The following is a 57,671-nucleotide window of genomic DNA, read 5'->3' as shown; positions in this document are numbered from 1 at the left end:
TGAAGCCAGCTAAAATAAGTCGGAAGATTATTGGTCCATTAGGCTGGCAAGAGTTTTCAGGCGGCAATTGGCTCAGAGCCGAAGAACAAGTGATGTTGGATCGCTATTTGCCAAAAATATTTGGTTTTTATATGCTTAAATTAGGGCATCTGAGTGGTCAGATGGATGGTCATCACTCGATGATTCGTAAACAGGTGTGTATAGCCCCTTCTATTGCAACACAAGATATTGTTGCTGAGTTGACAGCGTTACCTATTCAGGAAAGCAGTGTCGATTTGTGTTTACTCAATCATACACTTGATTTTTCCGACGATCCCCATCAGATATTACGCGAAGTCGAACGGGTGTTGACTCAAGATGGGTATCTTATTTTAAGTGGTTTTAATCCAATGAGCCTGATGGGGATACGCGCTCATCTGGGGCGGCGGCGAATTATTCCATGGTCTTGCCAGATGTTTACGCCGATGCGAGTCAGAGATTGGCTCAATTTGTTGGGTTTTGAAGTGTTGCATGATGAGCGTTATGCATTTACTGGTTTTACCAATTCTCAGCCTCTTGGCAGTTGGTTTGAACAAAAAGGTCGGCTTTATGCACGGCCTTTCAGTTCCTGTTATTTAATGGTCGCGCGTAAACGCACGGTGCCATTGACGCCAATACGCCAGAAATGGCAATTAAAAAAAACGATTGCAGTCAGGCCATTAGCTAGTTCATAAACCTCACCGTTGTTGGCTTATGACTGGGCTTAGCGGTTAAGAATAAGTGTCCGGTCGGGGCGATAACTAACCCTCATAGCCTTCGTCGGTGGCTAAGTTATCACTTTCGGCAGCAAGTCGCGCTAGTTCGTCGCAGCGCTCATTTTCCGGATGACCCGCGTGACCTTTCACCCATTGCCAATCAATGTCTGTATGGCGCGCCGCCGCAATATCAAGTCGACGCCAAAGGTCGGCATTCTTAACCGGCTTTCTATTGGTGGTCTGCCAGCCTCGTTTTTTCCAATTATGGATCCACTGTGTGATCCCTTGGCGGACATACTGGCTATCGGTAGTTACAATAACTGAGCACGGCCGAGATAGTGTTTCTAAGCCAATGATTGTGGCTAATAATTCCATTCGGTTATTGGTAGTGAGTTTAAAGCCTCCAGAGAGTTCGCGCTGTTTACCTGCATACTGTAAAATTGCACCATAACCGCCTGGTCCTGGATTTCCCAGGCACGAGCCGTCGGTAAATAATTGCACTGATTGAGTCATGCTTTGTTAAAATATGGCAAATAATAAATGTAAGTGTCGCATAGGTGAGCGTGTGAACCAAACACAAGAACGACGATTGGTTGTTTTCGATACAGAAACAACAGGGATGAATAATGATGGGCCTGTCTATTTGGGACACCGCGTCATTGAAATTGGCTGCATTGAGGTGATTAACCGTAAACTGACCGGGCGAACGTTTCACGTCTACATTAAGCCCGACCGACTGGTTGATCCTGAGGCGATTGCGGTCCATGGGATCACGGATGAGTTTTTAGCTGATAAACCTGGATTTAGTCAGATTGCTGATGAATTCATTGCGTTTATTCGCGGCGCAGAGCTAGTGGCTCACAACGCAGGGTTTGATACCAGCTTTTTAAATCATGAATTTTCGATGTTGCCCAAGGTAACTGAAACCATTGAAAATTTGGCGCAAGTGACCGATTCATTGATGATCGCTCGTCGCGGTGAATATCGAGGTCGTGAAGTGCAGCAAGTGTTAGGCAAGCCGATACCCTCACGCAAAAACCTAGACTCACTATGTGATTACTATGGGGTTGATAGTCGTTCACGAACTTATCACGGCGCTTTGTTGGATGCGCAATTGCTTGCCGAAGTCTTTTTAAAAATGACTGGTGGGCAGAGCCGACTGAATTTAAATGATGAGCAACATACAACGGGGGCGAGTTATATTCAGCGTGTTGATGTACATCGCTCGTCACTGCCCGTGGTGAAAGCCAGTGATGAAGAGTTAACCGCTCATCAACACCGCTTAGAATTGGTCCAGAAAAAGGGAGGACATTGTTTATGGCTGAACACCGATTAAACCAAAGGAGGCCCATGCGTGCGTAAACAGTTTCGATGGTTGGGTGTATGTCTTATAAGCACTATCGTTTTGCCAGTACTGGCTACAACAGATCAGAGTACGCCACTAGTTGATGTTTATCGCAATCATAATATGCCATTGATTGATAACCGTTTTCGGATTGATCCGCGGGTTCAACAAGTGACTTTTATGCTCCATCGTAAAACAGGTTCTGCATCAGCTATTTTAGTTCGTCCTGATGGAAGTAAAATTTATCCTTGGAGGTTGCCAAGTCATATTCATTGGTTAGAGACCCCAAATGTCGATATTGTAACCATTGAAAACCCTATGCCAGGACCATGGCAGGCGTTAGTTGAAACGGACGATCCCCGTAATATTGTGCAAGTTGTCAGTGATATTAAACTGGAGGTTGATCCTTTTCCGATTCAAGTCTTCGTAGGGGAAAAACTATCACTGAAAGCTAGACTACTCAGTCATGGAAAGCCTTTGGTTTTTGGGCCTTATATGGATGGTGTGTTATTTCACGTTCATTTGGATAGCGCTGATAGTCCAGATGCGAATGATACAGCCTATGCACATAAAACGATTACAGCACTGCGAGATGATGGCAGTCAATTTGATGGATATCCGCAAGATGGTACATATACCGGTTACATCACACTGAATATTCCTGCGGGTAAATATGATCTTGATGTGTCCACGCAAAATAACGTTTTTACCCGAGGATATCGGCAAGTTTTGTTGGTGTCCCATCAACCATATGAGACAGAGCTTATATCGCCTACAGATAAGCAACCATTAAAACTAAAAGTCATTGCCGATGCTGATGAAGTGAAAGTGAATTCAATCGTGATCGATGGAACGATGAGCAATGGTAGCGGTTTTAAACAACATTTTGAGGTGCGAACTCGGAAGGCTCCATCTGACTTTACTTTTGATCTTCCTACGCCGTCTAAACCCGGCTCCTATCGCATTAATGCCATCGGCTATGCAGATACTACGGGCGGACGTCCAGTTGTAATGACGATGCCAGAGAAGAGCTTCTACATAGCTCCACCGCCGCCCCCTGTCGTAGATGTTGAACCAAAAGTTATTTCTCCACCTCCAAAGAGTTATTTGCTCGATTGGATCATTGGCGGTGGCGTGGCCTTTATTTTATTTTTGGGCGGTGGTCTCTTCTGGATCTGGCAACGTAAACGTAAAGCCTTTAAAAAAGCCCTAATGCTTGCAGAAGCTAAAGCTGATGAGGTGATTGAACTTGAATCACAACCGCCTATGGCGGGCGCCGAAACCAATATCAACAGTGAGGGGCCAGCAACCCCAGGACTAGATTCTGAACCTGATTTAACCATAGAGGATGATAATAAAGAGTAACCCACAAATACTGGCTGATCGTCTGTAGGCGTGAGCGTTATTCTATATGATTAATAGGCTGCTAGACATTTGCAAATTGTCTGTTTATAGAGCGATCAGACTTATTTTTAAAGAAAAATGACAAAAGCTGGTTGACTCGCTTAGCGCAGATACGTATTATCTGCGCCGCAGCTGGGGACAGTATGCGGAGTGGTAGTTCAGTTGGTTAGAATACCGGCCTGTCACGCCGGGGGTCGCGGGTTCGAGTCCCGTCTACTCCGCCAATTCTTGTTTTTAGTTGTTATTTCGATGATGGAGTGGTAGTTCAGTTGGTTAGAATACCGGCCTGTCACGCCGGGGGTCGCGGGTTCGAGTCCCGTCTACTCCGCCAATCGTTTGATTGGTGTGTTATCGAAGTATGTTGATATGTGTGGAGTGGTAGTTCAGTTGGTTAGAATACCGGCCTGTCACGCCGGGGGTCGCGGGTTCGAGTCCCGTCTACTCCGCCAACATCAACAATGTTTTATACTAAGTGCTACTCAATACGGAGTGGTAGTTCAGTTGGTTAGAATACCGGCCTGTCACGCCGGGGGTCGCGGGTTCGAGTCCCGTCTACTCCGCCAACTTGAGTCAGTACTTAAGATAAAACACCTTTCCTGTGCGGAGTGGTAGTTCAGTTGGTTAGAATACCGGCCTGTCACGCCGGGGGTCGCGGGTTCGAGTCCCGTCTACTCCGCCAATTCTTTTATATCTTAGATCAATTCTAATATTTTCCCCTCTTGGGGAATGTTGTTATTTATCCCTCTATTATTGATCATTCATCGCGATTCATATTTGTGTTTATATCATTCTCATTTATCTTGATAAAGAGACGTGATCGCTTGCTTGATCTGTTCCGATAAAATAGGCGTAGGGGCACCAATCAGGGCTGAACTCTTATTTGCGCTGATAATTCGGCTCGCAATCACTTGCCGAGTCTTAACCGAATAAACTGCTATCTTGATATCCGGTTGACTATTTGGCGTTTGTGCTGAATTATCCCAATAGACCCATTGTGGTGACACATAATAATCATAGCCATGACTTTTAGGGCCAGCTAGACAGTCGACACTGTTACAAACGGCATCATAAGTTACTCTTTCTGTTGTGTATTGTTTAAATGCCATGACAAGAGCCAAAGAGGCTTGGTCTGTTTCTGCTTGGTTTTGTGATGGGCCATTGATAGGTTGGCGGACCTTGCTAATCAATACTGCTTTGTTGGGAAAAAGCGACTGAGCGTGAACAGAAAAGCCAATCAAACCTGCCAAAATAATGATGAACCGAATGTTTGTATACATAGTCATCTTCAATCAGTGAAGGTGCGCTCATCATGACTTATTGTGCGACCTCAGACAACCTCCTAAACGACAGAGTCGTTTTCGATGGTTGCAGGTCAGTCAAAAGGCCTCCCCTAAAATAATTAAAAAAACTCAAAAATAATCATTTAAAGGAATTAATTATAAAGTACCATAAAGTTATTTAACTATTTAATTTATATGTATTTTTGTTGAAAACAAGAAACCTGTTAGTGAATGTGCTGTGGGTGAAGTGGAACGAAATGTTTACGTTTTTAAAGTCGCTTGTCTAGTGCGCTTTGTCTTAGACTTTGGTTCTGTGTTTTTCCTGATAGAATCATCCATCAGAGAGTGTGCAATTGGTTGATTATGATGTGACTCAGGCATTTACAACGATCTTGCATATTAGAAATTGTTACTTTCACTTATTCAACTTGAACCATTGTGTTGCCTGCCAGTGGGCTTAAGGTCAGTGTAGGTATGTGTGTGTTCATTGAATATGTGAGCGGAATAGGGGTATACCATGGCGAATAGGTTAATTTTGATTTCATCAGGTGGCGTGTTTTCATCAGCGTTGATGAATCATCTTTCCTCAGCATTGGCAATGGATTACAGTATTTGTGTCTCGCCGGATGATTTTCCAAGAGAAAACGACAGCTATGTGGTGTTGATTGATTATCAAAGTGTTCGTTCAGTGAGTAGCCCTTGGTTTGAGTTCTTTTCGCCTTATGATCAAGGAATTAAAATATTGTTGCTCGATTATCCTGAACATGAAACGCTAGAGGTGGTGAGTAGCATCAGCAATATATGTGGCGTATTTTTTAGCTCAGATTCTTTGGATGTCTTAGAAAAAGGCATTCGGAAAGTGATAGAAGGTGAGATGTGGTTTGGTCGGCAACTGGTCGGAGAGCTTCTGCAGTTGTACAAACGCAAAGTTGGTGAAGGTAAAACGACCAAAAAAGTCAAAATTTCACCTCGTGAGGTTGAAGTTTTACGTTGTTTATCAGTTGGTTATTCAAACTCGGATGTGGCGCAAAAATTACATTTGAGCGAAAACACAGTTAAATCACATTTATTCAATATATTCCGCAAGTTAAATGTGAAAAATCGGACTCAGGCTGTCTCTTGGTTCAATAGCCATTATAATGCTTAGATTCAATAGTGAGGTGTTTATGAAGGTGTGTCAGTCTTATTGCTTAATTTTTGCAAGACATCTCATTGCACAATGGCTCTTGAAGATTCCTGATGAGCATTGTGATTAGGTCATTGCACGAAAATTTAAATCAAATCTTTAGTCATAATTGTAACAGAGATCCGTGAGTCAGTGACTAAAATCCAGTATAGTGATAAGTCATATTAGTGATTAATTTGGAATTTTTATGAGCCGTGATTTGATTTTGGCTGAGCTTCGCGAAGCTGCTACAACATTAGACCAATTTATAAATGATGCCAGCAATATCGATGCCATTGAGCAAGCAGCGAGTCTTATAGCCTCAAGCTTTAAACAAGGCGGTAAAGTTATCTCTTGTGGTAACGGCGGGTCGCACTGCGATGCGATGCATTTTGCCGAAGAGCTGACGGGTCGCTATCGGGATAACCGCCCTGCATATCCGGCGATTGCGATTTCTGATCCGAGCCATATCTCATGTGTGGGTAATGATTATGGATTTAATAACATCTTTTCACGTTATATCGAAGGGCTAGGTCAAAAAGGTGATGTGCTATTGGGGATTAGTACCAGTGGTAATTCAGCTAATATTTTAAAAGCGATTGAAACAGCCCAAGCTAAAGGAATGCAGGTGATCATTTTGACGGGCAAAGATGCCGGCAAGATGGCTGGACTTGCAGAGTGTGAGATCTGTGTGAAACATTTTGGTTATGCAGATCGTATTCAAGAGATCCATATCAAAGTCATCCATATTTTAATTCAATTAATTGAACGTAAGATGGCCAGCTAAGGGGCTCAGGACATGTGTGAGTTGTTGGGAATGAGCGCTAATGTTCCAACTGACATCTGTTTTTCGTTTACTGGCTTAGTTCAGCGAGGCGGGCATACCGGTCCACATACCGATGGCTGGGGGATTACCTTCTATGAAGGGAAAGGATGCCGCAGTTTTAAGGATCCAGCGCCAAGCGCCGAGTCTGAGATTGCCAAAATGGTCTTAGGCTATCCGATTAAAAGTTGTGCTGTTATTAGCCATATCCGTCAAGCAAACCGAGGCTCGGTTTGCCTAGAAAATACACATCCTTTTACCCGAGAGCTTTGGGGACAAAATTGGACCTATGCTCATAATGGTCAGTTGCGTGGGTATAAAAAGTTAACCGCGGGTTTTTATCGGCCAGTTGGTGAAACAGACAGTGAGATAGCTTTTTGCTGGATTTTAGAGCAACTGCGCCAACGTTATCCTCGTAAGCCTGGGCGAATGACCAGTGTCTTTTCGTTTATTGCCTCATTAGCTGATGAATTGCGCCAAATGGGCGTGTTTAATATGCTGCTTAGTAATGGCGATTATGTGATGGCGTATTGCTCTAATCATCTGCATTGGATCACTCGCCGAGCACCATTTGGCCAAGCGCGCTTACAAGATGCTGATATGACTGTCGATTTCCAAACTCAAACGACACCCAATGATGTTGTAACAGTGGTCGCTACGCAGCCTTTAACCTCGAATGAAGATTGGCAAAAGATGGTGCCAGGTGAATTTGCGTTATTTCGCTTTGGCCAGCTGTGTTTAAACAGAGTGAGTCGATAGGGGATAACTGTCAGTTTATTTTTAGCCTGCCTAAGCTGGGCTTTTTAGCTTAGGGGTTAGCCCGTCATCAATAAAAAATAGGCGCAGATGTCTGATTCAAAACTGCGCCTTTGCCTTTAGCTATTGTCACTGGCATAGCCCGCTGGGCCGAGCAAATGATCATCTAACCAAACTTGTCCATCTTTCATTAACAACCGATCTTGGCAAAACCATTTTACAACCAATGGGTAGATAGCCAGTTCTTGCTGATTCACTCTTTGTGCGACAAGTTGGACCGTATCTTCGGCGAAAATAGGAACCTTAGCCTGTAAAATAACGGGTCCGCCATCTAATTCACTGGTGACAAAGTGAATACTGCAGCCATGCTCATTATCACCATTCTCCAAGGCTCTTTGGTGCGTATGTAAGCCCGGATAATTAGGGAGTAGCGATGGATGAATATTCAACAGTTTGCCGCTAAAGCGCGCTACAAATGCCGGGCTTAAAATCCGCATAAAACCCGCAAGGACAATCAAATCGACTGTATAGTCATCGATAAGTTCAGCTAATGCCACATCATAGCTATCACGATCGCTATAATCTGATTTATCGACAACCGCGGTATCGATCCCCGCTTCTGCTGCACGCGTCAAACCGAAAGCCTTAGCTTGATTACTGGCAACTAACACGATTTCACCATCGATGGCCTGCCGCTGGCAGGCATCGATTAATGCTTGTAGATTACTTCCGAAACCGGAAATGAATACTGCAATGCGTTTGGGTTGACTATTAGTTAATGACAACTTGCGCCTCATCAGCAGCTGCGATCTGGATTTCACCAATTTGCCATGCGGTTTCACCTGCAGCATGGAGCGTGTCAATTGTGGTTTGTGCTTGTGCTTGCGGAACAACAACAATCAAGCCAACACCACAGTTGAAGGTGCGATACATCTCTTCACGGGTAACATTTCCATTGTCTTGCAGCCAGTTGAAAATTTCGGGCCATTGCCAGCTTGATTCATTAATGACCGCTTTGCAGCCTTTAGGTAAAACGCGTGGAATATTTTCCCAAAAACCGCCCCCGGTGATGTGTGATAAGGCGTGAACGTCAACTTGTTTAAACAACGCTAAGGCTGATTTTACATAAATCTTTGTCGGTGTAAGCAAGGTTTCACCTAACGTGCTATCTGCAAATGGCTGCAGTGGATCGGCGCCTGACACTTCCAAAATTTTACGAACCAGTGAAAAACCGTTTGAGTGAGGGCCACTTGAGCCGACCGCAATGAGAACATCTGAGGAAGACACTTTAGAACCATCAATGATCTGAGATTTTTCCACGACACCCACGCAAAAACCAGCGATATCATAGTCTTCACCATGATACATGCCTGGCATTTCGGCTGTTTCGCCCCCAATCAATGCGCATCCTGATTGCTCGCAGCCTTTCCCGATACCTGTAACAACATCTGCCGCAGTATCGACATCTAACTTACCAGTCGCATAATAATCGAGGAAAAACAGTGGCTCGGCGCCTTGAACGATTAAGTCATTGACACACATTGCTACTAAATCGATGCCAACACTGTCATGTTTTTTAAGATCCATCGCCAGCCGAAGTTTCGTACCCACACCATCGGTACCAGAAACTAATACGGGTTCTTTATAGCGCGTCGGAATTTGGCACAGTGCACCAAAACCGCCTAGGCCACCCATCACTTCTGGGCGGTGAGTCGCTTTACTCACGTGTTTAATGCGTTCAACGAGAGCATTACCTGCATCGATATCGACGCCAGCGTCTTTATAACTTAAAGGGGGGGTTTGCTTAGTCACAAAATTACCTTGCTGCTAGGGATTATTAACAGTTGTCTATTCTAACAGTGTTCCCCAGTATCGAGAAGAGATTGGCGATTAACAGCGACATTTTCATGATTTCCTGTAAAATTAATCTCATTTTTAAATGATATCGTAATTATTTGGAGAGTAAAGAATGAAGGTTGTTGAGGTTAAGCATCCCCTAATTCGTCATAAATTAGGTCTAATGCGTGAAGCTGATATTAGTACAAAGCGTTTTCGTGAATTAGCCAAAGAAGTGGCTAGCTTGTTAACCTATGAGGCGACCTCTGACTTAGAGATGGAAAATGTGACCATCGACGGATGGGCAGGACCTGTGACCGTTGAACAGATTCGCGGCAAAAAAGCAACGGTTGTACCGATTTTACGTGCAGGCCTTGGGATGATGGATGGTGTACTTGAACATATGCCGTCTGCTAAAGTCAGTGTTGTGGGCATGTATCGTAATGAAGAAACGCTTGAACCTGTTTCTTATTTTGAAAAACTAGTTGGCCAGTTGGATGAGCGCTTAGCGTTGGTAGTCGATCCAATGTTGGCAACGGGTGGTTCGATGATCGCAACCGTTGAATTGTTAAAACAAAAAGGTTGTAAAAATATTAAAGTGTTGGTCATAGTTGCCGCGCCTGAAGGGCTTAAAGCACTTGAAGCTGCCCATCCTGATCTTGAATTATATACAGCTTCTATCGATGAAAAAATTAATGAGCACGGCTATATCATGCCCGGTCTTGGTGATGCAGGTGACAAAATTTTTGGTACCAAGTAGTATCATCGATGGTGTAATTTAAGTAGAGGAACCGTATGCGAATATTGAAAAATGTGCTGTTGATGTGGGTTGGCTTACTCTGTTGGCATACGGTTTTTGCAGCGCAAATGGTTGACCCCTATCAGATGACTGTGGCATCGACTGGGACATTGCAAGTTGACCAGCAAAATGCCTTTAATCATCTCATCGAACGCGTGACAGGAAGTGATCAAGCCTTAGCTAACCCTGCAATTGCCAAAGCGGCTAGCCATGCTGGTGATTACCTGCAGCAATATGCCTATCAACAACAGGATGGGCAAAAACAGATGGCGGTGGTTTTTAACCGCAAACAGATTGAACAGATGCTTATTCAAGCGGGCTTACCATTTTGGGCCGATCAGCGACCATTGATTATTGTCTGGGATGTCATTGAGCAAAAGGGTCAACAGGCGTTTGTCGCGGATGGCTCGGATCATGCGACGCAGCTTCGCACCCAAGCGCAGCAATGGGCGTTACCTATTATCTTACCTGTGATGGACTTAGATGACTCGATGGCTATTTCACCAGCCGATGTGTGGGGGAGCTTTGTGCAGCCAGTGACGTCAGCCAGCCAACGTTATAACGCGGATGTTGCCTTGATGGTGAAATCGTATCAAGACAGCAATAGTGCGTTAACCAATGATTGGCAACTGCTCGATCTTCATCAGCATCAAATCATCGCACAAGGCCATGATCAAGGTAGCGCACAAGGTGCGATTGATGCGCAAATGTGGCAACAAGTCGCAGCTAAATTGGCGGCGCGCTACGCGGTTGTGCGTTCAACTACATCAGGTGGTGAAGTTCAGCTGACATTTACCCATATCAACGATTTTTCGCAGTATCATCAGATTCGACATTTTCTGACTAGTCAGCCGAGTGTGGTTGCCGTTAGTTTATTAATGGTTAATCAGGATAGCTATACATTCGTGGTAAAACTGGCCGATGCATGGCAACCATTACAAGCGGCGCTTAACCTGAACGATAATTATCAACCGATTGATAATGCGCCATATCATTATCAGAGGCGTTAATCCAAGTGTGAGACGAGCTCTCGACCTTGGGTATTTTCCATCTAATCACGGAGCTGTTATACTCGCGATGAATACTTATAAGTTGATACGTTCTATTGACTAAATCGCCACAATTATCGCTTCCGGTTCATCTACCTGATGACGAAACGTTTGCCAGTTTTTATGCCGGGGAAAATTCTCAGCTGCTTTCGGCGCTGCGTAATTTAGCACTTGATCAAGGTGAACGGATGATTTACATCTGGGGCGCCCCTGACTCTGGGCGCTCTCATTTATTGCATGCGAGTTGTGCAGAAATGAATAGTAGTGAATCAGCCACCGCCTATCTACCCTTAGATATGCACGCCATGATGGCTCCCGCCTATTTAGAAGGGCTTGAGTCAATGGCGTTAGTTTGTTTGGATAATATTGATGCTGTGGCAGGCGATAAAGATTGGGAAACCGCTATTTTCGATTTTTATAATCGCCGTAAAGAGCTCTCTGACGCAACTCGATTAATTGTAACTGCTAATGCCCCAGCGAATCAGCTTGATTGGGTGTTACCTGATTTGGCATCGCGTTTGAGCTGGGGGGTTACCTATCGATTGGTCGAACTTTCTGATGCGCAAAAATTAAGTGCACTCCAATTACGTGCAGAGCTACGTGGGCTGCGTATGCCATTAGAGGTCGCTCGGTTTTTGATTAAGCGGATCTCGCGCGATATGCCAACGCTCCTCACCACGTTAGATCAGTTAGATAAAGCCTCGATTACCGAGCAGCGCAAGCTCACAATCCCCTTCGTGAAAGAAACCCTGGGGCTCTAACGGGTTAGAGCCTATTATCACGCATCTATTTAGATAACCGACATGAGCCATGATGGCATCTGCGAAAAATAGCATGTCAGTTGATGCGCGATAATTAACAGACTAACAGTACTGCAATATCTTGCCTCTCTACGTGCGAAGATCAGAGCTACTGCTTTATGTTAGCGCGATTTAGTCGTCTATTAATGCTAAGACGTTTTCAGGTGGACGACCTAATACGGCTTTATCGCCGCGTACGACAATGGGACGCTCCATTAACTGGGGATGCGCTACCAGCACTTCAAGCCATTGGGATTCGGTTAAGGTCTTTTCAGCTAAGTCCAGTTCCTTATAGAGCGCATCTTTGCTTCTGATGAGCTCGCTTGCTTTCATGCCAAGGCTCGCTAATAAGCCCTGAAGCGTGTCTGCATCCGGCGGCGTTTTTAAATAATAGACAATGCTTGGTGTAACACCATATTCTTCGAGCAGCGCCAACGTTTGACGACTTTTTGAGCAGCGAGGGTTGTGATAAATGATGACATCGCTCATATGCTGTATCCTTAATCTATTTATAGGTTCTGTAGTTGTTTCAGTTGTTTTTGCGCATCTTTTAACTCATCAATACGCGCGGTAATTCGAGCGCGATCTAAACGGTTAACCGTTTTACCTTCGGCTCTTTGCATTTCACGAATTGCTTGATGATATTGTCCGCGCAAGGCGAAATATTCACCGAGCGCTTGCGCCGCTTTGCCGTTAAGCTGCTGGTGTTGGTAGGCCTGCGCCAATGATTGCCAACCCAATAGGTTATTCGGGTGTTCACGTAGGTAATAATCTAACAATGTCGATGCTTTTGCATAGGCATTATCATCCATATAGGCAGCAGCTAAATTCATAATCACCACGTTATTGTCTGGATAGCGTTGATAGGCGGACTCGAGTCGTTTAATCGCTTTATTCGTTTGTTTTAGCGCCAAATCTACGTCTGATTCTGTATCTAAGATAAACATGTTTTGTGGGTACGATTGTGCCAACTGCATGATCAATTTTTCTGCTTGATGATAGTGTTTTTGGGCATATAACGCTAAAGCTAAGCCGTATCGCGCGGCATCTTGCAGTTGATAACTGTGATTGGCTAATTGTTCTTTGAACATGCTATAGGCTTGATCGCCATCCATCGTGCCAAAGCGGACTTGTACCCGGGCTCTCGCAAATTGGTAGTCAAGGTTGGGTGCAATATATTTTTTGGGGTACTGGCTGGCCCGCGACTGCGCATCTGCGATTCGTTCTGATGTAAGAGGATGATCAACCAGCCATTTAGGTGGCTGTGTCGAATAGCGATATTTTGAGGCTAATTGGCTGAAAAAATTAACCATCGCTGTTGGTGAAAAACCAGAGCGATAAAGAACCTGCATACCTATACGATCCGCTTCACGTTCATTTTGCCGAGTAAAATTGATGCGATGTTGAATACTGGCGGCCATTGATGTTTGCATCGCAGCAATACCCGCCATTGGATCGGCTATTGAAAGAATGACCGAGCCTAATAAACCAGCCAAGGTCAGATGATTGCTAATGGCGGCATTTTCTAAACTTCGTGCTATATGGCGCTGCGTGACGTGACTTATTTCATGGGCCATGACGGATGCCAATTCACTTTCGTTGTGAGCGACTAATAAAATGCCCGTATTGATTTTGATATATCCCCCCAAGAAAGCGGCTGCATTGATACTTGGATCGTTAATCAGAAAAAAATGAAAGGGGAAGCGAACATTATCCGCATGTGCGACTAATCGATTTCCTAATGTGTTGATAAAATCACTGAGTACCGGATCATTGATTATCGGAGTACTGGCTCGAAGCGCTCGCATATAAGCATCACCATATTGCTTTTCTTGGGCAATGGTAAGCGCTTGAGCACCCACTGTACCGATCTCGGGTAACTGTTCATCAGTGCTTTCGGCCAATACGTTGCAGCTTGCTAAAGAGCCGCTCATAAGCACTATAAACGCAATGGCACGGATGAAATATTTATGATCAGTGATGATAGAATCCTTTGATTGTATCGTTAGTCTGAATGCGTTCATAATACCCAAATTATGCCCAAGCGAACACTGCTTCGTGGTTGCTATTTGTTGATCATTTAGGCGGGCGATTACGATCGGGCTATGGTAGTCTAGCGCCTTGAATTGATAGGGAATGGTCGAAAGAATTATGTTTAGCTTATTGCAAGACTGGTATCGGCGTAAGTTTTCCGACCCTGAAGCGGTTGCGCTGTTACTTTTGCTGTTGGCGGGATTTTTAGTACTTTATTTTATGGGGCATATTTTGGCTCCATTGCTCGTTGCCTTGATATTAGCTTACCTATTAGATTGGCCGATCACCCGCTTAGAGTTGTGCGGTCTAGGGCGGCGCTGGGCGACAGCACTGGTGCTTGCTGGATTTGTGGCGCTGGTGATTATTGCCGTCCTTCGGGTATTACCAACAGTCTGGACTCAAGGGGCTAATTTAGTCAGTGAGCTGCCGGTCATGGTCGGCAAAGCGCAAGGATTTATGGACTCTCTACCGCAGCGTTATCCCGATTTTGTTGACCCAGCGTTAGTCGATACACTGACCAGTACGGTGCAACAGCGCGTATTGGGTATGGGGGATAAGTTGGTGCAAGCCTCGCTCAGTTCATTAGTTAGCCTTGCCGCTCTTGCAATCTATTGTATTTTAGTCCCTTTGATGTTGTTTTTTTTGCTCAGTGATAAACATCGCCTGATAGGCTCGGTAAAGCGGTTTTTACCCAAAAATCGCATCTTGGTTGGGCAAGTTTGGCAAGAGATGAACCAGCAGATCACCAACTATATTCGTGGCAAGGTGATTGAGATCCTAGTGGTCGGTATTGCCACTTACCTAGTGTTTGCACTGATGGACATGCGTTATTCGGCACTGCTTGGTGTGGCGGTCGGTATCTCGGTGCTTATTCCCTATATCGGTGCATTTGTGGTCAGCGTGCCGGTTGCAATGGTTGCCCTATTTCAGTGGGGGCCAACGGCTGATTTTGGCTATTTGATGTTAGGTTACCTGATTGTACAGGGTTTAGATGGCAATTTATTGGTCCCGTTATTGTTCTCTGAGGCGGTCAATTTACACCCATTAGCGATCATTGTTGCGGTGTTGTTGTTTGGCGGTTTATGGGGCTTTTGGGGGGTGTTTTTTGCCATTCCACTGGCAACGCTAGTGAAAGCGGTGATCAATGCTTGGCCATCTGATAATCAGCTTGAAACAACGTAAGTATGCACGTTTGGCAGATTAGATGATAAGAGCCGACCAGCAGGGTCGGCTTTTTTGTATGCAGCGGTTATTGTTCAGGGTGATTCAGATAATTTAACACCACTTCATGGTGGTCTTTGGTTTTAAATTTATCAAAAACTTTTTCAATATTCCCTTGTTCATCGATCAAAAAAGAGATTCGGTGAATGCCGTCATAGACTTTACCCATGAACTTTTTTTCACCCCAAACGCCAAAAGCTTCAGCCACTTGATGATCTTCATCCGCTAACAGTGAAAAATTAAGAGACTGTTTGGTGATGAAATTAGTCAGTCGCTTCGGGCTATCGGGGCTGATGCCAAGCACAACAATCCCTAATTGATCGAGTTGCTCTTTACTATCACGTAAACCACAGGCTTGCACAGTGCAGCCAGGCGTCGATGCCTTGGGATAAAAGTAAACTAGCACCTTTTGGCCTTTAAAATCGGCCAGATGAACGGATTCACCATCTTGATTCGCTAGTGTAAATTTGGGGGCGATTTGGCCTTTTGTCAGTGGTGGCATCTTAATACTCCTTTATTTTTTATCTACGCATCATCAGTGTACTTATTATTGAGGATGAATATGAAATTCAGCTGATTCAGTTTTGAGTTTTTCGCAAAGTTGTTGGAACTTATCATTAAGATCAGCTTCGTCAACTTGTTCATCGCTGACGTAAGCTGTCATTTCAAGTTCAAGTATTTGATAGTCTAACTGCGAACGTAGCGACGCTAAGGCAAGTCCATGATCAGAGATAAATTGCGTAAATTGACGAATAATACCGGCACCATCTGGAACACGTATTTTTAGAGTAGCGCGAGCTGGATAATGGCGCTGTTCATGCTCGCTAGTGCGTTTCATGACGGTCACAAGCTCTAATTCTTGGCTTTTCAGTGGTAATGTTGTTTCAACTCGAGTAATTGCATTCCAATGCCCTGACAATAACATAATCAGTGTAAACTCAGAGCCGTAAAGGGCTAAGCGGCTGTCGACAATATTGCAGTCACAATCACTCACATGTCGAGTCAACTGATTGACAATATCTGGTCGGTCTCGGCCAACCGCGGTAATGACTAAGTGATGCTCCATAACTTTTTATAATCGTTAGTTCCAATATAAGAATGAGGATACTCGTAACCCTAATTGATTTCCAGCGTGAGCCGTATCCGTTGTGGCTGTAGCAAAACAGCTTTGTTGTTTAAGCCGATAATGCCCTTAAGATGGATAGAGCGGCTTAAACCTTGTGTTTAACTGATCGGGTCAGTAGACTACGGGCTGGATTATGAAAATTCTTGATTGGAGCGCAGACGCCGTTGTTTTCTTCATCTCGAGTCCGGTTGTTCGTAGCCGGCAGCATATCGGTATTGCTATTATCAGCATGCTCAAATGGCCATCCAGGTCGAGCAAATGGGGGGTTTGATTACTTAAATGCTAAGACTGGAGCCGTATTAACGGTTCCAACAGATCTGTCTAAACCACAACTGTCCGATAGCTATCAGATCCCATCTTTGCCTGCTAATTATCATTACCAGCAAGAAGTGGGGCAAAAGGTTGATATTCGCCCTCCAGCGCAGGTTATTGCGCTAGTGCCAGGTGAGCTGAAAAAAGCCAACGGTCAGGTGCAGTTTGTCTTTGATCGCTTCAATGCCACCTCAACAGCACAAACATTGAGTTGGCTGCAATCAGCTCTTAGCGGATATATTCGCCACTATGGGGGACAGATGCAGCAGGTTGGCACAGATCCTATCTTCGATAGTGGTCAGCTCACTGAACGGCAGCATATTGATCAAGGCTTTTTTAGTAGTAAAGATATTACTTACCACCGCGTTTTTCGTTACTACCTGAGCGCGACTAATGAAGGCCGTGAGGCGATCATCAGACCGCAGTTATTGCGTTACTCGAACTCACTAAATGAGCAAAGTGCGATGACTGCTGCGCAAAAACAACGTCAGTCCATCGGTGAGATAAATCGGTTTTTGGCCTATCTAGATATCCAGGAAAATCAAGCTAGACAACAGGCAATGTTGCGGCAATTAGCCCGCGTTCAGCCGATTACGCTGCATTTAACGCATAGTGATGGGGTTGCCATTATGATTGCTGATGCGCCGCTGCAAACTAGCGTGACCACCTTGGAGAAAGCATTCTCAACGTTAGGCTTTAAAGTGACTGGGTATATTGCTGAATCGGGTAAAATGACTCTTGACTACAGTCAACCATCGAGCAGTAAATTGGCTCCATTTGCGGTGAAACCGGTTCAATTAGCCGAAGGTAAATATAAATTAACCATCGGTAGTGTGGCTGGTGATACTCAGGTTACCATCAGCGATGATAGTGGTCTGCTTACCCCCGAACGGGTGGATAAATTATTTCCAGCATTACATACTTTGTTAGCAACTGGAGTGACACCCAACGCTTAACTGAGACTTCAATTTGCGGCTGCGATCCCATCATGTGGATTGCAGCTTCTCAATGCATGGCACAATTCTAATATGACGCATATACGCCTAGTTCGCCGTCCGCCTGCGGATATCACATTACTACCCAAGCAATTACCCGAGAAAATTCGTCAGATTTATGCGTGTCGTGGGGTTTCAGAAGGTGGTGAGTTAACCCGTGGATTAGCCCAATTAGTCTCTTGGCAAAAATTAACGGATATGACAACCGCGGTCGAATTGTTGCTGCGTTATCAGCATCAATCCATCATGATTGTTGGTGATTTTGACTGTGATGGTGCAACAAGTACGGCATTGATGCTGCGTGGTTTACGCTCAATGGGGTTTAGCCACGTTGATTTTTTAGTGCCAAACCGATTTGAATATGGCTATGGATTATCACCTGAAATTGTCGATGTTGCCCATGCACGCGGCGCGCAATTGATTGTTACTGTTGATAATGGTATTTCCAGTATCACTGGGGTTGAACAAGCGATTCATTATGGCATTGAGGTGATCGTGACCGATCACCACCTTCCTGCAGCGACCTTGCCAAAGGCAGCGGCTATCATCAACCCTAACTTATCTGACTGCGATTTCCCCAGTAAGCATTTAGCCGGAGTTGGTGTGGCGTTTTATCTATTGTGCGCCCTTCGCGCGAAGATGCGTGAACAACACTTATTTGCCAAGCTACAGCTAGCCGAGCCAAATTTAGCTGAATATTTAGATTTGGTCGCCCTTGGTACGGTGGCCGATGTGGTGAGCTTAGATCATAATAATCGTGTACTGGTTTATCAAGGATTAGCACGGATCCGCTCTGGTATGTGCTGCGCTGGTATTCAGGCGTTAATTGAAGTTTCTGGGCGCAACCAAGGTTCGCTTGCGGCCAGTGATCTGGGGTTTGCGCTTGGGCCAAGACTCAATGCTGTGGGGCGTTTAGATGATATGAGTCTTGGGATCAATACATTGCTTTGCGACGATCTGTATCAAGCGCGGCAGATGGCCTCCACCATGGATGAACTCAACCAAGAGCGTAAATCGATTGAAGCAAGTATGCAGCAAGAAGCACAAGCCCACGTTGCTAAATTATCCATCGATCAGCAAGTTCTGCCGCACGCGCTAGCGCTGTACTGTGATGATTGGCATCAAGGCGTGGTCGGGCTGGTCGCATCACGTATTAAAGAAAAATATTATCGACCGGTATTTGCCTTTGCCGATGCTGACGAGCTGACTTTAAAAGGCTCCGGTCGTTCTGTCGCTGGGGTGCATATGCGAGATTTGCTAGAGCGCATTGATACCTTAAACCCCGGATTAATTGACAAATTTGGCGGACATGCGATGGCGGCCGGATTATCGATTGCCAAAGCGAAATTTGCCCAATTTGTTGAACAGCTCGAACGAGTGGCGCTTGATCTCATCGATGAGACGACTCTCACTGGAGAACTACTCTCTGATGGTGAACTACTTGCGAGTGATCTAACGTTGACTTTTGCAGAACAACTGCGCGAAGCAGGGCCTTGGGGACAAGGTTTTGAAGAGCCTATATTTGATGGCTTGTTTTGGTTACTTGAACAGCGCATTGTGGGGCAAAATCACCTCAAAATGACGGTGCAACCGCTACAGGGTGGCCCAACGCTCGATGCTATCGCTTTTAATGTTGACCGCAAGTCTTGGCCAGACCACCAAGCTCGTCAAGTGCAACTGGCCTATAAGCTTGATGTGAATGAGTTTCGCGGCCGGCGTAGTGCTCAGTTGTTGGTTGAGTGGTTGGCGAAGACGGAGCCAGAACCGGCACAGCAATAATTCGTTGCCATTAATTCGCGTGTTGATTGATGTTTCAAGATTAGATTTTGCTTGTCCTGAGCGCGTTTGGTTGGTATTTCTGCTGCGTTATCGCCTGCCTATGTAAAATAGTAACACGATGCAGGCGCTACCTTGCATAAAAGCTAGTCAACGCGCTGCAAAATTGACCCTGAAACATCAACATGCCCTAGATGGCTATGTTTATTTCCCGCACAATTAGGTAAAATTAGTCCCTTTTAAAGAAACCATCATGACAGGTGTAAGTAACAATGTTTGAAGTCAATGCAATTCATCATACCCTGGCCGATATTAAAGAGCGCAGCAATGTGCTTCGGGGGTATCTTTGACTATGATGCAAAGCAGGAACGCTTAGAAGAAGTTACTCGCGAACTAGAACAACCCGATATATGGAATGAGCCAGAGCGTGCCCAAGCGCTTGGTAAAGAGCGCGCTTCATTAGAAGAAATCGTGCAAACAATCGATGTGTTAGAACAAGGCATTGATGATGTTGAAGGGTTGGTCGAATTGGCCGTTGAAGCCGAAGATGAACAAACTTTTCAAGAGGCTGAAGCTGAATCAGGCGAGTTGTTGGCAAAGCTTGAAAAGTTAGAATTTCATCGCATGTTTTCAGGTGATATGGATAAAAGCGATTGTTATATCGATATCCAATCCGGTTCGGGGGGGACTGAAGCTCAGGACTGGGCCAGTATGTTACTTCGAATGTATTTACGCTGGTGTGAAGCTCATGCGTTCAAAGTAGAGGTGATCGAAGAATCTGACGGTGATGTCGCTGGTATTAAAGGGGCCACCATCAAAGTCACTGGAGAATACGCTTACGGGTGGCTGAGAACTGAAACAGGTGTGCATCGATTAGTGCGTAAATCACCGTTTGATTCAGGCGGACGCCGACATACGTCGTTTGCATCAGCCTTTATTTATCCTGAAATTGATGACAGTATTGAAGTGGATATTAATCCAGCCGATCTACGTATTGATGTTTATCGTGCCTCTGGTGCAGGTGGTCAGCACGTGAACCGAACTGAATCAGCGGTGCGAATTACTCACTTACCGACCAATACAGTCGTGCAGTGTCAAAATGATCGTTCCCAGCATAAAAATAAAGATCAGGCGATGAAACAACTCAAAGCGAAGTTGTATGAACTGGCACTGCAAAAACAAAATGCTGAAAAGCAAGCGAAAGAAGACACGAAATCTGATATTGGTTGGGGCAGCCAGATCCGCTCTTATGTGTTAGATGATTCACGGATTAAAGATTTACGTACAGGCATCGAGAACCGGAATACCCAAGCGGTATTGGACGGGGATTTAGATAAATTTATTGAAGCCAGCCTAAAATCAGGGCTGTAAATATACGACAGGGTTAGATAATGACAGAACAGGTACATGACGAGAACAAGCTGATTGCTGAACGTCGGGCCAAACTGGCAGAGCTTCGTCAACAAGGCAATGCCAATGGCCATCCCAATGATTTTCGTCGCGATAGTTACGCTGCACGGCTAGAGGACGCTCATGGCGAGAAGAGCAAGGAAGAGCTAGAAGAGAAAGGGCTGGTTGTCAGCATCGCGGGTCGTGTCATGGCTAAGCGTGGGCCATTTATCGTTATTCAAGATATGACGGGTCGCATTCAGGCCTACGCATCCAAAGAGACGCAAGCGGCGCTTAAAGCGTTAGGCGGATTGGATATTGGCGATATTATCGGGGTAACCGGCGAATTGCATAAATCAGGCCGCGGCGCGTTGTATGTCAATATGAACCATTTTGAACTTTTGACTAAAGCCTTGCGCCCATTACCTGAAAAATTCCATGGCTTAGCTGACCAAGAACAGCGTTATCGTCAGCGTTATATTGACTTGATCGTTAATGAACAGTCACGGCAGACGTTTGTGACGCGCTCCAAAATTATTGCGGCAATTCGTCAATTTATGATGGATCGTGATTTTATGGAAGTTGAAACACCGATGATGCAGAGCATTCCTGGTGGGGCAAGTGCTAAACCATTCGTCACTCATCATAATGCGCTGGATATGGATATGTATTTGCGCATAGCCCCTGAGTTGTATCTTAAACGCTTAGTTGTAGGCGGTTTTGAGAGAGTATTTGAAATTAACCGTAACTTCCGTAATGAAGGACTTTCGACGCGTCATAACCCAGAATTTACCATGATGGAATTCTACATGGGCTACGCCGATTATCATGATTTAATGGATTTGACCGAGGCCCTTCTTAAAACGGTGACCCAACAAGTCTTAGGTAAAAGCGTGTTGAAATACGGTGAAGACGAGTTTGATTTCGGCAGCAACTATGCGCGCTTGTCTATGCTCGATTCAGTGAAACAATTCAACCCAGATAATGCTGATATTCAAGCCTTGGATAATACTAAAATCCAAGATCGAACTGTCATGGAAGCAATTGCTAAATCCTTCGGTATTCAGGTTGAGTCCTACTGGGGTGCCGGTAAAATGCTTACCGAACTATTTGAAGAAACCGTAGAGCATCGTTTGATTCAGCCAACGTTTATTACTGAATACCCAGCTGAAGTCTCACCATTAGCACGGCGTAGTGATGACAATCCATTTGTGACTGACCGATTTGAATTCTTTGTCGGTGGACGTGAGATTGCCAATGGCTTCTCTGAGCTTAATGATGCGCAAGACCAAGCAGAACGTTTCAAAGCGCAGGTCGCCGCTAAAGATTCTGGTGATGATGAAGCGATGTTCTATGATGATGACTACATCACCGCCTTGGAACATGGTTTACCACCGACTGCAGGACAAGGTATTGGCATTGACCGTTTGGTGATGTTGTTTACCGATAGCCATACCATTCGCGATGTTTTGTTATTCCCCGCGATGCGTCCGCAGCAACAGCATAAAGACTAAGCTGAAGCGTTTCATTGTTAAAAAAGGGCCATGGTTATGGCCTTTTTTTTATCTTTGTCTATAGTATTTATTAGTCATGTTCAATAATGGGCGTGCTGATAGCACTCTAGATATGAGACGGTCGACTCGTTGGATTTTTTAACTTATTTAAGATTAAGCTGTCCATAGTTAATCGGATGAGTATAGCTTGGAGTAAAATAGCGTGAAAATAGTGGATGGCGATTTGATTACGCTGGCAAAACAAGGTCGGTTCGATGTGATTGTCCATGGCTGTAATTGTTTTAACACGATGGACAATGGGATTGCGGCCATGATCAAACAATATTTCCCTGAAGCTTATGAGGCTGACCGACAGACTGTTCCCGGAGATCGCTGTAAGCTTGGGAGTCTTAGTGCGGCTAAAGTTGAACGTGACGGCGTTGTGTTTACAGTGATCAATGCTTATACGCAATTTGATCAGTTTGGCGATGGCAATGCTGATTATGAAGCTATTCAAATGGTATTTGCTCAGATCAGGCAAGAATTTCATGGACAGCGTATTGGCTACCCATTAATTTGTGCTGGTGGTGGGGGTGGTAATTGGAGTGTGATTGAAAAAATTATTGAGCAAGAGCTGGCCGATGAAGACTATACCTTGGTGCGTTATCCGGCTAGTCCTGAGCATATTATGGCTTAAACGTTCACCCTGACGATGTGGTATTGTGTCGGTAAATCCTATTTTTGGTAAATTCGTACGCAGTTGCGTCCGTCATTTTTGGCTTGATATAAAGCGATATCTGCTTGGTGGATCAGCTCTTGCAGTGATAAGCGGTTTTGTTTGTCAAAATGTCTGATACCGATGCTAATGCTAATAGAGATATGAGTGTCTGTCACTTTGATCGGCGCTTGATTGATCACCTGACACATACGATTTGCCCACTGCAAGCCTTGGGTGAGATTTTTGTTGGGAAGATAGATTAAAAACTCCTCACCGCCGTAACGAGAAACTAAATCTTCATCACGAGAATTAGAGCTGATTAACCCTGCTACGAGTCGCAAGACTTTATCGCCGATTAAATGGCCGTATTGATCATTGATCTGCTTGAAATGATCCATATCAATCAGCGCTAAAACGGTTTGTGAATCATCAGACTGGGATTTAAACAGCTCAGTTGTATATTGATCCATGGCGTAGCGATTATAAAGCCCAGTCATTTGATCATGAAATGCATAAAATTGCAGTTTTTCCTGATACCACTGAGCCGCAATCAGTGGAATAAATACTGAGCTGCTGAATAGGTAAACGATTTGGATGATGGTCAGTATGATATTGGATAAACTATTACTAAATAGATCCAAATTGTCTAATGGAGTAATAAAAGCAATTGTGCGAAATGTCAGCGTTAGAGCGAAAAAAATAAACAGAATTCCCCACAATTTTCTTGCGCTTTCATGAGGTTTAATTTGATAAAAACAAAAGTAAATGGTAACCAGAATTTGGGCTGTTAATATTGTGTCCATGAATAAGGAACGTGTTTCATAGCTAGATCCCAGCATTAGAAAAGCGCTGATAAAAACAAAAGTGACAATCGGCCCAATGAGCAAGATATGATTGAGTTTATTTTTTATGGAGTGGTATTGAAGTAAGCCCAGTGTACTTGTATATATGCCGGTAGAGATGAGTATATTAGCAGTTATAACACTGACATCTAGTGGTACCCACAACCGAGAAAAGCTCAAAATGAGCCCGAAGACAACTAAAATATGACCAATAACCCAAGTTTTAACCCCAGGACATTGATAAGTGCCTCGTAATAACATAGTTAAACCCAAGCTAGAGAGGCAGCCAACCATAATATTCATGAAAAGCAACGTTGGCAGATTAAGTGATATCAACTAGCAAAACCCCTATCGCTCATGGTTATTTCATTAGATGGCCAAACATAGGTCGTCATTATGCAATCTTCAAAAATATTACTACCTTCAATTATATTCGATCGTGCCCACATTTAGGGATTTTTAAGATTCATTCGCCATTCAAATTACTCCCTATTTTTTTAATGCCTTGATATTTATTAATAATTTTGTGCGTTAAACTTACAAAATCGTGCGCCCAGGGGCTCAATGCTCCCAAATGGGCTAGATACATGGTTCGCCATATTCCCTGTCCCAAATGCAAAGTCTTAAGTTCTAATGCTTGTCCGAATTCACTAACCACCCAACGTGGCAATGCCGCCAATTGGTCGGATTGACTCACTTGTTGCAGCATCATCAGCGGGTGCCGAGTATAGCGAATCGCCAGCGGTGTGATCCCCGCCGGTTGTAAAAACTCGGTGAATAAATCAAGTCGTTGCAAAGGAACCGGGTAGGTCAGAATCGTGGCATCGGCTAATTGTGACGGCAAAACTTGCAATTGCTGACAAAGCAGATGACCATCTCGACAAACTAAAACTGTTTCATAGTGAAATAGAGGCGTGTATTGGATTGCGGGGTGATCTTGTGGGTCAGCTGTCAATACCCATTGCAGCTGTTGCTCAGCGAGTGCATCAAGCGGGTCAAATGGGTGTTCTGAGACTAATTCAGGGTGGATATCAGGCCATTGTTTAGCAAATGCGTTAAGAACGGGTAGCAACCACAGATAGCAACTATGGCATTCCAGCGAGAGAGCTAATTCACTCGGTGGGATAAGCTGTTCGGGTTTTAGGCGCATTTCAGCGGCGGCAATGGTGGGCAGAATGGTTTGTGCCAGTTCTAAGAGGATCTTACCTGCTTGAGTAAATCGCAATGGTTTAGTTTTACGAATAAAGAGGGGCTGGTTTAATCGCTGCTCGAGTTCTTTAATTTGATGAGACAGCGCCGATTGGGTTAAATAAAGCTGATCAGCGGCTCGGCTTACTGACCCTGTTTGTTGCAAAGTTTGGACTGTATGTAGATGGCGAATTTCAATCATTAATTTTACTCATGTTGATTATGAAAAAGTTGATTTTTAATCATAGTAGCAAGCTGTCATAGTTATAGCCATCTAAACATCTGTACATCTATTTAAGGGCAGTTATGACCACACTACATAATCTGGGGTATCCCCGTATTGGTGACGATCGTCAGTTAAAGCGCGCGATTGAAAGTTATTGGAAAGAACAACTGAGTGAAACACAGCTGCTTGAGGTTGGAAAACAGATCCGTCAGCAAAATTGGCAAATACAAAAAGACGCTGGTATTGAACTGCTGCCAGTTGGTGATTTTGCTTGGTATGATCACATTCTGCAGTTAGCACTTACTTTTAATGTAATCCCTGAACGACATCGCCATAGCGAGCCAACAACACCATTACAACAGCTATTCGAAATGGCTCGCGGAGCGAGTCGTTGTTGCACCAATCATGCTGCATTAGAGATGACCAAATGGTTTGATACCAATTATCATTACTTAGTTCCTGAATTAAGTGCTGAGCAAACCTTTACCCTACAATATAGCCCACTGTTAGAACAAATTGATGAAGCCAAAGGGCTCAATGTCCCGATTAAAGCTGTTCTGATCGGGCCACTGACGTTTCTTTATTTGGGGCGATTAGCGAATGGCGATAAACTGAACCTACTGCCAGCACTGCTGGCGGGGTATCGGCAATTGTTCGATGCAATTGCTGCCAAAGGTGTTGAATGGGTACAAATCGATGAACCTATTTTGACCTTAGAGCTTTCAGAGCCATGGCAAGAGGCGCTGGCAAGTGCTTATCAACATCTTGCCAAAAGCCCAGTAAAGCTCCTCCTCACAAGCTATTTTGGCGACGTGACGTTGTCGTTGGAACAGATTGCAACATGGCCAATTGATGGTATTCATCTGGATCTGGTCCGCGGCTTTGAGCAGTTGAACCAAGCGCTGCAAGTCTGGCCAAAAAATAAGGTTTTGTCGTGTGGCGTTGTGGATGGACGTAATGTCTGGCGTGCCGATATGAAAAAATGGATTAGTCAGTTGCAGCCTGCCCAGAAAAAATGGGGGGATCAGTTATGGTTGGCACCTTCGTGTAGCCTATTGCATTGCCCCGTGAATATTGAACGTGAAGAGCATTTAGATTCAGAACTTCGCAGTTGGTTAAGCTTTGCTAAGCAAAAACTCTCAGAGCTAGTGGCTATTGGGCACTATGTGGATGGACGAGCTGATCACTGTGATAGTCATTGGCTGGCTCAAAGCCAACAGGTGGTTGAAGCGCGCGTACAATCGCCGCGGGTTATCAATTCGGTGATTCGCAAGCGGGTCGTTTCGCTAACCGAGTCGGCCTTCACGCGTCAACATTCGTATGCTATTCGTCAAAAGGTGCAAAAAGAAGCGCTGAATTTACCTTTATTGCCCACCACAACGATAGGTTCTTTTCCACAAACCCGAGCAATTCGTCAACAACGCACGGCTCTACGACAAGGTCAACTGTCACAAGCCGATTATGATACGTTCATTGCTAGCCAAATTGATGAAGTGATTACTTGTCAAGAACAGCTTGGCTTAGACGTACTGGTTCATGGCGAACCAGAGCGTAACGACATGGTTGAGTATTTTGCCCCGTTACTTAATGGCGTGGCGCAGACGCAATATGGTTGGGTGCAAAGTTATGGAACGCGCTGCGTGAAGCCACCTATTATTTTTGGTGATGTCAGTCGTCCTGCACCGATGACGGTACGTTGGAGCCAATATGCTCAGTCACGCACAACAAAACCCGTAAAAGGCATGTTAACTGGGCCGCAAACGATTTTAGGTTGGTCATTTGTTCGTAGCGATCTCCCACGCGCGGATGTAGCCGATCAAATCGCTTTAGCGCTTCGTGATGAAGTGTCTGATCTTGAGCAAGCTGGTATTCATCTGATCCAGATTGACGAGCCGGCACTTCGCGAAGGTTTACCGCTGCGGCGGAGTCAATGGCCTGAGTATCTTCATCGAGCGGTACGATCGTTTCGTTTAACTGCGTCAGTGGCGCAAGATACCACGCAGATCCACACACATATGTGCTACAGCGAGTTTAACGATATTATCGCCTCTATTGCAGATATGGACGCTGATGTCATCACAATTGAAACTTCTCGCTCAGCGATGAAGCTATTAGATGCCTTTGAATTGTTTGACTACCCCAATGAAATTGGCCCTGGTGTGTATGACATTCACTCACCAGTGGTTCCTCAGCCTCAATGGATAGAGAAACTATTAACGTTAGCTAGTAAAAAAATCCCTGTTGAGCGGTTATGGGTGAACCCAGACTGCGGGCTGAAAACACGTGATTGGCCAGAGACGTTAGCGTCGTTGCAGGTGATGGTGGATGTTGCTCGTAAACTGCGTAAAGAATTCCAACAGCCTGCCCATTAGAGAAAAGTTTCCCCAGCAAACTATGCTGGGGAAGTGCAGTTATGGAGCGGTTGTTAGCGGGCAATTTGAATAAAAGCTAGAGACAAGGTTGTTATCTTTTTAGCTGTAGATCAGCGGCTTGCCATGCCGCATGGACACTGAAATCATCTGTGCTGTGACAGGTGATTTTGAAGGGCGATAGATAACAACGTCAATAATGCATGTAAAGTATCGCGATGACGTTTGCCAAACGCATGTGCTATCACTCGTTTAAAACGAGGTTCGCATACGTACCCCAAGCATCGCCGTGTTTACGAACAAGGTCAGTTTGTTTGGCAGAATTGACTCTTTATTTAGATAGTAGCCATTGGTATTAAAAAAAGGAATGATTATATTATTCATCAATACGTTGGCATCATGATCAAATTTAGTGTAGCCCGCACATATACTTGATGTTTATAAGTGTTTTAGCGCTGCTTTGATAGGTTTGTGAAAAATAAGCTGATAATCATTAACAAGATACTCAAATTTTTCATAAAACTTTCTTAAAAAGGGTTGAGCTTAGCGTCAATTTGCGGAATCATTCGTAACTCTAGATATAAAGGTGTCGCTGGGCAAGGAAGTGATGCTGTAAAATGTCTCACGCAAGAGATATCCCCCATGATTTTTGATAGAGCCAGGAGAAACTGATGCTTAAGCGCGATATGAATATTGCCGATTATGATGCCGATTTATGGCAGGCAATGTCTGCAGAAGTCAGCCGTCAGGAAGAACACGTTGAACTAATTGCTTCAGAAAACTACACCAGCCCACGCGTAATGCAGGCGCAAGGCTCCCAGTTAACCAATAAGTACGCAGAAGGTTATCCTGGCAAACGCTACTATGGCGGCTGTGAACATGTCGATGTCGTTGAAACGCTGGCGATTGAACGCGCTAAACAGTTGTTTAATGCTGATTATGCAAACGTACAACCGCATTCTGGCTCACAAGCAAATGCCGCGGTATTCCAAGCATTGCTGAATCCGGGCGATACTGTATTGGGCATGAGTTTAGCGCATGGCGGACACTTAACTCACGGCGCAAGTGTTAGTTTCTCAGGTAAAATATACAATGCGGTTCAATACGGTATTAAATCCGATACGGGTGAGCTTGATTATGAGCAGGTAGAAGCGCTGGCCAAAGAACATCAACCGAAGATGATCATCGCCGGATTCTCAGCTTATTCTGGCGTGATTGATTGGCAGCGTTTTCGAGATATTGCTGATTCAGTAGGTGCTTATTTGTTCGTTGATATGGCGCATGTTGCTGGGCTTGTGGCCGCGGGGCTTTATCCGAACCCAGTGCAAATTGCTGATGTAACCACCACCACGACCCACAAAACTCTGGCAGGGCCTCGCGGCGGATTGATTCTAGCCAAAGCTAACCCAGAAATTGAGAAAAAACTCAACTCGGCTGTGTTCCCTGGTGGTCAAGGTGGCCCATTGATGCATGTCATTGCAGCCAAAGCAGTTGCGTTCAAAGAGGCCATGGAACCTGAGTTTAAAGTTTATCAGCAAGGCGTATTGGATAACGCGAAAGCCATGGTGGAAGTACTCCAAGCTCGTGGCTATAAGGTTGTTTCTAATGGTACTCAAAACCATCTGTTCTTACTGGATCTCATCGATAAAGATATTACGGGTAAAGATGCGGATGCAGCTCTTGGCCGCGCTAATATCACGGTCAACAAGAACTCAGTACCTAACGATCCGCGTTCACCTTTTGTGACCTCGGGTCTGCGTATCGGAACGCCAGCGATGACGCGTCGTGGTTTTGGTGTTGAAGAAGCTAAATACCTAACGGGTTTGATCTGTGATGTGTTAGATGATCTGAACAATGAGCAAAATATTGCTGCAGTGAAAGCCAAAGTTATTGAGCTTTGCAAGCGTTTCCCAGTTTATGCTTAAATCTTTTTAGGTTTTAACTGATAAAAGCACAGCCTATGGGTTGTGCTTTTTTATGGCTGGCTATTTGACGGACTCTTTGTCTGTATTCCATAAGCATTGGGTATGGCGTATAGCTTGAGCCTGTTGACGTATCGCTAGAGGTTTGGATAGCTCGTTGTCATTGAAAATATCGTTAGAACTGTTTTGTCGTCGCTACCATAAAAAATATAACTGAGACGGTTTTATATTAAAAGAGCTTTCTAGGAGGAGCGGGTTGCCGCTACGAGCCGCTTTTTGACGCGCAAATTATGGTGCAATCTCGTTGCTCGTGAATAGGTCAGTATTATCAGTACTATTTACTAGTTTGTGCAGGCCGGTAAAAAACGATGTTTAAAACCCCATGATGGCTTAATTGCTGTCATGGGGTTTTCGCAATTAGCTAAATTTAAAATGAATGGTTGTTGAAGCGTTGGTCAATGCCGCAGCGCCCAGAGCCAGATACTAACAGTGAGGCGCAGGCAGCGCACAAAGCTAAAGCATATTCAAATCCACCATTTGATAAAAACAAACCATGGCTGATATGAACAGAGAAGATCGCAACTAACATAGTAAATCCAGCAAATACTGCAGCCGGGCGAGTTAATAATCCAATAAATAACAGTAAACCACCAAAAAATTCAGCGCTTCCTGATAGGGACGCCATTAGCAATCCAGGTTCCAATCCAATAGATGCCATAAATTTCGCTGTGCCAGCGAGTCCATAGCCACCAAACCAACCAAATAATTTTTGGCTCCCATGAGCCATAAAAATAATGCCAACAGGCAAGCGCAAAATGAGGGGTGCAAATCCAGCATTACTTGATAATATTTTTTGTATCAATGACATAAAAACCTCTTAAGGCACTCATTAAAGTTGCTGTGAGCTTGCCTATTGTCAATTTCAGCGTATTGCTGAATAGTTGTTATTTAAGGCCTTAAATCTGACAAAAAAATAGATCCAGCACAAGCTGCGGTAAACTAAATACATTGTTCAGTTTTATTTTACTTAACGGTAAAAAACTATAAAAAAGCTAAATTAATGTGTCGCAGAGTTCCTGTAGCATCCAATCTTTGGTTGTTTGGGGAGAAAAATAGGGTAAACGTCGACAGTTAGCGTGATTTCTAGGTAAAATATGAGCATTGACTGTCATTATATATCGAGATCTCCCGTGCGTTGTCCATTTTGTAATACCAATGATACGAAAGTGATCGACTCACGTTTAGTGAGTGAAGGTCATCAGGTGCGACGTCGTCGTGAATGTTTGCAATGCCATGAGCGATTCACCACATTTGAAGCTGCCGAATTAGTGATGCCTAAAGTCGTCAAAAGTAATGGCTCTCGTGAACCTTTCAATGAAGATAAAATGCGAGCGGGAATGGCGCGAGCGTTGGAAAAACGCCCTGTGAGTGTGGAAGCAATTGAAGAGGGGATTAATCATATTAAATCGCAATTGCGAGCAACCGGTGAGCGCGAAGTAGAGGCCAAGCTGATTGGCCATCTGGTGATGGAAGCGCTGAAAAAACTTGATAAAGTCGCTTATATTCGCTTTGCTTCGGTGTATCGAGCTTTTGAAGATATTCGCGAATTTGGTGAAGAAATTGCTCGATTAGAAAACCTTTGAAAGAGGACGCTATGTCGGATTTTTCAGCGCAAGACTACGCCTATATGGCAAGGGCGTTGCAATTGGCTGCTAAGGGCCGCTTTAGTTCGGCTCCCAATCCCAATGTGGGCTGTGTTTTGGTTAAAGCTGGGCAGATCATTGGCGAAGGCTATCACCTGCGAGCGGGTGAGCCGCATGCTGAAATTAATGCGATGCAAGATGCTCTGGCAAAAGGTCATTCATTATCTGGGGCAAGTTGTTATGTCAGCTTAGAGCCATGTTGTCATTATGGACGGACACCGCCTTGCGCCAAAGCGTTGATTGAAGCGGAAATAGCAACAGTGGTTATGGCGATGCGAGACCCAAACCCCCAAGTGGCTGGCGGCGGAATGACGATGTTGCAAGCGGCTGGTGTGAGTGTTAAAAGTGGACTGCTTGCCGTTCAGGCAGAGCGTCTTAACGCTGGCTTTTTAATGAGAATGCGTGTAAACCGTCCTCGAGTGCGACTAAAAATTGCGGTGTCCCTAGATGGTCGCACCGCATTAGCGAATGGCCAAAGTCAGTGGATCACCTCTCCTTTATCCCGTCAAGATGTGCAAAAAGAGCGGGCTCAAAGTCATGCGATTTTATCCACTGCTGAAACAGTGATTGCTGATGATGCTTCACTCAATGTACGCCTAACTCAGCTGAGTGCATCCATCAAACTGCCTGAACCTATTCGCCAACCAGTCCGTGTGATTATTGATCGTCGTCAGCAATTAACTGGCCAAGAGCGATTATTCAGTCTGCCTGGTCTGATTATTCATGTGGTGGATAAACCTGCACTAAGAACACTGGGCCAGAGTTTAGTGATTCCGGCCTGTGAGAACTGGCTAGCACAGGTCTTAAGCGTTTTGGCCGCTGAGCAAATTAATGATTTATGGGTTGAAGCTGGCGCAACGTTTAGTGGTGCGCTACTTGAGGCAGGGCTTGTGGATGAACTAGTGATCTATCAAGCTTCATTGTCGCTTGGGTGTCATGCTCGGGAGATGGCTGTGACCCATGAGCTGAGCGAACTTAGTCAAGCGACGCGTTGGCGATTAATTGAGCAGCGGCGCATCGGTGATGATTTAAAATATATTTATCAGCCCAAAGAGGCGAACTCATGTTTACAGGAATCGTAGAGGCGCTCGGGCGAGTGCAGTCGATTAAACGGTGCGGCCCTGATGTGCAACTAACGTTGCAAACGGGTCAGCTATCGATGGCTGACGTGCAGCTAGGTGATAGTATCGCGGTTAATGGTGTTTGTTTAACGGTGGTTGAATTTAGTGCAGATTTTTTTCGCGCAGATGTTTCCTATGAAACTCTTTCTCGCAGCAGCCTAGGAAAGTTAAAAATAGGTGCGTGGGTGAATTTAGAAAAAGCCATGGTGGCCAATGGCCGATTTGGTGGTCATATGGTGAGCGGGCATGTCGATGGACTGGCTCAAATTACGCAAATGCAGCGTCAAGGCCAAGCGGTAGATGTTTGGTTGAAATATCCTGCTGATTTAGCACGTTATATTGCTGAAAAAGGCTCGCTGACCGTTGATGGTATTAGTCTTACTGTCAACCAACTACAAGATGATCAGCTGCGTGTAACAATTATTCCCCACACTAGCGCGCAAACGACAATGAATGAATGGCAGGTGGGACGGGTTGTAAATATTGAAGTTGATGTAGTGGCGCGCTATTTAGAACGATTGGTGATGCCGGAGAAGACTGATAGGTCAACATCTGGACTCACCCATGACAAATTGGCTGAATTTGGATTTTTATCGGTATCGAGAGGGTAAAAGATGGCATTAAGTTCTATAGAAGAGATTATCGACGACATTGCTGCCGGTAAATTTGTAGTTTTGATGGATGATGAAGATCGTGAGAATGAGGGCGATCTGATCATTGCCGCTGATAAAGTAACGCCGGCAGCGATTAACTTTATGGCGCGTTATGGGCGGGGGTTAATTTGTTTGACTTTAACGCCAGAGCGTTGCCAACAGCTACAGCTGCCATTAATGGTAAGCCATAATGGCGAGCGCTTCGCAACCGCTTTTACTGTTTCAATTGAAGCGGCGCAAGGTGTGACAACAGGGATTTCAGCGGCCGATCGCGCGGCGACAATATTGGCAGCGGTAGGTGAAAATGCAACGTCTGATGATATTGTGATGCCTGGTCATATCTTCCCAGTGATGGCTCGTGATGGTGGTGTGTTAAGCCGAGCTGGGCACACCGAAGCAGGGGTTGATTTAGCTCGTTTGGCAGACTGTGAGCCAGCTGCGGCAATCGTTGAAATTCTCAATGAGGATGGTTCGATGGCGCGCCGCCCTGATCTAGAAAAGTTCTGTGCTGAACATGATATCAAGCTTGGGACTATTGCTGATCTGATTGAGTATCGCAACACTCGTGAAACCACAATTGAAGAGTTATCGCAGTGCCAGCTCCCGACGCACTATGGTGAATTTGTCATGACGACCTATCGTGACAAAGTGGCCGGGCAAATTCATTATGCACTGCGCAGTGGGAACATCGATGCCAATGAACCGACTCTGGTGCGTGTTCATCTGCATGATCCGCTCTTTGATCTGCTCGGTAGTACCCGTGATGGACAGATGAGCTGGCCACTGGGTAGTGCGTTGCAACGCTTAGGCGATGAAGGTGGGGTCTTAGTGGTGATTAATGAAGATGACCCCCATCAAGCACTATTAAGTCGATTGGAGCGCTATGCCCAAGAAGATGCAGGGCAAACTATCAAAGCGAAACAGCAACAATGTGCCTCGCGTAATGTCGGTGTCGGCTCACAAATTCTTGCCGCTCAAGGCGTGCAAAAAATGCGCTTAATGAGCGTTCCAAAGCGCTATCATGCCCTGTCCGGATTTGGGTTAGAGGTGGTTGAGATCATCAGTCGTTAACTTACAACCATTTCGGAGTGTGTTAGAATAGCGCGCTTTTTTCCATATCATCAAAAATTAGGGTGAGATATGAATGTAATCGAAGGGGTGGTACCTGCACCTGAAGCTAAAATAGCTATTGTGATCGCCCGTTTTAATAGTTTTATTAATGATAGTTTATTGGCCGGGGCGGTAGATACACTGAAACGCCAAGGGCAAGTGAAAGATGAAAATATTACGGTTGTCAAAGTGCCTGGTGCGGTAGAAATTCCGCTAGTGGCACAACAATTGGCTAAATCTGGCAAGTTTGATGCGCTAATTTCATTAGGCACAGTTATTCGAGGCGGAACGTACCATTTTGAATTAGTTGCCAATGAATGCCATAAAGGGTTAGGTCATATTATGCTCGAGTATAATGTGCCGATTGCGTTTGGTGTGTTAACCACCGAATCGATCGAGCAGGCGATTGAACGTGCTGGCACTAAAGGTGGTAATAAAGGTACTGAGGCGGCTTTAAGTGCGCTTGAGATGATCAACGTCATGCAAGTGATTAAGTAGGAGTAACAGATTTGAAACCATCAGAGCGGCGTAAGGCCCGACAACTTGCCACCCAAGCCATTTACCAGTGGCAAATGACTGGTGATAACATTGATAACATTGAACACCAGTTTTTAACTGAACAAGATACGAGTAAAGCTGATATCAGCTATTTTAAGAAGTTGGTTGAAGGTGTTGTGGTTCATCACGAAAAGCTCAATACCATGATGTCTCCTTGCTTGGCTCGTCGTTTAGAAGAGTTGGATATAGTGGATCACGCCATCCTCTTGATTGGAATGTATGAGTTAACTCAATGTGAAGATTTGCCGCCGAAAGTTGCGATTAATGAAGCGATTGAGTTGGCTAAGATTTTTGCAGCAGAAGATAGCCATAAATTTGTCAATGGTGTTTTGGATAAATATTTCCATCTCCAACAACTCAAAAAATAAGCGTTCCGTTCATGGGTGAATTTGATCTTATCGAGCGCTTTTTCGCTAATTCAGCGAAAAGGCCCGATGTAGTATTAGGGATTGGTGACGATGCAGCGTTAATTACGCCCCCAGAAAATCACCAATTAGTCATTACTACCGATACGTTAGTCGAAGGGGTCCATTTTTTTGCTGATATCCCACCAGCTGCTCTTGGGCATAAATCGTTGGCGGTTAATTTAAGTGATTTGGCTGCGATGGGAGCTGAACCTCGGTGGGTCACATTAGCGATTACGTTGCCATCGGCACGAATGGAATGGTTAGAACAATTTTGTCAGGGATTTTTTGAACTGGCTGAATACTATAACGTGACCTTAGTGGGTGGCGATACCACTCGAGGTCCGTTGAGCATCACGGTGACAGCCCATGGTGTGATTCCAATGGAGCAAGCGCTTACTCGTCATCAAGCACAAGTGGGTGATTGGGTTTATGTGACGGGGTCACTGGGCGGATCAGCTTTAGCATTGCGTCACCTACAAGGACAACAGCGCCTAAGTAGTGAAATACTTGAGGTGTTATTGCAACGTCATTATTATCCTCAGCCGCGAGTGCTCAGTGGCTATGGGCTGCGCGGAGTCGCGAGTAGTTGTATTGATCTCTCGGACGGGCTATGGGCTGATTTAGGGCATGTGGCTAAGGCCTCAGGATGCAGTGCTAAAATACAGGTCAATCAATTGCCTATTCATCCGCAAGTGAAATTGCAGTGTCAGAATGATGATGCCATTGCATTAGCGTTATGTGGCGGTGAAGATTATGAGCTTTGTTTTACCGTCCCCGAAGCTATGAAAGGGTCGCTTGATGTGGCACTTTCATACAGTGGCATTGAACATTGTTGTGTCGGACAAATGATCGCCGGTCAAGGCCCTGTAGAGCTATGGCAGGGTGAGCAACCTTATACATGTTGTCATTTGCAAGGATGGGATCACTTTTCCTAGGGGAATGTTATGGATGCCTATTTAAAACGATTATCGCTGCGTAATCCACTGCATTTGTTGGCCGTTGGTTTTGGCAGTGGATTGGTCGCGAAAGCACCGGGAACGTTCGGTTCTTTGGCGGCGTTGCCGCTGATGGCATGGGGAGCATGGGGGCTATCTACGCCAGTCTATATTGTAATGTTGGTGGTGGGTTTTGCGTTAGGCGTCTGGTGTTGTCAGGTCGCGAGTCGCGCGATGGGTGTGCATGACCATGGTGGCATTGTCTGGGATGAATTTATTGGAATGGGCATCGCATTGGTGGCAATTCCGTTGAGTATCAGCTCAGTGGTGTGCGGTTTTGTCTTGTTTCGTTTCTTCGATATTCTCAAACCTTGGCCCATTCGCTGGTTAGACCAGCATGTTGGCGGCGGTTTTGGAATTATGATTGATGATGTGTTGGCTGGCTTTCTAGCGTGGGTGATCCAATGGGGGATCTTTCATTACCTCATCGTTTAGTTGTGCAGAGCTTGAAAAAACAGTCATTGCTTGGTGTCAGTCTGGGGCGTTAGATGTCGTCCTAGTCGTTGTGAATCGCCCCGCTTAGTTTGCAGCATAATGTGTGCAATACATTTTTTAAAACGATGCTTGGATAAAGCAGCGTATCTCTATTTTGTTTGAAATGCGTCTTCACAACGTCGCTTATGTATTCTTCATTTCCCACCTTATTTGTTAAGAAACACTCTATTTTAGAATAATACATGTAAATATTCTGTGTTAAATCGATTTTATAGAGATTCATCTGACTATCAGACTTTACAGCTTAACCTAAACGTAATAATTTAATTAGCACCGAAAGATTTGCTTAAGCGGGATGCGAAGCAAATGAGTTAATCGGTTAATAAAAGCGGGCGGAGGGTGAATATCCGATCATTTTGAGCCGCTAGAAGCGGCCATATGATGTAAAAACCGCCTTGATAACACACAACATGTTGAACAGATTGTTGCTTAGATAGCAGTCAACAATAACAGTGATGTTCGATGGAGCTTATATGAAAAAAGGATTAGGAATGTTGTCTATTGCACTGCTTGCCAGTGCTGTGACAGCAGGGGTTCATGCACAAACAAAAACATTAGTCTATTGTTCTGAAGCGAGCCCTGAAGGATTTAACCCGCAACTTTTCACCACAGGTACGACATTTGATGCCAGTGCTGAAACCATTTTTGACAGACTAGTTGAATTTAAGCCAGGGACTACCAATATTGAACCGGGTTTGGCTAAGAGTTGGGATATCTCCGAAGATGGTAAAACCTATACGTTCCATTTACGTAAGGGCGTACAGTTCCAAACGAGTAAGTCATTTTCACCTACCCGAGATTTTGATGCTGATGATGTGATTTTCAGCTTTGAACGGATGTTGGATAAAAAAAATCCATATCATGATGTTTCTGGTGGCAACTATGAATACTTTGATGGAATGGGAATGAACTCCCTGATTAAAAAAATCGTCAAAGTGGACAAATACACCGTTAAGTTTGAATTGAGTCAACCCAATGCACCTTTTCTAGCCGATATGGCGATGAGTTTTGCATCGATTTTCTCAGCCCAGCAAGCGGATAAATTGCTTAAAGCGGGTACGCCTGGTCAGTTAGATCAAGACCCTGTTGGTACCGGACCGTTTACCAAAGTCGCTTATCGTAAAGACTCGGTGATCCGCTATGTCGCGAATAAACATTATTGGCGGGGTGCTCCGAAAATTGATCGACTGGTATTTTCGATTACTCCGGATGCTTCCGTTCGTTATGCCAAACTCAAAGCTGGTGAATGTCAGATTATGCCATACCCGAATCCAGCTGATCTCAAAGATATGGCGAGCAATCCAAACATTAAGTTGTTGCATAAACCAGGCTTAAATATTGGCTATCTCTCTTTTAATGTCACCCATAAACCATTTGATAATGTCAAAGTTCGCCAAGCGCTGAATTATGCCGTGAATAAAAAAGCGATCATCAATGCTATCTACCAAGGTGCTGGGGAAATGGCAAAAAACCCTATTCCACCGACAATGTGGTCGTACAATGAGGCGATTAAAGATTATCCGTATGATCCTGCTAAAGCCAAAGAATTGCTTAAAGAAGCAGGTGTAAGTCACTTAAACACCAATATTTGGGCTATGCCTGTACAGCGCCCATATAACCCGAATGCACGGCGTATGGCTGAGATGATCCAAGCGGATTGGAAAAATGTTGGGGTTAATGCCAAAATCGTTACCTATGAGTGGGGTGAATATCTCAAACGAGCTCGCCAAGGCGAAGATGATACGGCGTTAATGGGCTGGACTGGTGATAATGGTGATCCTGATAACTTCCTCAATGTGCTATTAAGTTGTGATGGAGTCGGGAATTCTAACTACAGTGAATGGTGTTACAAACCGTTTGATAATCTCATTCAAAAAGCAGCTCGACTGTCTGATAAAGCACAGCGCACTAAATTATACGAACAAGCGCAAGTAATCTTTAAACAACAAGCGCCTTGGATCACAATTGCTCATTCAGTTGTTTATGAACCAATTCGTAAAAATGTGCATGGGTATAAGATTGACCCGTTTGGATTACACTATTTCTACGGTGTGTCTTTAGATTAGTTCATTTATCTATTTAGGGGCTCATATTGAGCCCCCTTTTCAATAAGTTTACTTATGCTGCAATTTATTTTTAAACGATTGTTGACGGTTATACCGACATTCATTGGTATTACCCTGCTCACTTTTGCATTGATCCATGCTATCCCGGGTGATCCGATTGAAATTATGGCCGGAGAGCGTGGTATTTCAGCTGCTCAGCATGCCCATATGATGCATAAAATGGGGTTAGATCAACCTTTATATATTCAATACTATCACTATGTGATTGGCATTTTTCATGGTGACTTAGGCCACTCATTAGTGAATCATCAGCCCGTGTTAAGCGAATTTTTGGCCCGGTTTCCTGCAACCATGGAACTGTCTATTTTTGCCGTGGTATTTGCAATTTGTGTCGGGTTGCCGATGGGGATTATCGCTGCAGTTAAACGTGGCACGGTGTTTGATCACGGGGTGATTGCGATTGCTCAGGCTGGCTATTCTATGCCAATTTTCTGGTGGGCATTATTGTTGATCCTCTTTTTCTCGGTGCATTTGGGGTGGACGCCAGTATCAGGACGATTAGATGAAGCGCGTTTTTGGATCGATCAGCCTACCGGCTTTATGTTGATTGATACTCTATTGTCTGGGCAGCCGGGTGCCTTTTGGGATGCGATGAAGCACCTTATTTTACCTGCCATTGTGCTGGGTACTATTCCTTTGGCGGTGATTGCTCGTATGACGCGTTCATCGATGCTTGAAGTACTTGGTGAAGATTATATTCGGACTGCTCGCGCGAAAGGAATGGCGCCGTGGCGGGTTATCATTGTACATGCGCTGCGCAATGCATTGATCCCCGTTATTACAGTGATTGGTTTACAGGTGGGGATTATGCTCTCGGGCGCTATTCTGACGGAGACCATTTTTTCATGGCCTGGTATTGGTAAGTGGCTCATTGATGCGATTTCACGGCGAGATTATCCAGTAGTTCAAGGAAGTATTTTGCTGATCGCGACGATCATTATTGTGGTGAATTTGCTGGTCGATATTCTCTACGGCGTTGCTAATCCACGAATTCGCCATACTAAGTAAGCAGGAATCGAATTCATGTCTGAACAAAATCAAACACAAATAGCCCCTAAGCCGAAGACACCATTACAAGAATTTTGGTTTTATTTTCGCCAAAATAAAGGTGCTGTGGCAGGGCTACTTTATATCTTTGTGATTATTATTTTCGCATTGTTTGCCGAAGTGATTGCGCCACATTCACCGATTGAGCAGTTTCAAAATGCTTTTTTAAAGCCCCCAGTATGGCAATCTGGCGGTAGTTGGCAGTTCATTTTAGGAACTGATGATGTGGGTCGAGATATTTTCACTCGACTTATTTATGGTGCGCGTTTGTCACTGATTATCGGCACTATGGTGGTGACCTTATCGTTGGGCATCGGTGTGTTGCTAGGACTTATCGCAGGTTATGCCAGAGGACTTACCGACACCGTTATTATGCGCGTTGCTGATATTATGTTGGCTGTGCCAAGCTTACTGTTTGCCATTGCGATTGTGGCTATCTTAGGGCCTAGTTTGGTCAATGCTTCAGTGGCTATTGCCATCGTCTCAATCCCCCATTTTATTCGACTGACGCGTGCATCGGTCATTGCCGAAAGTGGTCGTGACTACGTGACCTCTTCACGGGTGGTTGGTGCTGGTGCACTGCGGCTGATGTTTTTAACTATTTTACCTAACTGTATGGCACCATTAATTATTCAAGCCACACTTGGGTTTTCATCGGCATTACTTGATATGGCGGCTCTTGGTTTCCTTGGAATGGGGGCTCAGCCACCTACACCAGAGTGGGGCAGCATGTTGGCCAATGCGCGTCAATATGTGACTCGAGCGTGGTGGGTGGTCACATTCCCCGGGTTGATGATTTTAACAACGGTACTTGCTTTTAACCTAATGGGTGATGGGCTACGTGATGCGTTGGATCCAAAAATGAAACGCTAGGATAGGCAGAAAAGATTATGGCTTTATTAGAAGTAAAAAACTTAAGCGTTGAATTCGGTGAACAGGATCAACCTTTTTGCGCAGTCGATGCAATCAGCTATCATGTAGATAAGGGTGAAGTCGTTGGCATTGTTGGAGAGTCGGGCTCGGGGAAAAGTGTCAGTTCGCTCGCGATTATGGGGTTAATTGATTATCCAGGACGAGTCAGCGCCGATGCACTCGAATTAGATGGGCAAAAAGTGCTGGAAATGTCGGATGCCAAACGTCGTAAAATCACCGGCAGTGACATTTCAATGATCTTCCAAGACCCTATGACGAGTCTTAACCCTTGTTATACCGTTGGTTTTCAGATCATTGAAGCGCTGAAAATTCATGCAGCGTCGCTGAGCAAACATCAATTACGGGAACGTGCTATTGAGTTACTGCAGCAAGTGGGGATACCGGCACCAGAATTGCGTTTAAATACATATCCTCATCAACTTTCGGGAGGCATGAGTCAACGCGTTATGATTGCTATGGCGGTGGCGTGTAATCCTAAATTATTAATTGCAGATGAGCCTACAACGGCGCTCGATGTGACTATTCAAGCACAAATTGTCGAGCTATTACTGCAGTTACAACAGCAAAAAAATATGGGATTAATACTGATTACCCATGATTTGGCGTTGGTGGCAGAGGCTGCAGATCGCGTCATTGTGATGTATGCTGGCCAAATTGTTGAGACAGGCCCAGCAGCTGAAATTTTTAAACATCCACAGCATCCATATACCCAAGCTCTGTTAGCTTCGTTGCCTGAGTCTGCCGCTGGAGCCAGTCGCTTACATGCATTGTCTGGGGTGGTTCCAGGGGCCTACGACCGACCACAGGGTTGTTTGCTTAACCCTCGTTGCCCATATGTTCAAGAGCGATGTCGCGCTGAGCAGCCGCCACTGATTGGGCCAGCGACGCGGCAGGTCAAATGCTTTTGGCCGTTGGATGAATCAGGGAGATCTGCATAATGAGCGATGAAACAAGCTCGGTATTGTTTGAAGCGCATGAATTAAAAAAACACTATCCTGTCAAAGCGGGATTGTTTAAAGAAGAGCAATTGGTCAAAGCTTTAGATGGTGTGTCATTTAGTCTCTCTCGGGGACAGACACTGGCAGTGGTCGGTGAATCTGGATGTGGTAAATCAACGCTTGCACGCAGCCTGACATTGATTGAACCTCCTACATCTGGAGAGCTGCGCTTTGATGGTCAGGATATTCTCTCGCTTGGGGCGCATGCGGCTAAAGAGTTGCGCAAGCGTATTCAAATCGTCTTTCAAAACCCATATGGGTCTTTAAATCCACGTAAAAAAGTAGGGCAGCTGTTAGAAGAGCCCTTATATATTAATACGGATTTAACCAAAGCACAGCGACGTGAGAAGGCCTTAGCGATCATGGCTAAGGTTGGTCTTCGTCCAGAGCATTATGGCCGTTATCCGCATATGTTTTCAGGCGGACAGCGCCAGCGTATCGCGATTGCTCGAGGATTGATGCTCGACCCTGATATTGTGATTGCCGATGAGCCTGTATCTGCGCTGGATGTATCCGTGCAAGCGCAGGTTTTGAACCTAATGATGGACTTGCAGGTCGAGTTTGGCTTGAGCTATATTTTTATCTCGCACGATCTGTCGGTGGTTGAACATATCGCCGATCAGGTGATGGTCATGTATCTTGGCAAAGTGGTTGAATATGGCCCTAGGGCGCAAATTTTTAGTCATCCACGTCATCCCTATACCATCGCGTTGCTCTCAAGTACACCGAGGCTTAATCCCGATAAGCGAATTGATAAAATTAAACTTGAAGGCGAGTTGCCATCACCACTCAATCCGCCCTCTGGTTGTGCATTCCATGCACGTTGCCAATATGCGAATGCGCGTTGTCACGAGCAAACGCCTGAATTGAAGTGGCATGGTGATACACAAATTGCTTGTCATGCTCTTGAAGAGCAGCGAATGTAGCGGTATTTAACCAGCTCAATGATGAGCTGGTTGTTATCGTCAAACACTTCTGGATAGCAGTTGCAGTTGCTATACTGTGATGATTTTCCAAAAAATGAAGTGATCTGTGCATGCTACGCTGTTTGCAAATCGTCTGTTTATGTTATTTCAGTATTGGACTCGTGACGGCTCAACCAGTCGTTTGGGGAAGCTCTCAGCTGTTGCATTTTGAACGTTTTCCTACCGATCTGTCTATGGCTAGTATTGCCGTGGGCAATCTTCTCTATGATCCATTATTTCGCTTTGATGAGCATGGCCAAGCTCAGCCATGGCTAGTTAAGCAGATGACTCAACTGTCAGCCACAAAGTATCGATTATCACTGAATGACTCCGTTCACTTTGCTTCTGGCGATCAATTGAACGCGACGGATGTCCTTTGGAGTTTGTCGCAGCTGCGCCGCCATAGTGATTATCGAGCGCTATTTGCTTTGATTCAGCACGTAGTCATCAATGACCCCTTCACCATTACGATAACCTTATCTCAACCCTGCGCTGATTTTACGCGTCGTTTAGCCTATTGGTTTGTGTATGACAGACATTGGTCGCTACAAAAAAAAGCAAGTCGGTCATTGTTAACATCAGGCTCAGGGCCTTTCCGGCTTGTCGAAAACTTAACTGGGATTCGATCGGTTTTAACGCGTAACATCAATTATTGGCATCCAGATAATGAAGGTAACATTAGTCAATTGACTGTCGTGCCTATTCGTCATGAGCAAACTCGCTTTTCCGCGTTGTTAGGGGGAGATATTGATATTGCGGATCATCTAAGTGGTCAGCGTTTTGAACAATTAATGGAAATACCGGGGTTGCGGGCTAAATTAGTCAATCATATGCGTTGGGTGGGGTTAGTATTTAATGGTAAACATAACCATTGGCTGCGCCATGAACAGATTCGTCAAGCCATTTCACTTGGGATCAATAGTCAATTTATCAGTCAACAATTACCGGGCTCTTTAGGCGAGCAAGCGACCCAGCTCACGTTTGCTGGGAGTGAATATTACAATCAATCTGTTAAAAATCTATATCAGCCTGACCGCGCCTACCAGCTTTTAGCCGAGCAAGGTGTGGACGGAAAAGGTCTCAGATTACAGATGATTGTCAAGCAAGGGGATCATTTGGCTATCCAACAAACGGCTGCGATACTCAAAACCATGTTTGAGCGGATCAATATCGATCTGCAGATTATTTGGCTTAAACCTGCGGCGTTTAAAAAGGCGCTGCAAAGTTGCCAAGGTGATCTGTTTCTTGTTGCATTTAATCGTCAGCCAGATGAACGATTGGGTTATCTGCAGGCGATGTTACACGGACAGAACGATATGCTCGCAGGATTGCATTGCACACCAAAGCTCGCTGAGCTCGATAAAGAATATATGGCACTGCAAAAAGGGCCACAGGTTGCCTTGCAACTGCAGAAATTTTCAGCCAAGCTGGCGAGCAAGTATTACTTCAAGCCGCTGTATTGGCGGCATCAGTTATGGGGCATTGATGCAGCAATTAATGGGCAAGCTGTGCGCAACTCTCTTGGGCTTCCCTATTTAGACAAGCTCCAAGTGATGCGTCAACATCGTTAGATGACATACAACTGTGGTGTTATTCATCGCAGTGGCAACAGCTGTGTGATCCACAACTGTTGCTTTCGTCCAAGGTATATCGTGATGGTCAGGCTATTTATGCGCTGAGACGGCGAATAATTCCTGCACAATCAAGATCCAATTGAGCATAGACTTCAGCTTGCGAGCCTTGGGCAATGAAATGATCGGGCAAACCAAGTCGTAACAGTTTTACGTTGCTACCTTGCTGCATTAAATACTCAGCAACTGCTGATCCAGCGCCGCCGATGATGGCATTATCTTCTAAGGTGACTAATTGCTGATGGGTTTGGGTTAACTTATCAATGCAGTCATGATCAAGTGGTTTGACAAATCGCATATCCACTACGGTCACGTCGAGTATTTTTGCCGCTAGCAGGGCTTCATGGAGCAAGGGGCCAAAACACAAAATCGCTGTTTCATGGCCTTGACGGCGAATCACCGCTTTGCCGATAGGTAGTTCACTCATTTCGATGCTTATCGGCGTATCAATTGCTCCGCCGCGTGGATAACGCACCGCCGCAGGTGTTCCCAATTGATACCCAGTATAGAGCATCTGGCGACATTCATTTTCATCTGATGGCGTCATAATGGTGAGATTGGGAATGCAGCGCATGAAGCTTAAATCAAATGCGCCTTGATGGGTTGGTCCATCGGCGCCGACTATACCCGCTCTATCAATGGCTAACAGTACCGGAAGGTTTTGAATCGCGATATCATGAATTAATTGATCATAAGCACGTTGTAAAAAGGTGCTGTAAATTGCAACAACGGGCCGTTGTCCCCCAATGGCTAACCCCGCGGCAAAAGTTAATGCATGTTGTTCGGCAATGGCAACATCAAAGTATTGCTGCGGAAAGCGTTTGGAAAATTCTACCATGCCAGAACCTTCGCGCATGGCTGGGGTAATCCCCATTAATTTCGGATCGCGCGCTGCCATATCACACAACCATTGTCCAAAAACTTTGGAGAAGGTGGTTGTGGATGATTTTTTGGGTAAATCATTTTGTTTCGGATCAAACTTAGAGACTGCGTGATAGCCAATAGGATCTTGCTCAGCAGGCAAATAGCCTTTCCCTTTTTTGGTGATCACATGTAAAAATTGCGGTCCACTGAGATCGCGCATGTTTTTAAGCGTTTGCACTAACCCAATGACATCATGGCCATCAACCGGACCAATATAGTTAAAGCCAAATTCTTCAAATAAGGTGCCGGGAACAACCATCCCTTTGAGGTGTTCTTCGGTGCGCTTGGCCAGCTCCTTAATGGGTGGAATACTCTGTAAGATCTTTTTTCCACCTTCACGTAAAGTGGCGTAGACATTGCCAGACATCAGCCGTGCGAGTGAATTATTGAGTGCGCCAACATTTTCAGAAATCGACATTTCGTTATCATTGAGAATGACTAGCAAATCATCATTGCGAGCGCCACCATGGTTGAGCGCTTCAAATGCCATGCCCGCTGTCATTGCGCCATCGCCGATGATCGCGGCCACTTTTTGGCCGGTTTGTTCGATACTTGCTGAGACCGCCATCCCTAATGCTGCGCTAATCGAGGTGCTAGAATGGCCAACACTGAGCGAATCATACTCGCTTTCTTCTCGCCATGGGAAAGGATGCAACCCTCCCTTTTGTCGAATGCTCGTCATCTGATCGCGACGTCCTGTGAGAATTTTATGTGGGTAAGCTTGATGACCCACATCCCACACTAACTTATCAAACGGCGTTTTATAGACATAATGCAAGGCAACAGTCAGTTCTACAACCCCAAGACCTGAAGCTAGATGGCCACTGGACTGACTAACCGTTTTAAGTAAGTATTCCCGAAGTTCATTACAAAGCTGGGGTAACTTAGATATAGGTAATTGGCGTAGGTCCTGAGGACCATCGACTAAGGCCAATATTGGATAATCTCGAATATTCAGACTCATAAATTGGTATATAGCAACGGCTATTTATCTCGCTTGACAATGTAATCTGCGAGTAACGCGAGTTTGTCAGTATTGTAGGGTAATGCGTCGAGTGCATGTAGTGCTTCAAGTCGCAAAGTATGACATTTGTGCTGTGCTTGCTCTAATCCTAACAACGATGGATAGGTGTTTTTTCGGTGTTGAACATCACTGCCTTGCGGTTTGCCTAGGGTTTGCGTATCAGCAATGATATCTAACACATCATCACGAACTTGAAAGGCAAGACCAATGGCTTGAGCGTAGCGAGCGAGTGCATTTTGCTCATCAGGATGATCAATCCCTGAGGCGATAGCCCCCAATTTTACTGCTGCTTGAATCAAAGCGCCAGTTTTAAGTCGGTGCATCGCTTCTAGTTCGGCTAATGTTTGAGTTTGCCCCGTTGCATCAATATCGATGGCCTGTCCTGCGCACATTCCTTGATAACCGGCGGCAATGCTGAGCTCTTTGAGCATTGACAGCTGAGCTTTAGGATTGAAGCCTGACGCTGAACTCAACAACGTAAAGGCTAACGTTTGTAGTGCATCCCCTGCGAGAATAGCGGTTGCTTCATCAAAGGCAATATGACAAGTGGCCTGACCTCGGCGCAGTGAATCATTATCCATGGCGGGCAGATCATCGTGTACTAATGAATAAGCATGGATGGCTTCAATTGAAGCGGCTACGGGATCTAAGCGCGCCATCGGTGCTTCGACTAATTCTCCAACGAGATAGACAAGTAATGGGCGGATCCGTTTACCACCGAGCAACAGGCTATAACGCATGGCATCGCGTAGGCGCGGGGATTGCTCCCCAAGCTCTTCCAACTGAGCGAGTAAGTAGCAATCGATATGACTACGGTAACTATCCATACTTATTTGCAAACAGGTACTCACAGTGATTCTCCTTCACCCAGCGTTGTCAGCGGCGTTTGAGAATCAGCTTGGCGAAGAACTTTTATCTGCTGCTCTGCTTGCTCTAACTTTTTTTGGCCCACACCAGCTAAGGCGATACCGCGTTCAAAATGCTTCATGGCTTGTTCAAGTGGCAGATCGCCCTGTTCGAGCTCCTTAACCAGTTGTTCTAGCTCGCTGAGTGATTCTTCAAAGCTCATATTTTCAGGTTTTTTAGCTGCCATTCAATCTCCTGATCATTTCGATCAATACCCCGTCAGAAGTCAACACGTACTTTCTCGTGGTGACACCGAACCATGTTATTGTAACCTCAACACGTCTGCCCCCGATCATAACGGCTTAGGTGGTTATGGTTAAAGTATTTATTTCCTTAACCGATAGATATTGTAGATTATTGTCCATAATATACGAACAGATACACTGACCGGTCTACTGATACAGAGTGGCTGGTAGTCATCAATACAGATTAGAGAAGGAAGGATGCTGTGGATTTAGCAACGCTGGTTGGTTTAATAGGCGGCTTTGCCTTTGTTTTAATGGCAATTCTGTTGGGAGGCAATGTTAGCTCGTTTGTGGATGTGCCTTCCATATTAATTGTTTTGTGTGGTTCGATGTTTGTGGTATTGATGAAGTACAACCTTGGCCAGTTTTTAGGAGCAGCTAAAATTGCTGGTAAGGCATTCTTATTTAAAGTCGATAAACCAGATGACTTGATTCAAAAGGCCATTGAGCTAGCTGATTCTGCTCGTAAAGGAGGCTTTTTAGCGTTAGAGGAAGCGGAGATCCCCAACCCCTTCATGGCTAAAGGGGTTAGTATGCTGGTGGATGGCTACGATGCTGAGGTTGTTCGCTCTACCTTACGTAAAGACATTGCGTTAACCCAGGAGCGCCATGAAGTCGGTTCGAGTATTTTTAAAGCGATCGGGGATGTGGCACCTGCGATGGGAATGATTGGTACGTTAGTGGGCTTGGTCGCGATGCTTTCTAACATGTCTGACCCTAAATCCATTGGTCCTTCAATGGCAGTCGCTTTGTTGACTACCTTGTATGGTGCGATATTGGCAAACATGGTGGCTATTCCTATCGCCAATAAGCTTGATCTTCGCTCTGGTGAAGAGGCGCGTAATCAAGCACTTATTTTGGATGCGGTACTCGGTATCCAAGATGGGCAAAATCCGCGAGTCATCGAAGGCCTATTGAAAAATTATCTACCAGCTTCGAAACGTAACACAGGGGCTGCTGAGTAGCAGGATGAATGATGGATGAAGAAGAAGAATGCAAATGCCCGCCTGGGTTACCTGCATGGATGGCAACGTTTTCGGACTTGATGTCGCTACTACTATGCTTTTTTATATTGCTATTATCCTTTTCAGAAATGGACGTGGTGAAATTTAAGCAGATTGCGGGTTCGATGAAGTATGCATTTGGGGTGCAAAACAAATTAGAAGTCAAAGATATTCCCAAAGGAACCTCGGTGATCGCACTGGACTTTCGTCCGGGTCGTCCAGAACCGACTCCCATTGAAACGATCATGCAACAGACCTCGGATATGACTCAAACTGAGTTGGACTTTCAAAAAGGCGAAAATTCCCAAGCGGGGGGCGAAGAGCGCACCTCAGGCCAGCAAACAGGGGGAAGTTCTACGCAAGCGAGTAGTCGTCCTGTGCCGCAACCCAGTCAACCTACCGCTGCACAAAGTGAGGCCGCACGGCGAATTGCTGTGCAGCTGAAGACAGAGATCAAGGAAGGCGCGCTAGAAGTTGAATCATTGGGACAGCAGATCATTATTCGAATTCGAGAAAAAGGCTCATTTCCATCGGGTTCAGCGTTTTTACAACCGCAATTTAGACCGATTATTCGTAAGGTCGCCTCGGTTATTAAAGATATTCCTGGGCAGATCGTTGTATCTGGCAATACAGATAATCAGCCGCCTGATTCTGAACTTTATCGCTCTAACTGGGATTTGTCAGCACAGCGAGCCGTATCCGTAGCGCAGGTGATGATCCAAGTTCCGGGGTTTAATCAGGACCGATTGGTGGTGCGGGGGTTAGCGGATACCGATCCATTAGTTAAAAATGACACAGCGGAACACCGCGCGCGTAACCGACGAGTTGAAATTAGTATTATGCAGGGCAAGGCACTGCAATCACGCCAGATCCAAGTGACGCCGATCAACGATAACTAATTAGGGATAATAAGGGACGTATTCTAGCCAAGGGACGCGTGCTGTGAGCCGAATGCCAGTATAGTTTAATTTACGAGCATACACATTCAGCTCATAGCGGTGTATAATCGCGCCGAAATTTTAACGCTGTAGTCATCATGAAGTTTATAATCAAATTATTCCCAGAGATCACCATTAAAAGCCGAACTGTTCGGCAACGTTTTAGCAAAATATTACAGGGTAATATTCGTAATGTTCTCAGTCGTATTGATGACGATATTCGCGTCAGCCGAAACTGGGATCATATGGTGGTCACCAGTCGTTTGCCGGATAAGCGTGATGAGTTGGTTGACGCTCTCAAATGTACGCCCGGTATTCAGCACTTTTTGGAAGTGTCCAGTTTCGAATTTACCGATTTACATCATGCCTATGAACTCACCCAAGCAATTTGGAAAGATAAGTTAGCGGGTAAAACTTTTTGTGTCCGTGTTCGTCGTGTTGGGGAACATGACTTTACCTCCGTAGAAGCAGAACGTTACATCGGTGGTGGGTTAAATCAATACAGTGATGCCTCTGGGGTAAAATTGAAAAACCCAGATGTAACCGTACGGCTGGAAATTGAAAATCAGCATTTATATGTGGTAACCGAGCAACATCCAGGTTTGGGCGGTTTCCCAATTGCCACTCAAGAGAGCGTTTTATCACTGATTTCCGGTGGATTTGACTCAGGTGTTTCCAGCTATGAGTTGATTCGCCGTGGTTCACGCGTGCATTACTGCTTTTTCAATTTGGGTGGTGCGGCGCATGAAATTGGCGTTAAGCAGATGGCTCATTATTTGTGGCAAAAGTTTGGGTCATCGCATCGGGTTAAATTTGTCAGCATCGACTTTGAACCTATTGTTGAAGAGATCCTCACGAAAGTGGATAACTCACAAATGGGTGTTGTGCTCAAACGGATGATGATTCGCGCAGCATCGCAGGTGGCGCAGCATTTTGATATTCAGGCATTAGTGACGGGGGAAGCGGTCGGTCAAGTTTCTAGCCAAACCCTGACTAATTTATCAATGATTGATAGAGTTTCTAACACGTTAATTTTACGCCCCTTGATTGCTCGAGATAAGCAAAGCATTATCGATTGTGCTCGGCATATTGGGACTGCCGATATCTCTGAGACCATGCCCGAATATTGTGGCGTCATTTCTCGTAAGCCGACAGTTAAAGCAGTTGAAGCGAAGCTGCTTTCTGAGGAAGCCAACTTCGATAGTGAGATTTTAGAAAAAGTCGTTAATGAGGCGCGCGTGGTTGATATCCGTGACATTGGTCGGCACAGTGATGCCGCCGTGGTTGAAGTGGATACAGTCAGTGAGATTAGTGCAGAGCAGATCGTGATTGATATTCGCTCTGATGAAGAAACCGAGCACAAACCGCTGGTGATTGATGGCGCGCAAATTATTCATATTCCATTTTTTAAACTAGGAACGCGGTTCTTGGAACTAGCCAGTGATAAACATTATTTGCTCTATTGTGATCGCGGCGTGATGAGTAAGCTGCAAGCCTTATATTTAAAAGAGCAAGGTCATAGTAATGTCAGCGTGTATCGGCATCATGCCTAACTGTTATGCCGATGGGCTTGCGATGAGCATAGGCTCGGCGACTTGCTGAGCGAGCTCTTCACTGCCTAAGAGCGCTAAAATTTGCAGAGCCATTTCAATGGCAGTTCCTGGACCTCGGCTGGTGATGAGCCTCGCTTGTTGGTCAATGACAACCCGTTCGCTGCTACGTTTGTGTGCGGGTAAGTCTTGGAAAAATTGAGGGTGACAAGTCATTGTGGCACCGGGGCAGATATGATGGTGTTCGAGCACTAAGGCGGGTGCGGCGCAAATGGCTGCAAGGTAATTAGGGGCATGGTAAAACGCGCGAATAAATTTGATGAATTCGGGCGTATTGCACATATATTCGCTGCCGCTAGCTCCCCCGGGAATAACTAATAGTTGATAGTCATCGACATCGGCGTCTTCGAGTAGCTTATCAGCGACCAGTCTGACGCCGCGAGAAGCACAAATAATCAGCTCATCACTCACACTGACCAGATCGACGCTAAAATTTCCTCGGCGTAGTGTATCGATTATTGATACGGTTTCAATCTCTTCACTACCTGGCGCAACAGCCACCATGACATTAACCATTAGCACAATCTCCTTTGAGAATTTTTTCGACAACTTGTTGATTTAAAGGAACTTCAATCTGATGTTCTTGAGCTTTCCTGATAATGTAACCGTTGATCAAGCCAATCTCTGTTTGGCGCTGACAGCGTATATCTTCGGCCATAGACGAATGGTTGTTAGCCGTGTGCTGGCAAACTTGGCGAACCGATTGAATGATGTCACTATCACTTAAAATAATCTGACAGGCTTTTGCAACTTGATGAATTTCATTGGCAAGTTCGCGGATCAAGGGTTGATAACTAGGAGTAAGCAGTTCACCATTTAAGCACTGAGCAATCGCGGTGATAGGATTAATAATGGCATTAATGGCAAGCTTTTGCCACAATGCTTGCTCAATATGGGGGTGATAAACGACATCAGCCAGCGCGGCATTGAGTTCCATGATCCAGAGAGGGGGCAATTGTTCAGATTGACCACTAGGATAGCGGCCAACCGTGGTGATGCCTGTGCCTTGATGACGAATTATATTTTGATGGCGCTCTGCGCCATGCGTTGTGGTGCCAGCCCAAATTAGATGTTCTGGATAACGATGAACTAACTGCTGCTGTGGGCCCATGCCATTATGTAGCGTTATTAACTGAGTGTGTTTAGAGAGCCGAATACTTGTCAGAGCATCAACGACTTGATAGCCCTTGGTGCAGATTAATAACATATCGCATTGCTCGGTATGGTCACAAATGGTTAATTCTAAGTCCACTTGCTGCTGGTCATCTTGATAGTGTAGCGAACGTTTTGTTTCACCTTGATGAAATGCTTTACTCATCACCAATTGTACAGAGTAACCAGCAAGTGCCAAGCGGGCTGCAAACAATCCACCGATGGCGCCATCACCTAAAATTCCCCAACGTGTCATCAAGACCCCCTGCTTTATTGGTAGCTATGCCCTCTATCTTAGGTTGATAAATGAAAAAAGAATACTCATTTTAGGCGCAACTAGAAAGCGCATTGCAGTACTCTTTCACAAGTCTTATCGTGCACCCTCTAGTACGGGCCGAACAGCCCGACAAGGTTGACCCATCGCTAGCATACCGGATTCAATATCGGTGGTTACTAAGCTGCCGGCACCAATCACACAGTCATCACCAATAGTCACGCCTGGCAAAATAATGCAGTTGCCACCGATCCATACGTTACTACCAATCGTGATAGGCTCGGCATCCCCAATATGGTTTGCTCGGGTGGTTTTATCGAGTGGGTGATTGGCTGTATACATCGCCACATGTGGCCCGATAAACACATGATCGCCAATCGTTACTTTGGCGCAATCAAGTACCGTCCAGCCAAAGTTGATAAAAACATGATGGCCGAGATGAATATTGCAACCATAGTCAATATGAATAGGCTTTTCGACATGAACATCATCACCTATTTCAGCGAATAATTGGGTGAATAGGTGTTGACGTTCAGCTTCTGCGCGTGGTGCTAACTGGTTAAATTCATCGACCAGTTCGCGGGTATGTAAACGGATCTCAATTAATTGTGGATCATTGATCCAATAACGATCGCCTTGTATCATTGTCTCAAATGCACCCATATTTTCCCTATCCATGTCATTGAATTTAGTCTTCAGTATGGATGAAAAAACACAAATCTGTCCATGGACTTAGTGGTTATCAAGCAGGGAAAATTAGCTAGCTAATACGTTATGGTAGTCTTTTGATATATGATCAATTTTTTGGTTACGGTAAAGTAAAATATATTATTAATTTAGCTCGCCATAGGGATGGTAATTATACTTATGGTGATATAAAAATAAAATGTAGTATGAATAAATAAAATTAAAAAATCACAAATAAATATTTTTAATCGATGTAAAATACAGTATAAAATAGTTAACATTATCAATATGGTCATGTGTTAAAAATTATCAACACGAATAATTAATAATATGGATGGCTGTCATATTTGGCCGTTTGGTATTTGCTAAGGCAATGGTTGTTGGAAGTATCATTGTCAATTAAAAAATAATTTTATAAACAATGGTATTTTTTATTATGTTATGTATATTCAATGAATACGATGATAATCGATAATCAACATAAGAATTATGATGTATAGCGATTCCCATACTATGTGAGTAAGAAATGGGCTGATTTTAATCAACCCTATAATGAAGTTGTAACCATTTATCGCTGATAGTGAATATCATCAAACAACCTCTAGTGCTATAGTGGAAATTTATCGACTTTTTAAATAAATGCGTCGAGGGTGTCCCACTTTTCCATATTGCATTTTAACTGATATAAGACTTTGTTTAACACAATATTCCAAATAGCGACGAGCTGTTGTTTTACTCAATCCAGTCTGTTCAACGATGTCGTCGATTGTATATTCATCTTTTTTATTATTTTCAAAAATACTAAAAATTATATTCAGAGTACTTTCCTCAATTCCTTTTTCATTTCTATGTGTGAAATTTTTTGATTTCAGTTGAAATAAATTATCAACATGTTTTTGATCAATTATTTTATAGAATTGTTGGGTTTGTTTAAATTGAATAAAGCGTTCTAATGACTGAGTTAATCGCTTCCACGATATAGGTTTTAAAATATAATCAAAGGCACCATAACTAATTGCTTTACTACAAATTTCCATTTCACTGGCCGCTGTAATGAAAATAGCGGATGTTTTTTCACCTTGAATGAGTTGATTGGTAAAAAGATCAATACCTTGCCCATCGGGTAAATAATTATCGATAAGCACTAACTCGGGTACTCGTTCACTAATTATTTTTTCTGCATTTTGATAAGTGTTAGCGATACCAATTAGTTCAAGTCCCTCAAAATTTTGAATAAAGTCTGAGTAAAGCTGTGATAGAGTAAATTCATCTTCAACAATTGCAACCGTTATTTTTTGTTTATTCATCAGTTAATCCCTTCGTGAGTGCCTGCTTAGGAATAAAGATAGAGCAGCAAATACCGCTTGGTACATTATGTGATATTTCTATAATGCCATTCGCTTTTTTAATATAGCTAGAGACTAGATGCAATCCTAAACCATGATTACCTTTGCTTTGTTTTGATGTGTAGCCTTGTACAAAAATGTCATTAATATCAGAGAGGGAAATCCCGATTCCTTGATCAGAAACTTCAATAATAACTTCATTATCATTTTCTGAAAGGTAGACTTCTATCGGATATATCTCATTTGATTTAAGGGTCGCTTCAATTGCATTGTCAATAATATTACCAATCACTGAGATGAACTCAGTTTCGCCAATTGATGATGGCATTGTCTTTAGTTCACAAGCTGGATCAAACATAATCGATATCCCTTTTTCTTTGGCACTGGAATACTTTCCTATGAGTAATCCACATAAATATGGAGATGAAAATTTTTTCGAAATAAAATCTAGAATCCCCTGGGTATCTGATGACTGCAATTCTATGTAGTCAATCGCTTCTTTATATCGACCTAGGTGTAACAGCCCTGCAAGTGTTGCGGTCCAATTTAATTGCTCGTGCCTTAATATTCTTAAATTATCTGTATATTTTTTTATTTGTGAAAGTTGTTTAGATAATTCTTTTATATCATTTTCATCTCTAAAACTAACAACCCATCCAAGTAACCTACCATTAATAAATAACCTTATTCGACTAGCAATAACAGACTTGTTGTTAAATGTTATTAGTTGATCAAATAAGTCCTTATTAAGCATCTCATCTCTATTGAAAAAACGTTTATCTTTTATCAAAAAATCTATTTTTCTGCCAATGATCGGATGTTTTGAGGGATCAAATATTTGTCTAGCTGACTGGTTGATATGTGTAATCACTAAGTCATTGTCAATCCCAATAATCCCTTCATAGATATTCTCTAATAAAATTTTTTGTTGTTTTACTACATAAGCAATTTCATCCGGTTCCATCGATAGCATGTGTTTCTTTAGATTTTTAGAAAGAAGCCAACAAAAATAGAATAAACATATTATTGATAAAAAAGATATTATCATAATATGAGACATTTTTGCATAAGATAGGTGCTCAATGTGATTCACTAAATAACCAACAGAAACAATGCCAATGACTTGATGCTTATTGTTGAAAATAGGCGTTTTGCTGCGAAGTGAGTAACCCATTCCTCCTTTTCGAATTGTGACGATATGCTTTCCAGATAAAACAGGTTTATTATCCCCCCCAACCATGTAGAGACTCATATGGGCAGGTGGATTTGAATGATATAAATGCTTTGCATGTTTATCACCGATAACTAGATAACTTGCATCACTTTGTTTCGCTAATGGATCCATGATGCGTTTAATTGTTAAAATATCGTTATTTTCTATGGCATTAGATAGGCTTTTAAGTTGAGCAATTTGGTTCGATTGGATCTCTGCTTTTGATTTTATTTGGCTAAAAAAAAGATTTTTAAAATCAAGAGAAAATGTTGTCGTAATAATAGCCATTAGCACAACAACAAATAATGATAAATAGATGAACAACTTAAGATGAAAAGAGATATGTTTCTTCATGATGATAATATATATAACCTTTTTTTCAGTCTAACATTTTAAAAAAAACATTTAGTGCCAGAAGATAAATCTTGTGAGCTGTTTTGCAAAAACGATATAGAGGTGATGTTTTTTTAAACATCAAAAATAAATAAAACCATTAAAACTTTATAATTTATAAAAATCATAAAATCATTTATTTAATAAATTAATTTATTAAAACCAAAAAAAACCATATTTATTTTAAGTTTTTTAAAATCACAGTTTTATTTTAGATATCATGCACAAAAGATTAAGCGATACTTTACCTATAATGAAAATCTAAACTAAAGGAGTTCATTATGAGTATGATTGATGATGTATCAGTAACATCCGAAATAAAGGGTTCAAATGGTAAAATTTCTTTGAAAAATCGATGGTGGAATATTATGGATAACTGGAAGGTGGGGATTATCCCTCTTCCTATATTTATTCTTTGTGGTGTACTCATTGCTATTGATTGTATAACGCATAGCCTAAAAAGTGACTTAGTTGTAATGGTCGCGACACTCGCTTTTTTCGGTTTTGCTTGCGGTGAATTTGGCAAACGATTACCTATATTGGGGAAAATGGGAGCTGCGGCCATTTGTGCCACCTTTATCCCATCTGCATTAGTTTACTATGGTTTATTGCCCCATGATGTCGTGGTATCTACAACGAAATTCTTTAAATCAACAAACATTCTTTATCTTTATATTTGTTGCATCATTGTCGGCAGCATCATGAGTATGGATCGTAAGACTTTAATTCAAGGTTTTATGCGAATATTTATCCCGATGATTTGTGGCGAAATTGTGGGTATGTGCATCGGTATGCTGGTAGGCATTGCACTTGGAATGACCCCATTTCATATTTTCTTCTTTATTATTCTCCCGATTATGGCCGGCGGTGTTGGAGAAGGGGCTATTCCGTTATCAATTGGTTATGCCACATTACTGCATATGAAGCAGGGGGTCGCTTTTGGACAAATATTGCCAATTGTGATGCTGGGTAGTTTGACCGCGATTGTAACGGCTGGCTGTCTTAATCAGTTAGGTAAACGCTATCCGCATCTGACTGGCGAAGGAAACTTGCTACCTAATAAAGATAATGGATTGGAAAATTCGGGAAGTTTAACAGGCCGATTTAGTGGCAATGTCGATGTTACCAGTATTGCTGCGGGTGTTTTACTGGCGGTGTTAATGTATATGGTGGGCGTTCTTATTCAACATTGGATTGGGTTACCTGCACCTGTCGGGATGTTATTCATAGCGGTGATTATCAAATTGTGCCATGGCGTATCTCCTCGTCTTTTGGAAGGATCTCATATTGTTTATCGATTTTTCCAAACATCAGTGACTTATCCGGTGCTATTTGCCGTTGGGGTAGCCATTACGCCTTGGCAATCGTTAATGGACGCTTTCACACTTTCTAATTTGCTGGTCATTGTCGTGACCGTTTTATCGCTGGTTGCCACGGGTTACTTTGTTGCTAAAAAGATCGGGATGTATCCGATTGACGTTGCGATTGTTTCTTGTTGTCAAAGTGGGCAGGGCGGGACAGGTGACGTTGCTATTTTAACTTCGGGAAATCGAATGGTATTAATGCCTTTTGCTCAGATTGCAACTCGCATTGGCGGTGCCATTAATGTTT

Annotated in this window: 54 protein-coding genes, 5 tRNA genes and 1 pseudogene (2 of these 60 cut by a window edge); 40 read left to right on the top strand and 20 right to left on the bottom strand. The window is 44.1% G+C overall.

Annotation, left to right across the window (positions count from 1 at the left end; translation table 11 throughout):
- Positions 1-713, top strand: the 3' portion of a protein-coding gene (locus ABUE30_RS15340; protein WP_408624714.1) for a class I SAM-dependent methyltransferase. 1 nt of this gene lie to the left of the window's left edge; the window shows 713 of its 714 coding nt (coding positions 2-714); the start codon is cut by the window's left edge — 2 of its three bases fall inside, at positions 1-2; it ends in the stop codon at positions 711-713.
- Between the two features lie 66 nt (positions 714-779).
- Here the strand turns inward: ABUE30_RS15340 and rnhA are convergent, their stop codons facing one another.
- On the bottom strand, positions 780-1,247 hold the full coding sequence (gene rnhA / locus ABUE30_RS15335) for a ribonuclease HI (protein ID WP_408624713.1): 468 nt from the start codon (positions 1,245-1,247) through the stop codon (positions 780-782).
- Positions 1,248-1,299: 52 nt separating this feature from the next.
- Here rnhA and dnaQ point away from each other — a divergent pair, with 52 nt between their 5' ends.
- The 7 genes from dnaQ (at position 1,300) to ABUE30_RS15300 (ending at position 4,162) form a co-directional block, all read left to right on the top strand.
- Entirely contained in the window at positions 1,300-2,070 is a 771-nt protein-coding gene (gene dnaQ, locus ABUE30_RS15330; protein ID WP_408624712.1) for a DNA polymerase III subunit epsilon, read from the top strand.
- Between the two features lie 189 nt (positions 2,071-2,259).
- Positions 2,260-3,444, top strand: a complete 1,185-nt coding sequence (locus ABUE30_RS15325) for a hypothetical protein (protein WP_408624711.1) — start codon at positions 2,260-2,262, stop codon at positions 3,442-3,444.
- A 186-nt stretch (positions 3,445-3,630) separates the two neighbouring features.
- Positions 3,631-3,707: transfer RNA gene (locus ABUE30_RS15320), tRNA-Asp, on the top strand.
- A gap of 30 nt (positions 3,708-3,737) precedes the next feature.
- A tRNA-Asp gene (locus ABUE30_RS15315) sits at positions 3,738-3,814 on the top strand.
- A gap of 41 nt (positions 3,815-3,855) precedes the next feature.
- Positions 3,856-3,932 (top strand) — tRNA-Asp (locus ABUE30_RS15310).
- 37 nt (positions 3,933-3,969) lie between these two features.
- A tRNA-Asp gene (locus ABUE30_RS15305) sits at positions 3,970-4,046 on the top strand.
- A gap of 39 nt (positions 4,047-4,085) precedes the next feature.
- A tRNA-Asp gene (locus tag ABUE30_RS15300) sits at positions 4,086-4,162 on the top strand.
- Positions 4,163-4,274: 112 nt separating this feature from the next.
- Here ABUE30_RS15300 and ABUE30_RS15295 read toward each other — a convergent pair.
- The gene (locus ABUE30_RS15295) at positions 4,275-4,760 is read right to left on the bottom strand and encodes a DUF4823 domain-containing protein (RefSeq protein ID WP_408624710.1); all 486 of its coding nucleotides are present in this window, start codon (positions 4,758-4,760) and stop codon (positions 4,275-4,277) included.
- A gap of 520 nt (positions 4,761-5,280) precedes the next feature.
- Between ABUE30_RS15295 and ABUE30_RS15290 the strand changes: the two genes are divergently transcribed.
- From ABUE30_RS15290 to ABUE30_RS15280, 3 genes are all read left to right on the top strand, one after another.
- Positions 5,281-5,910, top strand: a complete 630-nt coding sequence (locus ABUE30_RS15290) for a LuxR C-terminal-related transcriptional regulator (RefSeq protein WP_408624709.1) — start codon at positions 5,281-5,283, stop codon at positions 5,908-5,910.
- Between the two features lie 226 nt (positions 5,911-6,136).
- A complete protein-coding gene (gene lpcA, locus ABUE30_RS15285) occupies positions 6,137-6,715 on the top strand; it encodes a D-sedoheptulose 7-phosphate isomerase (RefSeq protein ID WP_408624707.1) in 579 nt (192 codons plus the stop codon).
- 12 nt (positions 6,716-6,727) lie between these two features.
- On the top strand, positions 6,728-7,510 hold the full coding sequence (locus ABUE30_RS15280; protein ID WP_408624706.1) for a class II glutamine amidotransferase: 783 nt from the start codon (positions 6,728-6,730) through the stop codon (positions 7,508-7,510).
- A 116-nt stretch (positions 7,511-7,626) separates the two neighbouring features.
- Here the strand turns inward: ABUE30_RS15280 and purN are convergent, their stop codons facing one another.
- Both purN and purM read right to left on the bottom strand, forming a co-directional pair.
- Positions 7,627-8,292: a phosphoribosylglycinamide formyltransferase gene (gene purN, locus ABUE30_RS15275; RefSeq protein WP_408624705.1), complete on the bottom strand. Its 666-nt coding sequence runs from the start codon at positions 8,290-8,292 to the stop codon at positions 7,627-7,629.
- Entirely contained in the window at positions 8,279-9,319 is a 1,041-nt protein-coding gene (gene purM / locus ABUE30_RS15270) for a phosphoribosylformylglycinamidine cyclo-ligase (RefSeq protein ID WP_408624704.1), read from the bottom strand. The genes purN and purM overlap by 14 nt, the downstream gene beginning before the upstream one ends.
- A 157-nt stretch (positions 9,320-9,476) precedes the next feature.
- On the opposite strand from purM, the gene upp reads away from it, so the two are divergent.
- The 3 genes from upp to hda all read left to right on the top strand — a co-directional run bounded on the left by upp (position 9,477) and on the right by hda (position 11,952).
- Positions 9,477-10,103 carry a uracil phosphoribosyltransferase gene (gene upp, locus ABUE30_RS15265; RefSeq protein WP_408624703.1) on the top strand — a complete coding sequence of 209 codons (627 nt, stop codon included), beginning with the start codon at positions 9,477-9,479 and terminating at the stop codon, positions 10,101-10,103.
- Positions 10,104-10,138: 35 nt separating this feature from the next.
- Entirely contained in the window at positions 10,139-11,152 is a 1,014-nt protein-coding gene (locus tag ABUE30_RS15260; RefSeq protein ID WP_408624702.1) for a DUF2066 domain-containing protein, read from the top strand.
- Between the two features lie 95 nt (positions 11,153-11,247).
- Positions 11,248-11,952: a DnaA inactivator Hda gene (gene hda, locus ABUE30_RS15255; RefSeq protein ID WP_408624701.1), complete on the top strand. Its 705-nt coding sequence runs from the start codon at positions 11,248-11,250 to the stop codon at positions 11,950-11,952.
- 171 nt (positions 11,953-12,123) lie between these two features.
- Here hda and arsC read toward each other — a convergent pair whose 3' ends face one another.
- Positions 12,124-12,480 (bottom strand): arsenate reductase (glutaredoxin), encoded by a 357-nt coding sequence (arsC, locus tag ABUE30_RS15250; protein WP_408624700.1) that lies wholly within the window; start codon positions 12,478-12,480, stop codon positions 12,124-12,126.
- 20 nt (positions 12,481-12,500) lie between these two features.
- A complete protein-coding gene (gene bepA, locus ABUE30_RS15245) occupies positions 12,501-13,925 on the bottom strand; it encodes a beta-barrel assembly-enhancing protease (RefSeq protein ID WP_408624699.1) in 1,425 nt (474 codons plus the stop codon).
- A 217-nt stretch (positions 13,926-14,142) separates the two neighbouring features.
- On the opposite strand from bepA, the gene ABUE30_RS15240 reads away from it, so the two are divergent.
- Positions 14,143-15,207, top strand: coding sequence for an AI-2E family transporter (locus tag ABUE30_RS15240; RefSeq protein WP_408624779.1), 1,065 nt, complete (start codon positions 14,143-14,145; stop codon positions 15,205-15,207).
- Positions 15,208-15,274: 67 nt separating this feature from the next.
- Here ABUE30_RS15240 and bcp read toward each other — a convergent pair whose 3' ends face one another.
- A complete protein-coding gene (gene bcp / locus ABUE30_RS15235; RefSeq protein WP_408624698.1) occupies positions 15,275-15,748 on the bottom strand; it encodes a thioredoxin-dependent thiol peroxidase in 474 nt (157 codons plus the stop codon).
- Between the two features lie 45 nt (positions 15,749-15,793).
- Complete coding sequence (locus ABUE30_RS15230; protein WP_408624697.1) at positions 15,794-16,312, bottom strand: ACT domain-containing protein; 519 nt, start codon at positions 16,310-16,312, stop codon at positions 15,794-15,796.
- Between the two features lie 203 nt (positions 16,313-16,515).
- Here ABUE30_RS15230 and bamC point away from each other — a divergent pair, with 203 nt between their 5' ends.
- From bamC to ABUE30_RS15205, 5 genes are all read left to right on the top strand, one after another.
- Positions 16,516-17,640 carry an outer membrane protein assembly factor BamC gene (bamC, locus tag ABUE30_RS15225; protein ID WP_408624696.1) on the top strand — a complete coding sequence of 375 codons (1,125 nt, stop codon included), beginning with the start codon at positions 16,516-16,518 and terminating at the stop codon, positions 17,638-17,640.
- 72 nt (positions 17,641-17,712) lie between these two features.
- Positions 17,713-19,458, top strand: a complete 1,746-nt coding sequence (recJ, locus tag ABUE30_RS15220) for a single-stranded-DNA-specific exonuclease RecJ (protein WP_408624695.1) — start codon at positions 17,713-17,715, stop codon at positions 19,456-19,458.
- 269 nt (positions 19,459-19,727) lie between these two features.
- Positions 19,728-20,826, top strand: a protein-coding gene (prfB, locus tag ABUE30_RS15215) for a peptide chain release factor 2 (RefSeq protein ID WP_408624693.1) whose coding sequence is annotated in 2 segments (ribosomal slippage) — positions 19,728-19,802 and positions 19,804-20,826 — 1,098 coding nt in all. Because the reading frame shifts where the segments join, the coding sequence is not laid out codon by codon here.
- Between the two features lie 20 nt (positions 20,827-20,846).
- The gene (gene lysS / locus ABUE30_RS15210) at positions 20,847-22,358 is read left to right on the top strand and encodes a lysine--tRNA ligase (protein ID WP_408624692.1); all 1,512 of its coding nucleotides are present in this window, start codon (positions 20,847-20,849) and stop codon (positions 22,356-22,358) included.
- 202 nt (positions 22,359-22,560) lie between these two features.
- Positions 22,561-23,034 carry a macro domain-containing protein gene (locus tag ABUE30_RS15205; RefSeq protein WP_408624691.1) on the top strand — a complete coding sequence of 158 codons (474 nt, stop codon included), beginning with the start codon at positions 22,561-22,563 and terminating at the stop codon, positions 23,032-23,034.
- 38 nt (positions 23,035-23,072) lie between these two features.
- On the opposite strand, the gene ABUE30_RS15200 is transcribed toward ABUE30_RS15205, so the two are convergent.
- Both ABUE30_RS15200 and ABUE30_RS15195 read right to left on the bottom strand, forming a co-directional pair.
- Positions 23,073-23,858: a GGDEF domain-containing protein gene (locus ABUE30_RS15200; RefSeq protein ID WP_408624690.1), complete on the bottom strand. Its 786-nt coding sequence runs from the start codon at positions 23,856-23,858 to the stop codon at positions 23,073-23,075.
- Positions 23,859-24,363: 505 nt separating this feature from the next.
- A complete protein-coding gene (locus ABUE30_RS15195) occupies positions 24,364-25,287 on the bottom strand; it encodes a LysR substrate-binding domain-containing protein (protein WP_408624689.1) in 924 nt (307 codons plus the stop codon).
- 104 nt (positions 25,288-25,391) lie between these two features.
- Between ABUE30_RS15195 and metE the strand changes: the two genes are divergently transcribed.
- The gene (metE, locus tag ABUE30_RS15190; protein ID WP_408624688.1) at positions 25,392-27,683 is read left to right on the top strand and encodes a 5-methyltetrahydropteroyltriglutamate--homocysteine S-methyltransferase; all 2,292 of its coding nucleotides are present in this window, start codon (positions 25,392-25,394) and stop codon (positions 27,681-27,683) included.
- Between the two features lie 127 nt (positions 27,684-27,810).
- Here metE and ABUE30_RS15185 read toward each other — a convergent pair.
- A pseudogene (locus ABUE30_RS15185) lies at positions 27,811-27,970 on the bottom strand (IS1 family transposase); the annotation flags it as partial.
- A 381-nt stretch (positions 27,971-28,351) separates the two neighbouring features.
- On the opposite strand from ABUE30_RS15185, the gene glyA reads away from it, so the two are divergent.
- A complete protein-coding gene (glyA, locus tag ABUE30_RS15180; RefSeq protein ID WP_408624687.1) occupies positions 28,352-29,605 on the top strand; it encodes a serine hydroxymethyltransferase in 1,254 nt (417 codons plus the stop codon).
- A 424-nt stretch (positions 29,606-30,029) separates the two neighbouring features.
- On the opposite strand, the gene ABUE30_RS15175 is transcribed toward glyA, so the two are convergent.
- Positions 30,030-30,470: a DoxX family protein gene (locus ABUE30_RS15175; RefSeq protein ID WP_408624686.1), complete on the bottom strand. Its 441-nt coding sequence runs from the start codon at positions 30,468-30,470 to the stop codon at positions 30,030-30,032.
- Between the two features lie 322 nt (positions 30,471-30,792).
- Here ABUE30_RS15175 and nrdR point away from each other — a divergent pair, with 322 nt between their 5' ends.
- From nrdR to ABUE30_RS15105, 14 genes are all read left to right on the top strand, one after another.
- A complete protein-coding gene (nrdR, locus tag ABUE30_RS15170; protein ID WP_408624685.1) occupies positions 30,793-31,245 on the top strand; it encodes a transcriptional regulator NrdR in 453 nt (150 codons plus the stop codon).
- Positions 31,246-31,256: 11 nt separating this feature from the next.
- Positions 31,257-32,387: a bifunctional diaminohydroxyphosphoribosylaminopyrimidine deaminase/5-amino-6-(5-phosphoribosylamino)uracil reductase RibD gene (gene ribD, locus ABUE30_RS15165; protein WP_408624684.1), complete on the top strand. Its 1,131-nt coding sequence runs from the start codon at positions 31,257-31,259 to the stop codon at positions 32,385-32,387.
- A complete protein-coding gene (locus ABUE30_RS15160) occupies positions 32,369-33,037 on the top strand; it encodes a riboflavin synthase (RefSeq protein WP_408624683.1) in 669 nt (222 codons plus the stop codon). Before ribD ends, ABUE30_RS15160 begins: the two co-directional genes overlap by 19 nt.
- Positions 33,038-33,040: 3 nt before the next feature.
- Positions 33,041-34,150, top strand: coding sequence for a 3,4-dihydroxy-2-butanone-4-phosphate synthase (ribB, locus tag ABUE30_RS15155; protein ID WP_408624682.1), 1,110 nt, complete (start codon positions 33,041-33,043; stop codon positions 34,148-34,150).
- Between the two features lie 69 nt (positions 34,151-34,219).
- Complete coding sequence (gene ribH / locus ABUE30_RS15150; RefSeq protein ID WP_408624681.1) at positions 34,220-34,687, top strand: 6,7-dimethyl-8-ribityllumazine synthase; 468 nt, start codon at positions 34,220-34,222, stop codon at positions 34,685-34,687.
- A gap of 11 nt (positions 34,688-34,698) precedes the next feature.
- Positions 34,699-35,115 (top strand): transcription antitermination factor NusB, encoded by a 417-nt coding sequence (gene nusB / locus ABUE30_RS15145; protein ID WP_408624679.1) that lies wholly within the window; start codon positions 34,699-34,701, stop codon positions 35,113-35,115.
- An 11-nt stretch (positions 35,116-35,126) separates the two neighbouring features.
- Positions 35,127-36,089, top strand: a complete 963-nt coding sequence (gene thiL / locus ABUE30_RS15140) for a thiamine-phosphate kinase (protein WP_408624678.1) — start codon at positions 35,127-35,129, stop codon at positions 36,087-36,089.
- Positions 36,090-36,098: 9 nt separating this feature from the next.
- Complete coding sequence (locus ABUE30_RS15135; protein WP_408624677.1) at positions 36,099-36,584, top strand: phosphatidylglycerophosphatase A family protein; 486 nt, start codon at positions 36,099-36,101, stop codon at positions 36,582-36,584.
- Positions 36,585-37,117: 533 nt separating this feature from the next.
- Positions 37,118-38,710, top strand: a complete 1,593-nt coding sequence (locus ABUE30_RS15130; RefSeq protein ID WP_408624676.1) for an ABC transporter substrate-binding protein — start codon at positions 37,118-37,120, stop codon at positions 38,708-38,710.
- A gap of 54 nt (positions 38,711-38,764) precedes the next feature.
- The gene (locus ABUE30_RS15125) at positions 38,765-39,778 is read left to right on the top strand and encodes an ABC transporter permease subunit (RefSeq protein ID WP_408624675.1); all 1,014 of its coding nucleotides are present in this window, start codon (positions 38,765-38,767) and stop codon (positions 39,776-39,778) included.
- 15 nt (positions 39,779-39,793) lie between these two features.
- The gene (gene dppC, locus ABUE30_RS15120; protein WP_408624674.1) at positions 39,794-40,690 is read left to right on the top strand and encodes a dipeptide ABC transporter permease DppC; all 897 of its coding nucleotides are present in this window, start codon (positions 39,794-39,796) and stop codon (positions 40,688-40,690) included.
- A 17-nt stretch (positions 40,691-40,707) separates the two neighbouring features.
- Entirely contained in the window at positions 40,708-41,688 is a 981-nt protein-coding gene (gene dppD / locus ABUE30_RS15115) for a dipeptide ABC transporter ATP-binding protein (RefSeq protein WP_408624673.1), read from the top strand.
- Positions 41,688-42,674 carry a peptide ABC transporter ATP-binding protein gene (locus tag ABUE30_RS15110; RefSeq protein ID WP_408624672.1) on the top strand — a complete coding sequence of 329 codons (987 nt, stop codon included), beginning with the start codon at positions 41,688-41,690 and terminating at the stop codon, positions 42,672-42,674. The genes dppD and ABUE30_RS15110 overlap by 1 nt, the downstream gene beginning before the upstream one ends.
- Positions 42,675-42,835: 161 nt before the next feature.
- Positions 42,836-44,284, top strand: coding sequence for an ABC transporter substrate-binding protein (locus ABUE30_RS15105; RefSeq protein WP_408624671.1), 1,449 nt, complete (start codon positions 42,836-42,838; stop codon positions 44,282-44,284).
- Between the two features lie 97 nt (positions 44,285-44,381).
- Here ABUE30_RS15105 and dxs read toward each other — a convergent pair whose 3' ends face one another.
- Genes dxs through xseB form a run of 3 tightly spaced genes read right to left on the bottom strand, consistent with a single transcriptional unit; the run spans position 44,382 to position 47,385 of the window.
- Positions 44,382-46,220, bottom strand: coding sequence for a 1-deoxy-D-xylulose-5-phosphate synthase (gene dxs, locus ABUE30_RS15100; protein WP_408624778.1), 1,839 nt, complete (start codon positions 46,218-46,220; stop codon positions 44,382-44,384).
- 32 nt (positions 46,221-46,252) lie between these two features.
- Entirely contained in the window at positions 46,253-47,131 is an 879-nt protein-coding gene (gene ispA / locus ABUE30_RS15095; protein ID WP_408624777.1) for a (2E,6E)-farnesyl diphosphate synthase, read from the bottom strand.
- 8 nt (positions 47,132-47,139) lie between these two features.
- Entirely contained in the window at positions 47,140-47,385 is a 246-nt protein-coding gene (gene xseB, locus ABUE30_RS15090) for an exodeoxyribonuclease VII small subunit (protein WP_408624670.1), read from the bottom strand.
- 261 nt (positions 47,386-47,646) lie between these two features.
- On the opposite strand from xseB, the gene pomA reads away from it, so the two are divergent.
- From pomA to thiI, 3 genes are all read left to right on the top strand, one after another.
- Entirely contained in the window at positions 47,647-48,408 is a 762-nt protein-coding gene (gene pomA / locus ABUE30_RS15085) for a flagellar motor protein PomA (RefSeq protein WP_408624669.1), read from the top strand.
- Between the two features lie 11 nt (positions 48,409-48,419).
- Entirely contained in the window at positions 48,420-49,346 is a 927-nt protein-coding gene (locus ABUE30_RS15080) for a flagellar motor protein MotB (RefSeq protein WP_408624668.1), read from the top strand.
- A gap of 137 nt (positions 49,347-49,483) precedes the next feature.
- Positions 49,484-50,938, top strand: coding sequence for a tRNA uracil 4-sulfurtransferase ThiI (gene thiI / locus ABUE30_RS15075; RefSeq protein ID WP_408624666.1), 1,455 nt, complete (start codon positions 49,484-49,486; stop codon positions 50,936-50,938).
- Positions 50,939-50,941: 3 nt separating this feature from the next.
- On the opposite strand, the gene ABUE30_RS15070 is transcribed toward thiI, so the two are convergent.
- The 5 genes from ABUE30_RS15070 to ABUE30_RS15050 all read right to left on the bottom strand — a co-directional run bounded on the left by ABUE30_RS15070 (position 50,942) and on the right by ABUE30_RS15050 (position 55,955).
- Positions 50,942-51,511, bottom strand: coding sequence for a DJ-1 family glyoxalase III (locus tag ABUE30_RS15070; protein ID WP_408624665.1), 570 nt, complete (start codon positions 51,509-51,511; stop codon positions 50,942-50,944).
- Positions 51,504-52,403, bottom strand: coding sequence for a ketopantoate reductase family protein (locus tag ABUE30_RS15065; RefSeq protein ID WP_408624664.1), 900 nt, complete (start codon positions 52,401-52,403; stop codon positions 51,504-51,506). The genes ABUE30_RS15070 and ABUE30_RS15065 overlap by 8 nt, the downstream gene beginning before the upstream one ends.
- Positions 52,404-52,517: 114 nt before the next feature.
- The gene (locus ABUE30_RS15060) at positions 52,518-53,084 is read right to left on the bottom strand and encodes a sugar O-acetyltransferase (protein ID WP_408624663.1); all 567 of its coding nucleotides are present in this window, start codon (positions 53,082-53,084) and stop codon (positions 52,518-52,520) included.
- A 644-nt stretch (positions 53,085-53,728) separates the two neighbouring features.
- Entirely contained in the window at positions 53,729-54,415 is a 687-nt protein-coding gene (locus tag ABUE30_RS15055; protein ID WP_408624662.1) for a response regulator, read from the bottom strand.
- Positions 54,408-55,955 carry an ATP-binding protein gene (locus tag ABUE30_RS15050; protein ID WP_408624661.1) on the bottom strand — a complete coding sequence of 516 codons (1,548 nt, stop codon included), beginning with the start codon at positions 55,953-55,955 and terminating at the stop codon, positions 54,408-54,410. Before ABUE30_RS15050 ends, ABUE30_RS15055 begins: the two co-directional genes overlap by 8 nt.
- A 386-nt stretch (positions 55,956-56,341) precedes the next feature.
- Here ABUE30_RS15050 and ABUE30_RS15045 point away from each other — a divergent pair, with 386 nt between their 5' ends.
- Positions 56,342-57,671 carry the 5' portion of a 2-hydroxycarboxylate transporter family protein gene (locus tag ABUE30_RS15045; RefSeq protein ID WP_408624660.1) on the top strand. It continues 38 nt past the right edge of the window, so only the first 1,330 of its 1,368 coding nucleotides appear in the window; the start codon lies at positions 56,342-56,344; its stop codon lies off the right edge, out of view.

Source organism: Celerinatantimonas yamalensis (genome assembly GCF_046054155.1).
Lineage (GTDB): Bacteria > Pseudomonadota > Gammaproteobacteria > Enterobacterales > Celerinatantimonadaceae > Celerinatantimonas > Celerinatantimonas yamalensis.
The sequence above is the reverse complement of the archived record's forward strand: the minus strand, read 5'-3'. Positions and strand labels throughout refer to the sequence as shown.

Coding starts and splice junctions, on each gene's coding strand:
- metE (WP_408624688.1), top strand. CDS start 25,392: ATGACCACACTACATAATCTGGGGTATCCCCGTATTGGTGACGATCGT.
- thiI (WP_408624666.1), top strand. CDS start 49,484: ATGAAGTTTATAATCAAATTATTCCCAGAGATCACCATTAAAAGCCGA.
- ABUE30_RS15295 (WP_408624710.1), bottom strand. CDS start 4,760: ATGTATACAAACATTCGGTTCATCATTATTTTGGCAGGTTTGATTGGC.
- ABUE30_RS15230 (WP_408624697.1), bottom strand. CDS start 16,312: ATGGAGCATCACTTAGTCATTACCGCGGTTGGCCGAGACCGACCAGAT.
- lpcA (WP_408624707.1), top strand. CDS start 6,137: ATGAGCCGTGATTTGATTTTGGCTGAGCTTCGCGAAGCTGCTACAACA.
- ABUE30_RS15130 (WP_408624676.1), top strand. CDS start 37,118: ATGAAAAAAGGATTAGGAATGTTGTCTATTGCACTGCTTGCCAGTGCT.
- ABUE30_RS15290 (WP_408624709.1), top strand. CDS start 5,281: ATGGCGAATAGGTTAATTTTGATTTCATCAGGTGGCGTGTTTTCATCA.
- ABUE30_RS15195 (WP_408624689.1), bottom strand. CDS start 25,287: ATGATTGAAATTCGCCATCTACATACAGTCCAAACTTTGCAACAAACA.
- bcp (WP_408624698.1), bottom strand. CDS start 15,748: ATGCCACCACTGACAAAAGGCCAAATCGCCCCCAAATTTACACTAGCG.
- lysS (WP_408624692.1), top strand. CDS start 20,847: ATGACAGAACAGGTACATGACGAGAACAAGCTGATTGCTGAACGTCGG.
- dppC (WP_408624674.1), top strand. CDS start 39,794: ATGTCTGAACAAAATCAAACACAAATAGCCCCTAAGCCGAAGACACCA.
- ABUE30_RS15175 (WP_408624686.1), bottom strand. CDS start 30,470: ATGTCATTGATACAAAAAATATTATCAAGTAATGCTGGATTTGCACCC.
- arsC (WP_408624700.1), bottom strand. CDS start 12,480: ATGAGCGATGTCATCATTTATCACAACCCTCGCTGCTCAAAAAGTCGT.
- ABUE30_RS15160 (WP_408624683.1), top strand. CDS start 32,369: ATGTTTACAGGAATCGTAGAGGCGCTCGGGCGAGTGCAGTCGATTAAA.
- ABUE30_RS15125 (WP_408624675.1), top strand. CDS start 38,765: ATGCTGCAATTTATTTTTAAACGATTGTTGACGGTTATACCGACATTC.
- ribB (WP_408624682.1), top strand. CDS start 33,041: ATGGCATTAAGTTCTATAGAAGAGATTATCGACGACATTGCTGCCGGT.
- dppD (WP_408624673.1), top strand. CDS start 40,708: ATGGCTTTATTAGAAGTAAAAAACTTAAGCGTTGAATTCGGTGAACAG.
- ABUE30_RS15055 (WP_408624662.1), bottom strand. CDS start 54,415: ATGAATAAACAAAAAATAACGGTTGCAATTGTTGAAGATGAATTTACT.
- xseB (WP_408624670.1), bottom strand. CDS start 47,385: ATGGCAGCTAAAAAACCTGAAAATATGAGCTTTGAAGAATCACTCAGC.
- ABUE30_RS15060 (WP_408624663.1), bottom strand. CDS start 53,084: ATGGGTGCATTTGAGACAATGATACAAGGCGATCGTTATTGGATCAAT.
- recJ (WP_408624695.1), top strand. CDS start 17,713: ATGACGCATATACGCCTAGTTCGCCGTCCGCCTGCGGATATCACATTA.
- bepA (WP_408624699.1), bottom strand. CDS start 13,925: ATGAGCGGCTCTTTAGCAAGCTGCAACGTATTGGCCGAAAGCACTGAT.
- ABUE30_RS15050 (WP_408624661.1), bottom strand. CDS start 55,955: ATGGCTATTATTACGACAACATTTTCTCTTGATTTTAAAAATCTTTTT.
- ABUE30_RS15070 (WP_408624665.1), bottom strand. CDS start 51,511: ATGGTTAATGTCATGGTGGCTGTTGCGCCAGGTAGTGAAGAGATTGAA.
- thiL (WP_408624678.1), top strand. CDS start 35,127: ATGGGTGAATTTGATCTTATCGAGCGCTTTTTCGCTAATTCAGCGAAA.
- ABUE30_RS15135 (WP_408624677.1), top strand. CDS start 36,099: ATGGATGCCTATTTAAAACGATTATCGCTGCGTAATCCACTGCATTTG.
- ABUE30_RS15110 (WP_408624672.1), top strand. CDS start 41,688: ATGAGCGATGAAACAAGCTCGGTATTGTTTGAAGCGCATGAATTAAAA.
- ribH (WP_408624681.1), top strand. CDS start 34,220: ATGAATGTAATCGAAGGGGTGGTACCTGCACCTGAAGCTAAAATAGCT.
- ABUE30_RS15280 (WP_408624706.1), top strand. CDS start 6,728: ATGTGTGAGTTGTTGGGAATGAGCGCTAATGTTCCAACTGACATCTGT.
- ABUE30_RS15325 (WP_408624711.1), top strand. CDS start 2,260: ATGCTCCATCGTAAAACAGGTTCTGCATCAGCTATTTTAGTTCGTCCT.
- ABUE30_RS15240 (WP_408624779.1), top strand. CDS start 14,143: ATGTTTAGCTTATTGCAAGACTGGTATCGGCGTAAGTTTTCCGACCCT.
- upp (WP_408624703.1), top strand. CDS start 9,477: ATGAAGGTTGTTGAGGTTAAGCATCCCCTAATTCGTCATAAATTAGGT.
- rnhA (WP_408624713.1), bottom strand. CDS start 1,247: ATGACTCAATCAGTGCAATTATTTACCGACGGCTCGTGCCTGGGAAAT.
- ABUE30_RS15065 (WP_408624664.1), bottom strand. CDS start 52,403: ATGACACGTTGGGGAATTTTAGGTGATGGCGCCATCGGTGGATTGTTT.
- ribD (WP_408624684.1), top strand. CDS start 31,257: ATGTCGGATTTTTCAGCGCAAGACTACGCCTATATGGCAAGGGCGTTG.
- ABUE30_RS15080 (WP_408624668.1), top strand. CDS start 48,420: ATGGATGAAGAAGAAGAATGCAAATGCCCGCCTGGGTTACCTGCATGG.
- ABUE30_RS15260 (WP_408624702.1), top strand. CDS start 10,139: ATGCGAATATTGAAAAATGTGCTGTTGATGTGGGTTGGCTTACTCTGT.
- ABUE30_RS15200 (WP_408624690.1), bottom strand. CDS start 23,858: ATGGACACAATATTAACAGCCCAAATTCTGGTTACCATTTACTTTTGT.
- glyA (WP_408624687.1), top strand. CDS start 28,352: ATGCTTAAGCGCGATATGAATATTGCCGATTATGATGCCGATTTATGG.